Raw genomic sequence first — 57,671 nt, forward strand, 5'->3', positions numbered from 1 at the left:
CTGTTTCTTAAGAAATAACTGGTACCTAGAAAATGAAATTGGAAGTATTCAAGGAGTAATGGCAGGTGCACCTTGGCTAACTTCTGCTGGTACTGGTAAGGTAGGCTGGGCATTACAACAGGATTATGCTGAGGCTGCTGCAACAGTACTATCAGGAAATGGATTTGACAATACAATCTTTGAACTTTCAGGAGAACCAATGAGTCAAGAAGATTTAGCAGCTTCCCTTGGAGCAGTATTAGGTAAAGAGGTAGCAGTTCATCAAGTGGATGATGCAACTTATGCTGATGCAATGAAAGGTGCTGGAGTGCCTGATTTTGTGGTCCCTATGCTTGTGGACATACAAAAAGCTATTAGAGATGGAGCACTAGATATAAAGAGTAATGATTTTGAAAAACTTCTTGGTCGTAAAGCAACACCAATAAGTGAAGGACTTGCTCAAATTATTAACGCTCTCAAATAAATATATATATATTAATAATAACCAGCTTCCTTTTAACAAGAGCTGGTTATTATTATCTAAATTAAATCATCTCACTGATTTCTTATGTTTTACAGTTTACATTTGACAATATTATAAATTAACTTTTAGTTCCTGTAGTAATTTAACTATAGTTTTAGATTTTATTTGGAAATGATTTATCGACATTTAATTGAGTACTGTTATATCTATCTATAAAATTATCTTTTTAATAAGTTGAAACTATCTCTCTTAATAATTCGATATTTTTATCTATATCCCCCTTCACTTCCAGCCTATGACCAGCTCCGTCTATTAATTTTAAAGGAATATTTTCTTTCATACATTGCTCCTTAAGAATATTTGTATTTAATAGCTTATCTCTTGTACCAGCAACTACAATAATAATATCCTTGTCTTTCTTAATATAAGATAAGGTTTCTTCTATAGGAGTTAAATATATATGTCTTGCTTTGATACATAGCTTTTCCTCAATCCACCCTGCAACTGCTGTACCCATGCTTTTAGAAACAAATACTATATCGTCATATTGAGATAAATCAATAGCTCTAAGTTTTGCTAGTACATCACTCTTAACTGCTTCAATAAACTGAGCTAACAAATCATATTTATTAGTCAAATCATCATAATTAATAGCTACCTTTTCATATCCGCGGGTTTCAAACTTAAACCCAGCATAATATAGTAATGGACAATCTGCTCTATAATTTACACCTGGAAATATCACAACTATCTTCTTATTACTCATATCATTCTCCCTAATAACTTATATAATATTAAAAAATATTTTCAATCATAATATCCTACAAGTTAATTATACTATTATTGAATATTTCTTCTCATCTCTTATTTGAGTTAATTATACTATATTCTATTTCGGTTGCATTTACATATCACTCAAATATTGAAACAGTCTTAATTAATTTATTTTTTATGTTTTCCTTACAATATAATAATCTTAAGTAAATTTTTATAATAACACTATTTTCGTCACATACATTTTATTCAAATTAGAAAAATCACAAACCATAATTGATTATCTATATATCTTTCAATATAATGTACATAAAGAAAATATAAGAAGGTGTAATTAATATATGAACTATAATATAGAATTACTAAGGCAAGAAAATTACAAACCAACCTTTTGGTCTGGAGGAATGGCAACAGAACTTACAACATATCCTCTAAATTCTGATTATGCCAGTCAAAACTTTTTATGGAGACTAGGCGTTGCTAAGATTGATATACCAGAATCTACTTTTAGCACTCTAACAAAGGTTTCTCGCAAGTTGATGGTTATAGATGGGAACATAACACTAGAACACGAAGATAAATACGATAAGCAACTTACTCTCTTTGATCAAGATGAGTTTATGGGAGATTGGAAAACTAAAACTTATGGTAAAGCTTCAGTCTTTAATTTAATGACTAGGGAAAACTATAATGGTGAATTAGTTCACCTTAATATTAGCGCTAATAAACAGCTTAAATTCGAACATAAAGTCCCATTAATTAAAGATTTAGTAGCAATCTGCTTTTACACTGTAAATGGTGGCTTTTGCTGTACAATAAATGATAAAACTTTTGAAACTGCTAAGAATGACTTACTTTTGATTAACTGCGTAGATTCAGGAGATAATCATGAATTTATGCTTTCCAATAATGTTTCAGAAATTACAGATATAATAGTGAGTATGATTTATCGGGATTAACTTAGTTCATTTAACAAGATTTAATATATTGAGATAAAGCTACATAAAAATAGATATAAAAAAGGCTTTATATCTATAAAATGTACCCTGTAGGATAGACTCTTTTTAAATCATCTATTCTACAGGGTACATTTTACACAGCACTAGGCCTTTATTATTTTATTAATCCTTTTTACTAATATAGTATGTTACTAATGCTTGCGAGATATAAATTGTTCTATTACTTTTTAAGGAATGTAAACTGAGTCATACACTCTGCAAAATCTGCTTTTAAATAGTTTTCCATAAAATTTTATCTTGCAATAATTTCCAAACCATCTTCTGTTACAAGAATTGTGTGCTCCCACTGAGCTGAAAGACTTCCGTCCTTGGTAAGAGCAGTCCATCCATCACTTGGGTCTATAAATAGCTCATAGCTTCCTGCATTTATCATAGGCTCAATTGTAAATACCATCCCTGGAACTAAAATCATATCTGTTCCTCTTTTACCATAGTGAGCAACAAAAGGCTCTTCATGAATATCTAATCCTACCCCATGACCTCCAAAATCTCTAACCACCGAGTATCCGTTTTCTTCTGCATATTCTTGAATTGCAGCTCCTACATCACCTAAAAACCCCCATGGTTTAACTGCTTGTAGCCCTTTTTCTAAACATTCCTTAGAGATTTCAACTAATCTTTTAGCCTCTTCGGTTACCTCTCCAATCATGAACATTCTCGATGCATCTGAATAATATCCATTAAGTATAGTTGTTGCATCTACATTTATAATGTCTCCACTTTTAAGTACTACATCTTTACTAGGTATTCCATGACATACAACGTTATTTATTGAGGTACAGATACTTTTAGGGAATCCATCATAATTAAGAGTTGCCGGGATTCCTCCATTTGACACTGTGTAGTTATAAGCTATATCGTCTATTTCCTGTGTTGTCATACCCTCTTTAATACTTACACTAATTAAGTCTAAAAGTCCATTATTGATCTTGGCACTTTCTCTTATTCCTTGGATTTGTTCTTTTGTCTTTATAAGATCTGTTGTTGGCACTATATATCCCTTATCTCTTAAATCAATTAATCTTTCATCAAAACTCAAGTGACATTTTTTATATTTTAAACCGCTGCCACACCAACATGGCTCATTTCTATTCATCATCATAATTCATCCTCCATTTATTTATTATTTGATTTTTCCACCATGAAAAAAGCATTCATAGACTTTATTGTAATTAAAATATATTTCTTCATAGCCCTGAAACCATTCAAATTCTCCATTAATTATGCAGTGATATTGATATTGCCCTTTTTCATACATAATTGGTCCGCGATAAGGATTTTCCTTCGATACTAAACTTAATACTTCCTTTAAAAATTTTCCCGAAAATGCCTCATCTAAAACTCTTCCAGAATAATTCATTGACCATATTGGAATATTCTTATTCCATATGGCTTCTTCTCCTGAAAATTGTTTTCCTCCGAGATATGTGTCAATGTATTTAAAATCCCCTTCTACATACTCCAAATCATGAGAATTTGGTCTTGAAGCTTTAACTTCTGAACCATTTCCCGCATACGTGGTTTTTTTAGCTCTTAATAAAAAATCTATTGCATCATCATTTATATTATTAACTTTATTTGATTCTATGGATAAATGACAGTTTTCTTCATAATCATTTACTAGTTTATCAATACTTACGTTAAAGAATTCACTTAATGCGATCAGTTTTGCGATATCTGGATATGACTGCCCAACTTCCCACTTTGCAACTGCTTGTCTTGAGATCCCCATAATTTCAGCTAATTTTTCTTGTGATAATCCCCTTGATTTTCTCAATGTTTGCAATTGTTCTTTAAAACTCATCTATCTCACCTCATAAATTATTATACTACCATTACTTAGGCATCTCTACCAACTAAATATAGCAATATTTGCAACTATAAGTAGCCTTTCAATTACATTATAGACTTAGTTATAGATACTTTTCATAATCAACCTTTAGAAAAGCCCTGTTTATGGCACACTTTACCGTAACAGTAGTTTTAATTAAATAAAAATGAATACCTTATAGATATTCATTTTATCACCTAAATGATCCATTTTCACATTCCACTCTAAAATTTATAAATTATTCTTAGTCTAAGTTTAATATTGTTTCCTTTTCACTTAGTTTTGATAATTCAACACTTGTGTTCCATAAATCTCTTCTATTTTCTTTGTTATAGGAAAGCTCCGAAGATTTTATTTCTCTTGTACCATCAAAATACTTTCCTGTTGTTTCCTTAAGTTCAGGATTAATTACTAAAGCAGCTAATGCTTTACCTGACTTATTCGCAGTATTAACATTTGATAGGAATAAAGCAGCAATATAGTTAATATGTTTCGTAATAAATCTCATAAAAGGAGGGAAAGTTCGTGAAAACCCTGTTCCAGGCATCTGTCCGGGATTAAAAGCATTTACTGTAATATTTTTATTAGTTTGCTTTTTTATTCTTTCAGCTAACTCGTAAGTACAGTATATATTACATAGTTTTGAAGTTGAGTACCGACGTTGTCCAACGGTAAGCATACTTTCATTTTGATTCATTTCCTTAGGATATGCTAACAATCTAGCATTCTCATATACTGGAGTAGCTACTATTGTCTTTTTTGCTGGATCATGAGTTCCACTGCTAACAAAAACTATCCTACCTGAATCAGTCATTTTTCCAAGTAGCATATTGGCTAGTAGAAAATGCCCAAGATGATTTGTCCCAAAAGTACTTTCAAAGCCATCTTTTGTGTAATAAGTTTTATCAACCATAATTAATCCTGCATTACAAACTAGAGCATATAGCGGCGGATAATTTGAACTAGAAAATTTGCTCACAAAACTCCTCACAGATTCTAATGATGCAAGGTCAAGTTCCAGAGAAGTTATGTTGCTATTATCTGTTTCTTTAATTAACGAATTTACTGCTTCCTTTGCTTTAGCCGCATTACGGCAAGCCAGTATAACATGATTGTTTTTATCTGCCTTAGCAATATTTTTAGCACATGCATAACCTAGTCCTGAGTTTCCCCCAGTTATAATAATCGTTTTTTTATTTAAATTCATTTCAGTTAACATAGTTACACTCCTTTTCTAAAAGCAAGATTAATTTTTCTCTTTATTGACACTGTCAACTTGAGTTTATTATAGGCTCATACATTGACGGTGTCAACATAATATTATAAAATTAATTATAGATATACTAGTTCAAAATAAAATCAAAACTGATTATTAAATTACCATCAATATCTATATAAATATATTTTTAGAAGAGGATACTATGAAAAACAGTAATGATACAAAACAAAAGCTGATTGATGTCACAAGACAAATGATTGATACAAAAGGTGTTGATTCAGTTAGTATGCGTGACCTTGGAAAAGAAATGAACTTATCTAGAAGTGCAGTTTATGTATATTTCAAAAATAAAGAAGATTTACTTGCAGCCATTGTGACCGAAGATTTTGAAATGCTAAAAACTCGCATTGGCAAATTAACTCAAGAAATAAATGATCCTAGAAAACTTGTTTATGAAGTTTTATATGCTTTTTATGATTTTGGGATAAATAATCAGGAGCATTATAAATTAATGTTTCTAAAACAATGGGATAAAAATCAATATGATAATCTACATATTGCGGCCATTGAAGTATTTGAAATCTTCTATAAATGTTTAGAAAAACCTCATGAACAAAAATATACCGTTAATAAGCCACCTCAGCAATTAACAGCAATGATATCTGCATTTATACTAGGCCTTGTAGAACTTAATTCTACTGGACATTTAGAACCCGAAAAAGGATTAAATAATCCAACTGGCTTAATTAATTCGTTTATAGATTTGATTTTTGTTTAAGCTTTTGATTATTAAAATACAAAAACACTAGATTAATAAAAATACTAATCTAGTGTTTTTTAAAAATTGATTTCACTGATCGTTTCACCACATCAAAGAAACTTAGAGATGAAACTATATGACTTGGATCAACATAAACTCGAATAGCACGAAGTACTTTTTTTGCATCTTTAGAAGCAAAAGTATATGTACCGTTTCTCTTCGTTCTGATTGCATATCGTGGAATCCACTTTCCTTTGAACATAATTGAGGCAATTACGTAATCAACTTCTTCCCAAGGAATTTGAATAAATTTGTGAGCATCACGAGTATTATAAAACTCGAAACCTTTATCTCCGATCATGATTTTACCATAATCTGAAAGCCCGGTAAAAGCTGTTGCATCAATTACTAAATCTACCTTTGTATTAAGTGATTGAACCATTTGATCTACCTCGTTTCTAATTATATGCACATTTATTGCTATTATATATTCTTTAATTGTTTCTATCAAGTGGTCTAAAGTCAAATAAAAATAACATACATTTCCCAATTCATTTCAATAACTTTGCAAAAATTGTTTTTCTTATCCTACTTTAACTACTTTATATGTTAACAAAAGCCCAGGCTAAAAAGCCTAGGCCTAGTTAAAAGTATTACATTAAACCGATTAAGTGGGCAACTATACCAATTGCGAATAATCCAAGGATTATAACGATTGGAGATACTTTCTTCTTAAGTAACCACATACAGATAAGTGTGATTATTAATCCAGCAAGTCCTGGGATTAATGAATCTAAGTTACCTTGTAATGTTGTAACTTTAGTATCAGTTAATGCCATACCAGATGATTGTTGTAGTAAAGCTTGTTGAATACCTTGAGCTCCAGCAGGAAGTTTGCTCCAATCTATGAAAGCACCTTCACTTAATTTAACAGATGATACTACTGGTGCAAATCTAACAGATACCCATCTGTTAACTAATGATCCTAGTATGAACATACCAAGGATAGATGCTCCCTTTGTAATATCTTGTAATAAACCACCTGATAAATCGTCGCTGATACGAGATCCAGCTTTGAAACCAAATTCTTGTGTATACCACATAAATGCCATACGGATAATATTCCATGCTAAGAAGAATATTATTGGTCCAAGTACGTTACCACTCATAGCAAGTGAAGCACCTAATGCTCCTAATATTGGTCTTACAGTGAACCAGAAAACTGGATCTCCAATACCTGCTAAAGGTCCCATCATACCTATCTTAACACCTTGAATAGTTACATCATCTATTGGTGCACCATTTGCACGTTCTTCTTCTAAAGCTAGAGTTACACCAATAACTGGTGAAGCTACATATGGGTGAGTGTTAAAGAACTCTAAGTGACGTTCTAATGCAGCTGCTCTCTCTTCTTTAGTTGTATATAATCTTTTGATTGCAGGAATCATTGCGAATGCCCATCCACCGTTTTGCATTCTTTCATAGTTCCAAGAACCTTGAAGGAAAAATGAACGGAACCAAACAGAAATACGATCGCTTTTTGATAATTTTAATTCTTTTGCCATTTTCGTACTCTCCCCCTTCTTAGTATCTATCGATAAGATCGCCTACTGGATCTCCAGTATTTGAACTACCACCATTACTTGATCCACCTTGTTTACTAAGTGCTAGGTAAACAAGAGCTAAAGCTACACCTAATGCACCTAAACCGATAAGTGTAATTTGTGAAACTGTAGCTAATACAAAACCGATTGCAAAGAATGGCCATACTTCTTTTGTAGCCATCATGTTTATTACCATTGCATAACCAACAGCAACAACCATTCCACCACCAATTGCTAAACCGCCAGTTAACCAACCAGGCATAGAAGCAAGTAATGAACGTATTGGATCAGCACCAATTGCTAATATTAACCCTGCAGGTATTGCAATACGTACACCTTGTAAACAGATAGCAGCAATTTGCCACATTTCAATAGCTCTAAGATTTCCTTCTTTAGCAGCTGAATCCATGAAGTGTACGAATGCTGTAGCAATAGTACGACATATGATTGTTAATAATAATCCAGCAACAGCTAGAGGAACAGCAATAGCGATTGCTGAAGCAACTCCGCCTGTACCTTGACCACCAAGAACAAGAATTATTGCAGATGCAACAGATGCTAATGCAGCATCAGGTGCAACAGCAGCACCTATATTTGCCCAACCTAAGGCGATCATTTGAAGAGTACCACCTAAGATTAAACATGGTAATAAGTTACCAGTAACTAATCCGATTAATGTACAAGCAACTAATGGTTGATGGAATTGGAATTCATCCAATATACCTTCTACACCAGCTAGAAATGCTACAATAATGACTAATATTATTTGAATTATATTTAAAGTCACGATTATTAAACCTCCTTTTTTCTAAATAAATTAGACTACTTAAATAATTAAATTATTTAACTTTAGCTAACTCGTCTTGTGCTTTTTTAAGTATTTCATCCATATTTCCCTTTGAATCATTTGGTACTTTACGAACATCGAAATTTAGTCCAGCTTTTTTAAGTTTATTGAATGTATCAATATCTTGCTGATTGAAAGCAAGCACTTTACTTGGTTGAACCTTACCTATAGAGTGAGCCATTGAACCAACATTGATTGTCTTCAAAGGCACTCCAGCTTCTACTACTCTAAGAACATCTTGTGGATTTTCGAAAAGTAACATTGCACGTTGACCTCCAAAATGTTGGTCGTCTTTTGCAAGTTTGATCATGTGATCCACTGGAATAACATGAGCCTTTACTCCTGGAGGAGCAGCTTGTGTTATTAAGTTCTTACGAAGATTATCTCTAGCTACATCATCTGAAACTACAATAATTCTTGTAGGATTCATAGCTTTTGTCCAAGCAGTTGCTACTTGACCATGAAGTAAACGTGAGTCAATTCTAGCTAGAACATACTCAAATTTTCCTGGTGCACCTGCGTTAGATTGTTGAGCTGAAGCTGCTTTAGCAGTTACTGGTTCTAAAGCTTCTGGCTTAACCTTAATTCCTTCTTTAGCTGATGTTAAGATGAAAGATGCAATTTCATGTGCAGTTCCCATTGATAGACGTGCACCGTATGCTTCAATCAGCATTGGTAGATTTAAACCAGCTACAATTGCCCATTTGTCTTTGTGTTCTTCAAATAAAGCATTTGCTTGATTGAATGGTGTACCGCCCCAAAGATCAACTAAGAATAAAACCTCATCTTGGTTATCAAAGGATGCGATTGCTTCTTTCATTTTTGCTTTAAGGTCATCAGGTCCTTGGCTTGGCATTAATGCAATAGCTTTAACGTTTTCTTGTTCTCCGAAAATCATTGAACCAGATTGTAATATGCCTTGAGCAAATTCACCGTGACTAGCAAGAATAATTCCTACCATTTGTTTATACCTCCTAATTATATATTTGTTACAAATACAAAAAGCATGAGCATCAAAATAAAATCTATAATATAGGTTGGAGTTTCGCCACACTGTTTATACATAAAATTTAATCATTAAAAAAATAAATAATAACTTTATAAATTGTATAAACTATATGATTATAACTAACCAATATTAAATAATTTTATTTAACTACGCTCATGCCTAATCGAATCAGTAACATGTCGAATATTAATTTTTATTGCACTCTACTTAGAAGCCATATCTAAATGTTTCTCTCTTGAGTACGTTTCCATAATAACATCTTCTGAAATACTTTTCAACATATTTTTTAAATTTTTTTTATTTTTTTTATTTCTTTATTTTTCTACGTTAAAATTCCACCTACTTTCCATAAAACTATAAACACAGGTCAGTGGTTTCATAAGTCCAGAATTACAAGCATGTAATGTAATGTCTTTATTAGTTTTTACATTTGAAAATCATTAATAGATTTAATATGAATATCAAGTATATAATGTTATATATAGAATTTTGTTATAGATAAGGAGGATTATTTATGCTATTTATGATGATTGTGAAAGCCTCAAAGAATTCTGAAGCTGGAAATCTCCCAAGTCCAGAACTCATCGAAGCAATGACGAAGTATAATGAGGAACTAGTTAAGGCAGGGATACGCGTCATTGCTAAAGGACTTCATCCAAGTTCAGATGGGATTCGGATTTCATATCTGAACCCTGGGGAAAAGCCTACAGTTACATATGGTCCCTTTACGGAAACAAAAGATGTAATTGCTGGGTTCATTTTAATTGATATTGAGTCCAAGGAAGAAGCCATTCAGTGGGCTATGCGGATGCCAGATCCACAGGGATATGGGGAGGGCCAAATTGAATTACGTCAAGTATTTTAGACATGCAGCTAATCAAGCACTATGAAATTTTTCTTACACCAAGTTTATTCTGCTTTCCTAGAAGTTTTTGCAATCTCATTTGTTCTTTTAGTAATTTTGCCCGAACAGAAATATTCAAGATTAAAACAGTTGAAAAAACATTTAAGAGGACACGTACAATAATGCTGCAATTAGATTTATCACCACGCTTAAATCACAACTATTTAAATAGTTAACTATTTACTCATATACTGCGGGTTGCAGGCTTTTTGCTTTTCAATTACAGATTAATATCACTTTTTTAAGCTGAAAGAAAATTATATTTCTCATTGCAATAATGTATTACATAATTGATAAACTTTTTAACTTCATTTAATCTTTTTATTCTTAATGGATATAATGAATTTTTCGAGGTGCCCTCTCTTATTCTTAAAGCCTCTTGAATGATCAATCTAAAGCTATCCGGCAGATTATTCATCTGATATTTTGCTGATTCAGTTTTAGAAATTATATTCTTATTTTCAAGTGTATATAAAATTCTGCATAAGGTTAAAACAGAAAATTCAATCCAATAGTCTGTAAGGAAAATAAGGTTTTTATCCATTTTGCCTTTCCAGTATTTATTTAAGTTGTAATTCATGTTGTCTATAATATTAGTCCATTCAACATCGAGTTTCAATTCATTAATATCAGGACTATTTATGCCAATCCCATTACTCTTCAAGGTCCACCATGTAACATAGTTAATATCATAGTATCCATAGTCATGTAGGCTATTATCGGCAAAGTATACATAAGGAGTTATATCATCATTAACCTTACCGATTTTGTCCATAGTAATATACATTCCTTCCATTCTTTTAGCATACTTAAACTTGTCATTTAGTTCCTTATGGATAGTTTTCAATCTAACTATTTCTTTCGCAGTAAATTCCTCATTTAATATAGTTATAAAATCAATATCACTTTTATTTATGTCAAATGCACCTAAGGCAACGGAATTGTATAGATAGACTCCATATATTTTATTACCAAATGAGTTTTTTAGTTTTGATTCATATTCAAATAATAAAGATTTTATAATTGTTGGAATTCTATCATTCATGTTTTTAACCTCTCATCTTTATATCATGTATCGCAATATACACATATTGTACTATAATTGTATTTTTTTACAAGTAAGAGTTGTGAAAATATAGTATTATCTCTTTACTGTTTTCGATATTTGTATTTACTAATGGGATTGTGTTAGGAGTTATAAAATGCATATTGAAGATTTATTACTATCATAAATCTTCATCTTATTGACAAGGCAATCCTTGTATATTAATATATGTATATGCATATATATTTTCATCTTATCTTTTACAATTTAAAAATAAGATTTTAATTTTATAATTTGCCTATTTTATTTTTAAGTAAATACTGAGTAAGTAATTAAAACAAGCTATTCATAGTATATTTTTACTCATATATATGCATATACATGTATTTTAAAGACTGCAGCTTTTAAATATGTAAAGATAAACTATTTCTACCCAGAACCTACCTTCAAGACTATACCGAGTTCTGATGAAAGGATAGTAAAATTATAAGCCATATTATTAATTTACCAATCAATATAAGTAAAGAAAAATTTTATATAAATTTAAAAGTGAGGAGTATATTTCAATGAGTCTAATAACTTTAAATGAAGAGAAATGTATAAAATGTGGAATGTGTGTGAAGGAATGCCCTACAAACGTAATAAAAATGGCAGATAACGGTCCTGTGGAAATTAACCCAGATGCATGTTTAGCCTGCGGACATTGTGTAGCTGTTTGTCCAAAGGAAGCTATTGATAATAAAAAAACACCACTTTCAGAGCAAATTAGCATAAAAGATGCACCAAAGTTATCTGCAGAAGAAGCCGAAACCTTTATAAGGTCTCGTAGATCTATCCGAAGCTTTAAGGATAAAAGTGTATCTAGAGAGGATTTACTAAAGCTAGTTGATATCGCACACTACGCTCCAACTGCAAGTAATCTTCAAGGAGTGTCGTTTATAATTGTGGATGATAAAGAAGCAATAAAGAATGCTGCAAAGACTTGTGTTAACTGGCTTGAAAACCACCCTGTATACAGCAAAGCTTTTTCTGGAATGATAAATCAGTTTAATCAAACTGGCGTAGATACTATTTTGAGAGATACACCAAGCCTTATTTTAGCTATATCAGATAAAAACTTTTTTAAAGCAAGAGAAAACTCCATATTGTCTTTAACATACCTTGAACTGTTTGCCCCTTCACTTGGTCTTGGATCATGCTGGGCTGGAGTATTTGAATGTTGTGCCTTAAGTGATGATTCTCCTATCCTAGAACTCTTTAAGGTTCCAGAAGGAAAAAAGATTACTGGAGCTGTTATGGTAGGTCATCCTAAGCATTCATTTAATAGATTAACAACTAGAAACAACCTTGACGCAACTTTTTATGAAAAATAACGAAAAAGCCCCTGAAATATCTGGGTTTAGCTAAGTTAAAATTTTATGATTTCTACACAGTAAAAAGATTGGGTACTTCGTGTATCCAATCTTTTTTGCTTCTATAATATAAATCTACTTTATACAAAGCTTTGTATTTGAGCCAAGGTGTCTAAGAAATCATTATATTTTTCCTCACCGATTTCCTCTATAATCTTATTTTGAGCTTCTTTCCATAAAGGTATTGCTTGCCTTAGTTTTGCAGTTCCTCTTTCTGTTATAGATATACATCTCTTTCTCGCATCATCCTCTGCAGCTCTTACCTCTATGAATCCATTCTTTCTTAAAACCTCTATGCTACGAGTTACGGTTGTCTGATCCATTAATAATATTTCTGACAATTCACCTATTGTACTAGACTCACGAGAAGCGATGTCCGCTAACAAGGCGAATTGTGTTGACTTTAATCCAATCGGTTGAAATGCTTTATCATAATAGAGAGTTGTTACTCTAGTTGTCATTCTTAAATTTCTACAAGCGCAATCTTTTATTTTCTTTTTATTCTCTTCAGTAAACATATGTGAACTACCTCCTATCATATGTACATACATATAATAAGCCTGCTTTATTATTTGTGTCAAGTTCACTAAATTCATCAATAAGCTTTTTTGCCACCATAGTTACTTTTATAAAAACTAACTTAGTATCTCTATTTAAAGAAATACTTATTAAACACAAAAATCATTTTAGTTAATTACATATATTCGCATTTAAAGTTCGTAAACTTAGCATATTCACTACAGTTTCCTCCATATGCGTATAAGCCTATGATAACTCCAGTGAAGCCACTGGCAACTTCAGTTGATAAGTATCTAGTTTTTGCTGTTCCTATAAGAATTTCTTTATCCTCTAATTTAAGATAAAAGCTGTAGAAATTATTATTTGCTTGGATAACCAGTGAGGCTTTATTGTTTTTTAAAGCTGCAGTGTTTTCTACGGACTTAATATCACCTATATTTAACCTTTCAATAACTTCGTATCCTCTATCACTCTTACGTATAGCTAGATCATAGTGATGATCTTCATCCATATATAGTGTGATACCTGCCTCACCATCAGTAATAGATACATCGCAGGAAATTACTGCTTTAAAATCCTTCTGACGAAGTCCTATAAAAGTTGGAGAAGCTGCTTCATCAAGAGTTATTTCTGTTCCTTTTAGATTCAACATACTTTTCTCAAAGATATAATTTTCATTGTGAGGATGTCGTAGATAGCACCAATCCTTATCCCATTCTGTGTTTTCGAAGGTATAAGATCTTTTGTCCATCTGTACCACTTCATCACTTATTCGATCTGAATCAATGTTCTTCAAGGTTGTACCATTATGCCCTGCCCTAAACCATCCATCTTCCTGAAAAGTCACCTCAGTCATGAATACTTCACGTCCTAAATGATGATACATTGCCCACTTATCTATTTGACGGAAACCTAGATGAAGCAACCACCAATTTCCACTGTTATCCTCAATAAGGTCTCCATGACCTATTCCCTGTATTTCATAACCTCCTAGATTACGATTTGTGAGCACCGGGTTATGAGGATACGCCTCAAAAACCCCATAAGGAGAATTACTACGTGCATAGGTTATCATATGACCATATTCAGTTCCCCCTTCTGCTACCATGAGGTAATAGTGTCCATTTATCTTATATAGATGAGGACTTTCAAGATAACGACCACCTGATCCCTGCCATATCACTTTGCTTTCTGTGAGCCTTCCACCAGTTTCAATATTAATTTCACACTGATATATGCCATTAACTCCATTTTCATCAGCTTTGGTGCTCATAAAATATGTTTTATCTTCTTCAAAGTAAAAAGAAGGATCGATCCCTCCTTGATCTACAAAAATGGGCTCGGACCATTCTCCGTAAATATCATCAGTGTATACATAAAAATTTTGATTTGTTGTATTGTTTGTAGTAGTCATATAGAAACGTCCATTATTGTATCTTATGGTTGGAGCAAAAACTCCACCAGAGCTATTTACCTTTTCCAGCTGAACCTGACTTTTTCTTGTGAGACAGTGGCCTATCTGCTTCCAGTTGATAAGATCCTTACTTTCGAAAAGAGGAACTCCAGGAAAGTATTGAAAGGAACTACATACAAGATAATAGGTATCCTCTACCTTACAAACGCTTGGATCTGGATAAAAACCTTTTATAATTGGATTATTATATTTCATATTCATACCTCCGATTTACTTTTGGCTATATAATGCTAAAATCATGACTCAAGCTATTTTAATATGCTAAATTTCATACATCAGCTTTGTAAGCCTATATTCTAATTAAGTTGATATAATTTTGCAAAGGTTTCAATAATAATATAATAATATGAAAAGGTATTTTATTCCTTAATTATTAGGACTGAAATTAGCATTATATGGACAATAAAATAAGAGCCTAAATTATAGACTCTTATAAAATATCACCTTAAGTATTATTGGTTATTTAAAGACAGAAAGTATCTTACCTGTACTTTCACAAAAATATTTTACTTACTCAAATAAGCCTCAAATTCTAAATCAACTTAATTTTCTATTTTCCAATTCTTTTTGCATTAGCTGAATTAGGATCCCAGCGATCTGCTTTTAAATCTAACCTATCTAAAGCTTCTTTTATGTTTGATAATTCCACATCATTTAGCTCTATATCGGCAGCTTTTATGTTTTCTTCAATTCTGCTTAGTTTTCTGCTTCCTGGAATAGGTACTATGAATGGCTTTTGAGCCATTACCCATGCTAAGGCAATCTGAGCTGGTGTAGCACCTTTTTCCACTGCAATTCTTTTAATCAAATCTACTAATATCTGATTTGCTTCCATACTTTCTTTTCTGAAACGTGGTTGTCTGCTTCTTGTATCATTTTTTGCGAAGATCTGATTTACATCAATAGTAGCTGTTAAGAAGCCCTTCCCAAGAGGTGCAAATGGTATAAACCCAATTCCAAGCTCTTCAAGCAAAGGCAGCAGTTCATTTTCAGGTTCTCTCCAAATCATAGAGTATTCACTCTCCACAACAGTTAAAGGACAAATAGCATGAGCTTTTTTAATAGTTTCAATTCCAGCCTCAGAAAGTCCCCAGTGTCTAATCTTGCCTTCATCCATTAATTCCTTCATAGTCTCTGCTACTACTTCAATTTCAGTATTAGGATCTACCCTATGCAAATAATATAAATCTACATAATCTGTCTGAAGTCTCCTTAATGAGCCCTCTAAAGAAGCTCGTATAACTTCAGGTCTAGCATCTAACACTTGTACTCCATTTACAACCTTGATACCACATTTTGTTGCGATAACTACCTTATCACGATATGGTTTTAACGCTTTACCTACTAATGTTTCGTTGAAGATAGTTCCGTCATCATTTTGATAGCATTCAGCTGTATCAAACATTGTGATTCCAGCCTCCACTGCACCTCTAATAACTTCAATCATTTTCGCCTCATCTGAAGCTTCACCAAATCCATGGGTCATTCCCATACATCCAAGTCCCATTTCTGATACTTCTAAACCTTTACCTAAAATACGTTTTTTCATATTAACCTCTCCTATCATCACATGTATTGAGTCATATTGATAAACTACCCATACTAGAATTTGCTTTTTTAAAGCCTACTCTCAGAAATCAGCTGAGTTTTAAAAATAAACTTCAGCTTAATATTTATTGTCCATACTTTAACGATACTCCTTGGTGTTAACTCCAAGTCAATAAATTTTTTGAAGCATAAAAAATTACGGGTGATTATTATTCACCCGTAAAGACATTTTATAAGAAAAATACATTTAAATTATGTTATTTCTATGTAGGCAAAAACAGATATTAATTACTAAATAATTATGTAAAATATCATACTCTGCCATCAAAATTCTTATCATGAATTAATGTTCTAAATGGAACTTTACAAAAGCCGTTGATATGGATAATATCATAAATTAATATATAAATAATTTTCTTTAGTGATACCCTCCTGAATTATAAATTAAATGCTTTATCAAAAAAAATTCACTATAAACTGAAGTATAACTCTTAATGGATTGTTACCTTTAAATATCCCTATACCAAATAAAATTACACCACTGGATGTTATGAGCCATCCCAATGTACCGTCAAACATAAAATGAAATTCTAAGATAAGAAGTATTGCTCCTAAAATCAGAAATATTATATTTGCCATTTTTCTCATTTAAATCTCCACCTTATAGTTTATTATTGGTCACTTATTAACTCATATTAAATTATACATAGATTACATACAAACTATAACATAGATTCTAGATAAATACATTTATTACGTGAGTTTTTTATAACCCATTTGACTACGAAATACGGATATTTGGAGTTGCATTAGAATAAAGATTAATTAATATGCTTAATGGCTAATAAAAATAATTATTAATAAAATAGGAGGTGGCAATATGGCAACCATAAAGCGCAGTAAAACTTCTGCGATCATAAAGAAAAAGAAAACCGTAATTCCAGAAGAAATCTTTGAAACAGAAGCTCGAAAATTATACCGAGAAGTTGCAAAGCTTATCAGTAAGGAAAGAACCTCATCATACAAAGATTAGTGTTTTTTTAATTATTTATGATGAATATGCCTTTAATTTTTACAATCTGTTTTAAAGAGCTGTGGATATCTACACAAATTTAAAGCCCTTATTTTTATATGTTCTTCAGAAAAATAATGTATAAACTAAGAACTAAATGGTATTATGAAAAAAATGCGACGTAACTTTTAAACTTTAAAATATGAACAATGTTCTTTGAAAATTGAATAATGCAGTGAAAAAATTATTTTAAAACACTATAAGGGCTACAGTTTTCTTAGAATTAATTGGTAATACATGGTATGATTAATGATAATTAAGACAGAATGGTAAGAATTTATGTACTTATAATTTTAAGATTAGGAGGTAGGTATGTTGAACGATATTAATGGTGAATATTTAAAGATCAACAACTCAAATCTGTTTTATTCGTTAACAGGAGAAGGAGAACCATTGGTTTTTATTCATGGTAACTTTAATGATTCTCGAATTTGGGATTATCAAATAGATGATTTTAGCAGGAATTATAAAGTAATACGATATGACTTAAGGGGATATGGCAAATCGGACACCCCTATATCTTCTTTTTCGCATTGTGAAGATTTAAAAGAATTATTTGATTTTTTGAAAATTAAAGATGTTACAGTAATAGGGTCGTCTTCAGGAGGAAGTGTTGCAGTTGATTTTGCTCTTCAATATCCAGAATTAGTGAAGGCACTGATACTTGTAGCTCCAGCTATTAATGGATACCGTTATCCAGTAAGGATAATGTATGAGGCAGTGAAAAGTATTTATTTATTAAAATCAAAAGGATTCGAATTGTCCTTTCAGATAAAGATAAAGCCTTCAATATAAAGGTTGGAGAACGTGTTCACAAACAGATATATAACTCAAAAAAGGTTGTTATTAATGATTGTGGGCATCTACCTTTTGTAGAAAAACCAGAAGAGTTTAATAGAAAAGTACTAGATTTCTTAAAAGAAACGTTTAAATAATTACCACAAATCTAATAAGTATATTAATTTGGTTACTGGTGATGTTTTACTTGATATTACTCAATCTTCATATTATGGAGTTAATAAGCACTGGTAGCCGCATTTCTGTATATATTACTACGTCCCCACATGTTGGTAAAACCATCTCTATCAAACATATCAGCGTAGATTTCCATTAGTCTATTAGAGTTATCTTCTATCTGCTTTGCGATATAAGACTCTTTTTCATAGCCGTACCACTGATTCCAAATAGGTCCATATACATTAAAAGCCCAGCAGGAGTAATAATCAAAACTTTGCCCATCCATCACCTGCATAATAATTTAAAATTGCTTGAGCATGGTCTAGCATAATCTCTTCATCAATTTCGTAACCTTCTCTATATAAAAATGCCAAGTCCAACATATTAAATAGACGCCAGTTTTGGGGAACAGTACTTTTATGATCAAAACTACTTATAAAATCAGCTATTTTATCTTTTTCCTCCTTGGTGTAAGTATCCCAAATCTCACTTTTACATGTCCAAAGACACACTACTAAAGCACAGGTCTCAACAGTTTGCTGAAATACTCTAAAAGGATCTTTACTATGAACAATATTCATTAACTCAAAATAGTCACCTACATAATTTGTATCCTCTTTTGTGCAAGCTCTCAAAATCTGTTCTTTATAATAATCTCTTAAATTATAGCCACAGATCATAAGCTCTGGATTATCATGAATAAGCGGTGCCGCAACAAAGAAGGATCTTGCTAAGCCTTCAAAAATCTCAGACTTCTTCTCTAATTCATAAATTTCTGAAGGTGAAGACTCATGTGGATAAGTTATCTTAGTTTCCTTTCTAGGCATAACAACGGGATCCTCAAAAGCTTTAATATTTTGAAACACACCAGTTAGTAAATACTCCCCTGCCTCAATCCAGCTTTCTCTTGTTAGTCCTGTATAGGGGATGATTATAAAATCCAAGGTTTTGGGCTGAAATATCATCTTTATTCTCCTTCATTACCAGATAAAAAGTTCCTTACCTGTTAATTTCCAGATGGCTTCGATGAAAAAATAATCACCATATATAATTGAAAATTCATGGTTTTTATCATGAAAAGCAGCTGTACATTTTTCTAGGATATTATCAGTGTTCTCATCCCAGTTGCAGCTTTCCTCTGCCAAAGCTTTTATTAGCTTAGTAGCAGCATTCTCATAAATTATCCTATCAACTTCCTTTACCTGCTTTGAGATTTCTAATAATCCACAGGCAGCAATAGCCGCTGCAGTTGAGTCTTCATAAGTACAATCCTTTGGTTGTCTAAAGTCAACAGGTATCAGCCCTGTATCTGGTATATTTTCAATAAAGTAATTTGCAACCCTAAGAGCTGCATCTAAATACTGTTCTTTCTTAGTATGAATATAACTCAAAACAAATCCATATAATGCCCAAGCCTGTCCCCTAGTCCAAGAAGATCCCTCTCCATATCCCTGGCCACCATGGGACTTAACATATTCACCGGTTTCTGGATTAAACTCAACAATATGATTTACTGAACCATCTGGTCTTATAAAGTGTTTTTCAGCTGTATCTGCATGAAGCATGGCAATTTGCTTGAAACGTGGATCACTTATTTCCTTTGATGCCCAGTAAAGTAAAGGTAGGTTCATCATACAATCGATAATTGCGAGGCCTGTATTTTTGCTTTCTCCCCAATCATTCCAAGCACGTATGAAGGAACCAGCAGGATTGAATCTTCCAGCCATATTATTTGCCGCGAGCAGTGCTCTATTTTTAGATGCCTCATTACCTGTCAATCTGTAATTTGCAACAGAAGTAGGAAGCCACTTAAATCCATTGTCATGATCAAGTCCTTGTGCCTCCATAAGATTTTTATCCAATATTTTTTCATTATTCTCTGCAATTTCTCTGTACAAATGATTGTTTGTAGCATGATATAACTGCCACATCATGCCTCCCCAAAAACCATTGGTCCACCAACAGAAATTACTTTTTGCCATGTCGTCAAATCTGCCGTTAACTGTTGAATAAGGTATGTTCTCCCTATTACGACCTGCAACAATTTCAGATTTTTTAATAATTTTCTCAAAAGTCTCCTCTACCCAATGTAACTCACTCATTACCCTTTCCCTCCCATATCTTTTTAAAGGTTTAAAACTTTGTAATTTATTTAGTAGCGATTTTGCATCTTTACATTGTTCTATCTATCGACTTATTCTATATTATTTTAATATCATGTTATCCCGATAATCCCTTGGTGACATACCAGTAAATCTCTTAAACTGTCTTGAAAAATGAATATCGCTTTCATATCCGCAATTCTCAGCAATAGTTCTGATGCCAAGCACAGACTGTAAAAGATAGAACTTAGCCTGCTCTATTCTAGCATTAATCACGTCATTCATACAGCTTGTCTGAAATGTATGTTTGTAAATGTGCTGCATATAAGAAGGACTAACCTTGAGCTCCTTGCACATTCTAGTAATAGTCCACTTCTCCTGCGGATTATTATAAATCTTAGCTCTTAGTTCCAATAATTTCTGATACAAAGGCAGTGACTTTATAGAATCGTTTTTATTTTGGAGCTGCTCAGAAAGCTTATATAGTAGTATTTTTACGTAATGATCTAAAATATCCTCCTTGTAAGGACTTTTAGAATGCATTTCATTAATGATTAAATTTAGAATCAAAGATAGAGACGTAATATCATTTAGAACCACTGGTTTGTTTAAAACAATATTCAGTTCTTCAAAAGGTGGCTTTTCCCCCTCAAAATCAAAGTGCAGCCAGTCATTTATATATTCACCACTTTTATTTCTATAGTTTGAAGGTACGTTTTTATCAAATAATACCATGGTCCCAGGAGGTGTCTCATATTCATTTCCATCAATTGAAAAAGAGGTTTCTGACTTTGTGATTAGTAGCAAATAATCCTTACTACCTTCAACATGCCTTACCACAAAATTCTGAGGATGATGATTGTTACACCCTCCTATATTTACCTTTATCATAGTTTTCTCCTAATTTAATCAACTGTTTTATTATTACTTATCATATATAGACAAACTACTTCATTTAACTATTATCGCCAGTTATTTTTATGATCACTTAACCTATAATCCATTATTTATTTGAATTATAGTCTTATTTTAACAAATCCTCTTGTGTTTACAATATCCTATCCAGTTATAACTTAACATATCCTGCTTTTTTATTGATAAATTTATATTTACTCTTACTTCATGTTTTGAGTTTAGAATGCTTATCTCAGGATTTTTTAGCATAATAAGATGCTCCTATATAGTTGCATTGTTATCCTCTTCAATGTGTACTATAAAGGAGCATTTTGCATAAAGTTTATTTCTTTTTCTTTTATTATTTGTAGTGTTATTGGACTTCTAACATAACTATTAAATCATACATACCCGGTAATCCCCTAAAGCCTTGGTTATCCAACAATTATAAATTATGTTTCCATATAGGAATCCTTTAATCTGCCTAATATTTATAAAGTTATCATTTTAAAATGTAAAATTTAAAAGATTATAACTTTATAAATATTTAACTATTTACTCATAAAATCCGGGTTTGAAGAACTTTTGCTTCTTAAGGTATCTGTTTATGAAACATCTCATCCAACATCATTATTTCTCTTTTTGCGCTTATAGCATGATTTCCAAGCAACACATCAATGGTAAAATTATTGCTCAGCATATTGCGATACATCTCAATAATATCCTTCTCAGGCACCTGTCCCATAGACTTAGTTTCTTTTGGAATCACTGGAATCCCTGCTTGCTCTACCTTTTGTAAGTTTTCTTTTAGCTCTGTAGCAATCTTTGTTAAAGTGCTTTCACTCTTTGCTGTTTCTATATCCATCATGCCATCATTTGTATAAAAATGTTTGATAACTATGGCTGTAGCAGTATGTGATATGTGGAATGCCTTAATATTTTCTTGTATTTCATAATGTAGATTGGCTGCTTCAAATATCTTTGCTAGCTCTTTTACTCTTTCAGTTATATGTCCATTTATTTCACCAAAAATGGTCCCTTGATGCTTTTCGGAACCAAATTGTGCATATAGGATACCGTCTTTAAGGTCTCCACCAGCACCAGGAAATCCAGGAATCAACCTCTCTCCAACTATTTCAAACCAACGTTCATATCCCATAGTATTAGTTAAGGTAATAATATTTTTGCTCTTGTTATTCTTAATTGCAGACAATGCTGCTTCCGCCTGATCATAACGCACTGGAACAAATATAAAATCATAGATATCGTCATCTTCTAGTTTCTCTACTGTGTTAATTAATATATTTTTTATGGTGCCCTTATCGTTATATAGTAGCCCGTCCTTCTTAAGTTCTTCCATTCTCTTTCCTCTAGCAAGCAATGTTACATCTAGTCCAGATTGAGCAAATCTAAGTGCGTATATACTACCAACTACACCAGCGCCAAATACCAAAATTCTTTTTTGTTTTATACTCATTACTATCCATCCCTTCAAAAAATTATGGATGAACCACTTCGTAATTTATACTTTTAAATTCTCTCATCAGAGTAAATTAGGATTTTCAGATCGAAGCGGATCATCTATACAGTTACGCGTTGTTTAAGCAACACCTGTATGATAGTATAATAGTACGACGTTCATATGAGTACAATAATCAAATTAAGTGAAAAGTTGCTTAGGCAACATATTTGAATATTTGATGTTTTGAAAGGAAGATATATATGGTAAATCAAGAAGATCCAAGAGTTTTGCGTACACGCCAATTAATTAAAGAAGCTTTCAGTTCTTTATTACAAAAGAAAGGCTTTGATTCAATTACCATAAAGGATATCGCAGAAAAGGCTTCTATTAATAGAGCTACCTTTTATGCCCATTATGAAGACAAATATGCTTTACTAGAAGATATCACAGAAGTGGCCTTTAATAATATGATTCCTGAAAAAGTACTACATGCTGAGGAGTTTAATGATGAAACCTGCAGACAGTTAATCTTAATGACCTGCGACTATATTGTATCTTTTTATAAGACCTGCAGATTAGATTCAAAATCTATTGCTACTATAGTTGATGAAAAGATTAGAAAAATGCTGCAGCTTATGATAGAAAACATATTCTCAAAAGATGCTAACTTCTTTAAGAGAGATAGCCTAAATATAAAGATTATTTCAGCCATGACCTGCTCTGCTATCTACAGTGCCGCTTATACTTGGCTTAAGGAAGGTGAAAATGATCGACCTGATTTACTTCTAGATATCGCGCTTACATATGTAATGAAGGGGTTAGATTTATAGACACACTATATGTTGAACATAAATCAAAGCCCACTATTTTTCCCATAGTCATAAAAGGAACAAATAAAATAATCTTTATATTAGCTACACATATTTATATCTCGGTCTCTGTATGTTTATAGCAATTCAAAATAGTCTCGAATCTGACACTTCGCATTAATATGTTTTAATAAAAAAATAAGAGTATAGGACTTAAAATTCTCTTTGATCCTATACTCTTAGAAAACAAATATATGATTTTAAAAATACTTTTCTAGGTCTTCCACTGACTCTAATTCAAATATATCAGTAGCTATTTTATAATTCCGTATTTAACCATAGTATCTATGGAATCAAGAATAATTTCTTCATTATTTGCAATTGGAGTCCATCCTAATATTTTCTTAGCTTTAGCATTACTCACATTACGGCTCATCTTTAAAAATAAAGCTATCTCTTTTAATTCCTTATTGAATAATGCTGCTAAATGAACAACCAAATTAGGCAATATTCTTTTTGGAATTTTCTTAGCTATATCTGGTCTTTTATTCTTTAATAATGCAATGATTTCAACCATAGAAATTTTACCATCAGCTGATGCTATAAATCTTTGTCCCTTAGCTTTAGGATTTGCCATTGCACGTATATGTAAGTCAGCCACGTCCCTAACATCAACAATATTTAAAGACATATTAGGAATAGCTTTCATAGAACCGTCTAACAACTTTTCTAGAATTATGAAACTACCTGAAATGTGAGCACTTAAAGAAGGTCCTAACATTGCAACAGCATTTATTGTAGCAAATTCTAAATTGCCGCCTTCTTTCTTAATAAAATCCCAAGCTGCCTGTTCTGCAAGTAATTTTGATTTTTCATAAACTGATAAACCTTTTTCATTTGGATCTGTCCAGTCTTCTTCTGTAGTAACAATACTCGAATTTTTATTACTAAATCCAACTGCACCGAAATTTGAAGTCATTACAACACGTTTTACACCTGCATCTCTAGCATTGTTTAATACACGTATTATACCTTCTATAGCAGGACGCATCACTTCATTTTCATCTTCTGGTATTGTAAAAAACACAGGTGACGCCACGCTCAATACATAATCACAGCCCTTCATGATTTCGTTCCAGTTATCATCCTTTGATAAATCTGCTTCAAAAAATGAAAGCTTGTCAAAGGAAGTGATACCATTTGCTTTTAGTGTATCAATTACTTTGTTTTTGCTACTTAATGAACGAAGTGTGGTTCTTACGGTATACCCCTTTTGTAATAATTGAAGAATTATTTGTGCACCAAGAAAGCCTGTGCCTCCTGTTACTAAAACTGTTTCCATCATATTTTATCCCTCCGGTAGATGTTTTTTTAAATTACTTGAAAATTAGTTTCTTATGATTTATACTCATTCTAATACCTAGACATATGTCTAGGGCAAGATTTTTTTACTGTATAGGACAAACATATTTTCAAGTTGGATAAACATAGTGATCTCAAGGGTTTAACGTGTAGACAAACTAATTCACATTGAAATTTATCCAAATAAATTTCGAAGGAGATTTTAAAATTGACTTATTCTATAAAAGATGTATCTGAAATATTAGGGCTTTCCATATATACAATTCGTTTTTATGACAAACAGGGTCTACTGCCCTTTGTGTCAAGAAATAAAGCTGGAAATAGAGAGTTTACTGAATCAGACTTAGGTCTATTTAAGGTAATCTGTTGCTTAAAAGATTCAGGAATGCAAATTAAAGATATCAAAAAATATATTGATTTATGTATGGAAGGTGCTAAAACTATAGATCCTCGAAAAGACTTACTTGTCAAACATCGAGAAGAAGTTTTAAGCCAAATAGATCAACTCACTAAAATGCTCCAAGTGATTAATTTTAAGATAGGTATATATGAGTCTCCTAACGCAGAAGAAATTATCAATGAGCAAAGAAGAAGATCTTATGAAGAAAAATGTGAAAATAATTTACTGGAGGATATAACTCCCCTCTCTGATAACAGCAGTTATACAAGGTAATACTCTATCCATTTCTAAGTTAATAACTAATGAAAAATTTATATAGCTATAAAAATTATTATAGTAAAAAAGCACTATATCCTCGTGGATTAGTGCTTTTTTATTGAAACAACCTATCTGTTCCCCTTAGTTACCTTCATTTACCCTCAACCCATAATCCTCTAGCACACTATCTATATACTTAAAATCTTCATTGCTTTCAAACTCCATCCAACAGATCACATTTTTATCGGTTTTATAGTCTATGATCTTTCCATTAATCTCTTCCTTAAAATCTGTCCATCCCCAAAGATGCATATTGCCTTCAACCTTATATCTCACAAAACCACCTCTATTATAGATATACCATTTTATTCTATCACTAAAAATAAAAACAATCACTAATCTTGGACCCCTGATTTTTATCTATAATTAAGCAGAAAAGATGTACCACTTCATCTTGAAACTTATTATTTTAAAATTCTCTCACCAGAACCTGTGAGAGTTTTAAAAATAGATTTCAGATTGAAGTTGTACATCTTAAACTACCTCATAAAGTATTTAATTTTTATATCACAGAAAGTGCCCATAGATATAATGATGCAACAGAACCATATGGAGAATATCTTTTTCTATACATATCAAACTTTTTCTTCGGAAGCTCTTTTAGACTATATAACTTCATCATGCCTCTACGAATGGCTAGGTCTCCATAGCTCACCACATCAGGGCGACAAAGTGAGGAAATTAGTAGCATCTCAGCTGTCCAAACACCAATCCCATTAAGTGATGAAAGCTTTTTTATGATTTCCTCATCACTTAAATCATAAAGTTCATTAAAGTTTATTTCACCTGAAATAGCAGCACTTGCAACTCCCTTTATGTATCCAGCTTTTCTTAAAGTCATACCACAACCTTGAATGTCAGATAAGCTTATTTTATCAATACTTTCTGCTGTAATTACCCCAAGTAGACTAAATAATCTGTTCCATACAGTTTCTGCAGCCTTAGTTGAAATTTGCTGACCAATTATAATCCAAACAAGCGCCTCAAATGGATCAGGAGTAATTTTACGTTTTATCATACCAATTTTCTCAATGGCCGCACCAAGTTTCTTATCCTTGCTTTTTAAGTATTCTATCTCTTTTTCACCGTATTCAAAAATCTGCATTTTATTTTGCACTCTCCATATCAAGTAGTGTTTTTTTTAGTTCTATTCCTCCACGATAACCTATAAGAGAACCATCTGCCCCAATAACACGATGACATGGGATAAATATTGGTATTGGATTACGGTTATTTGCAAGCCCTATCGCTCTAGAGGCCTTAGGATTACCTATTTTAGTAGCTATACTCTTATAACTTACGGTTTCACCATATGGTATTTCACAAAGCTTTAACCAAACATCTTTCATAAAGGGTGTTCCTTCTGGCTCCAAGGATAGGGAAAACTCTTTAAGATCTCCCATAAGATAACTCTTAAGTTGCCTTGCAGCTTCCTTCAATATAGGGGTTTCTTGTACTTTAATATCTTGAGGAATTTTATCATTCTCAAAATATAGATTAGTTATTTTCCCATCATTTTCTACTATTGCAATCTTACCAATTTTTAATTCATACGAATATATAGACACTACAAATCACCTCTACTTTTCCTATATTCACTTGGTGTAAACTCAGTTTGTTCCTTAAAACATTTATAAAAATTAGACAAACTTTTAAATCCCGTTGCATAGGAGATCTCAAGAATATCAATATCACTTTGCTTTAGAAGTTCTTTTGCTTTTTCTATTCTTAGCTTAATAATATACTGTGTTGGAGTAAGCTTAGTATGCTGTTTAAAAAGCTTAATCAAGTGGTTTGTACTAATTCCAAGTTGTTTTGAAATATCACTTAAGTCAACGGGCTTATTAAAATATGTATGAAATATATTTTTAGCCTTTTCTATTAGCTCTGAATCAGGCTGAAAATCCACCTTATCTGGACAACATCTCTTGCACGGACGAAACCCACTATCCAAAGCATTTACAGTATTATCAAAAAAAATTACATTTTCACGTATTGGAGTCTTTGACTTGCATGATGGTCTGCAGAAAATCCCTGTTGTCTTTACTCCATAGAAGAAGAGTCCATCATATTTATTGTCACAGCTAATAACCGCTTGCCATTTTTCACTATCTGAAATTTTAATACACTGCTTCATATGTTTTCTCCTCATCAATGTTTATCTATGAATATTTAATCTTTATAAGTCCTTGTATCATACATAAACACAACCGATCTATATTAATCTAAATGTTGCCTGAATTTTCATTTAAAAGCTATAATATTTTCTTATCCAGCTCTATTGTATAAATCATAAATGCGATCCTGGTAGATAGGCTTCTTTCATTATTATCACTCCAGTAATAGCCCTATTACAAACATATTTTACAGGAAATTAAGCTAAATATCTTCCTATATTTCATTAAGTAATTTTATAGGTAGATATAATGTAGACTCTGCTTATACCAAAACAGCGAACTTTAGGGATAGACACCCAATAACAAAAGGCAGCTTTATATAGCGAGTTCTACATAAAGCTACCTTTTGGAATTTCATATTATAATTTTTTGTTTACAGAGTTATAGTTACTTCATCTCCATCTGCTGAGGTGACTTCTACCAATTTTAAACCTCTGTAGCCTCTTAGATATTTTATGCTCCTTGCAAGTTCGTCAAAATCTATACAATCAATTATATCCCTTTGTTCCTGACTCAGATGTTTTCCTGACTTTTCTATAGCGTAAGAAGCTATCCTACATCCTAAGCTTGCAATACTTAAAGGTACGGGAATAAAAAATTTCCTACCATGCTTTTCTCTTATATAAATTCTCATCGCATATATTCCCTTCTGCATTATTTTTTTTGCACAGAAGAATTATTAATGCCTGTGCCTTTAATGCTTCTATTCAACACTTATCTCGACGCTGTCACCTTGTTCACTTTTTACATCTACAATTTTACCGTCAAGTCCATCACTTACAGCCTGAAGAATAGCTTGGATATCTATATCTTCCATACCTTCTACACCTTCTATTTTAGGTATTCTTTTAATAGCGCCACCTATAGTTCTTATGAACTTAACAGGTACATTTATATTTACGTTGTCTCCATGTTGTGAATTCACTCTGATCTTTAGCATTTTATCAGCGTTAATTATTGCAGGAACAGTACTTCTAGAAGCATATAAAACGTCTATTAATTCTCCTGCCTTCTGAGCATCAATTTTACCTTCTTCAAGCATCTTTAAAACTTTCATAATCTCATCATTCATTTTATACAATCCCCTTTTTTAAATTATTTTTTTAATAAATTTATCGCTTGTTCTGCTGTAATTTCACCTTTTTCAAGCTTGTCAATCACTTCAGAACTGTTATCTTCCTTCTCTTTAATAGGTGCATAACCTAGTGAAACAATTAAATCTTCAATTTTACTTCGAACTGTAGGATAAGATATTCCAAGTTCCTTTTCAACATCCTTAATATTACCTCTACATTTTATAAAAACCTCTGCAAAGTTTAGTTGGTCTGTAGTAAGATAAGAAAACTTCGAAAGTTCAAAATCATTTTCAATAACAGTATTACATTTTTTGCATTGTAACTTTGTAACTGTAAGCTTTGAACTGCATACAGGACATCGAGTTAATACTTTATAAGCCATACAAATCACTCTCCATAGTTTCATTATACTACCATTATTTATAATTTCAATACATTTATTAATTTATTTTATATATTTTTATTTTCATATTAATAAAATTAATTTTAACATTAATTTTATTAATAACAATATTAACCACTTATATACTCCAGTTCTATGACTGTAAATTGTGTTGGAAAACATTTTTATCACCAATTCTATTTTACTTGATTTAAATGATTCCTATGGCGAAGCTTAATTTATACATGCCCAAAAATCACGCACCTATGAATTTTAGTATGTATAAATTAATAGTTGAGTTAGGAACCCTACAAAGACTATTACAAAAGATTTCAAGTAATTGATTCAGAATAGTAATTTACTTTTAAGTAATAGAAAAAATTATCTAGATCCTTAATCTACTTCGAAATTTGCAGAAAATTAAGCTGAAGGTGCGTACTAGATATTACTATAAAAAAGCCTTATATTATGTATTAAATAAATGTTGTTACTGCTATCTAAAAGGACAAGCTATAAAATACCAACATTTACTTAATATATAAGGTAATGTAATAAAAATATTTACACAGGTTACAATCAGTGAGATATGAGCGTTTGAGTAATTAGATTTATTTCACTTACACTAATTGGAGTATATTGAATTTAAGGATTTAAATAATACAACTATATCTTGGCATCTATTTTCACCTAAAGTTGTATATAAAGGGTTCCATTACGAAAACTTAAGTTATGCATGTTCGAAAATCGTGGCTACTGAGGATTTTCGCGGCATGCATAACTTAATAGTTGAAGTTGGAACCCTATAGTTACAGACAATTAAGTCAGAATGCGAAACATAATACAACTTAATTGATGAAACTAAAAACACAAATAATGTTCTTTAAGAATTGAATAATGCGATAAAAAAATTATTTTAAAACACTCTTCGGTCTACAATTTTCCTAGAGCTAATTGGTATAATATGTTATAATCAATCATAATTAAGACAGAATATGAAAATAAGACAAATTTAAGTATATTCTATTATTGGAGGTGATGAAATGGCTGGGGCTCTTGTAGCGATTGCTGTAGTGATTTTTGTTGTATTTTACATAATCCTTAAGAAAAAGGATAAATGATAGAAGAACACTCATTCTATTCGGCGGCCGAACATTGTTTATACTCAGAAGAAAGAAGCGAGAAACCATTTGAATCTTCACTTAAATATAAACTTATCGGCATTAACTGGTTATAAATGATATAACTACAAATAATTAAGTATTGGTAGTAAAAAAATTACGGATTAAAACTAATAAATGATATAATAATGGAGGAAGCAGGATTGGATAAGATTGTTAATCTAATTATTCAGTCAGTTGCATATTTTGCAATTGTTTTATTTATATTTTTCATTTCAAGGAAGTTTGGTATTAATACACATTCATCTATATGGTCATTAGCGATTGGTTCAACTATTGGCTGGATTATAGTGCAAGGTTTATCTGTAATTATGAAGAGAAAGAAAAATTAGGCAACCATAGAGGTTTCCTAATTTTTTTGTTTATAATCCACAACTTTTAAAAGCATAATTAAAGATTAAAGAATATAGAAAAAAGGCTAGATTTCTCTACCCCTTTAGCACAAGCTACTTACATCACATTGACCATATTGATTATCACCTACGGCAACAAAAGTGCCATCTGCTTTAAGACCAACTGTATGAGCACATCCAGCAGCAACTGCCACAATACCATACCAGCTACTAACATTGCACTGTCCATACTCATTCCAGCCCACTGCAACCACATTTCCGTCAGCTTTAAGACCTATGGTATGACTACTGCCCGCAGCTATAGCTACAATACCGTTCCAATCATTAACATCACACTGACCTTCATTATTTTTACCTGTAACAACCACTGTACCATCGGATCTAAGACCAACGGTATGAAGATAACCTGCAGCTACTGCCACTATATCACTCCAGTCACTAACATTGCATTGACCATATCTATTATTACCCACAGCCATAACTGTACCATTTGCTTTAAGCCCCACTGTATGCCAATCCCCTGCTGTAATGGCCACAATATCATGCCAGTCAGTTACCTCACATTGCCCTTCATTATTTCGACCTGCTGCAACCACCGTGCCGTTTTGTTTAAGGCCAACGGTACGACGCCAACCAGCTGCAATGGCTACAATATTACTCCAACCATTTACATCGCACTGGTCATGCTTATTCCAACCCACTGCTACAACAGTACCATCAGACTTTAGCCCTACTGTATGAGAATTGCCTGTGTTCGTCGCCATATGAACATTACCAGCATCCACCGAAACAATATCGCTCCATATGCTTACATCACATTGACCACATTTATTATCACCTACAGCCATAACTGTTCCGTCTGCTTTTATACCAATAGTATGACGATGACCTGCCGCTATGATATTTCTTGCATCTCTCATATAACTACCTCCAACATTCTTCAGCATTAAATTTCTTTAGATTTATCTATAGGTAAACCACTTCGTATCTAATTTTATCATATAATGCATACAACAAAGTTGAGCATTGTAATTTAACTATATTTAAACAAGCAGCCAAGAATAGAAAAAGGATCTCTATTCTTGGCTGCTATGTATCTTAAAAACTATTATTTATCCTAATATTTGTTTTAAATCCGCATCAGGTGTGCTGATTGGCTTTATACCAAAATTGTCAACTAAGAATTGTAATACATTTGGTGATAAGAATGCAGGCAAGCTTGGCCCAATATACATTCCTTTTACCCCTAAAGAAAGCAATGCTAGAAGATCAGCAACAGCTTTTTGTTCATACCAAGAAAGTATTATCGATAAAGGTAAATCATTAACACCACATTTGAATGCATCAGCTAAAGCTAAAGCTATTCTAACTGCTGAATAAGCATCGTTACATTGTCCAACATCTAATAAACGTGGAAGTCCAGCAACTTCGCCAAATTGTAGTTTATTAAAACGATATTTTCCACATGCTAATGTAAGAATAATAGAATCATTCGGAACCTTTTCAGCAAATTCTGTGTAGTAGTTTCTTCCAGGTTTAGCACCATCACAACCTCCGATTAAGAAGAAGTGCTTAACTTTACCATCTTTTACTGCATTTATTATTGTATCAGCGTGACTTAGAGTTGCTTTATGTCCAAAGCCAACTAAAATTTCTTTTACTTCTTCATCTTCTTTGAAGCCACCTAATTCTAGAGCTTTATTTATTATTTCAGTAAAATCCTTATTTCCATTTTCATCTTTATCTATATGTTTAACTCCATCCCATCCAACAACACTAGTTGAGAAAATTCTATCTTTGTAAGAATCTCTTGGTTTCATTAAACAGTTAGTTGTCATTAAGATGCAACCAGGAATATTATCAAATTCCTTTTGTTGATTTTGCCATGCACTTCCGAAGTTACCTACTAAGTGAGGGTATTTATTTAATTCAGGATATCCATGAGAAGGTAACATTTCACCATGAGTATAAATATTTATACCTTTACCTTCAGTTTGCTTTAAAAGCATTTCTAAATCTCTTAGGTCATGTCCTGAAATTACTATAAACGGACCTTTCTTTCTATTTACATTTACTTTTGTAGGAGTTGGTGCGCTATAAAGACTGTTATTAGCAGTATCTAGAAGCTCCATGATTTTGACACTGGCATCTCCAGTTTCAATTAATAATTTAATTAAATCATCTAATGTTAAAGCATCATCAGTTAAAGAAGCTAAAGCTTTAAAATAAAAATTATCCACTTCATCATTATTATATTTTACAAATCTTGCTTGATGTGCGTAAGCAGCGATTCCTTTTAGACCATATTTTATAGTCTCTCTAACTGAACGAATGTCAGAATCTAAATTTTGATCATACATGATTCCAGCTTTTTTAGCATCTTCAAACATAACTTCAGTAGATTCGCTTAAATCATATAATGCTTCAGGAGCTTGTATCTTCCCAGCTTGTACTCTTTCACGCAAAGATTCTTTGATTTCTTGAGATTTCTTTAATTTAGCCATATGATCAGCAGGATCAAAATTAACATTAGTCAAGGTCATAAATAATGAATCCTCTACAAAAGAAACTACGCTTTTATCTATTACTTCACCATTTTTTAAAAGTTCATTAGCATATAAACTAATTCCTTTTAACTGATAAATCAATAGATCTTGCATAGCTGCAATGTCAGGTGTCTTACCACATACACCAATTTTAGTGCATCCTTTGCCACCGGCAGTTTGTTCACATTGATAACAGAACATTTCTTGAACCATAATATCAATCCTTTCAATTCAAAATTTTTGACTTTACTCTTATATTTTATAATAATATTGGCAATATATGCAATAATTTATCAGAAAATTCAAAAAATAAAAGTTTTAATTAACAAAATTGTCATTTTATGTACAATAACTAACAATGAAATTAAAAACATATTGAAATTAGCATATTTACAATTTAAGCAGCATATTACATTAAGAAAATAATTATGTAAGGAAATACTATGACTTTCAAATATGTACCTATTCTAAGAAATTTAACAGCTGAGAGAGAGGCACTTAAATATCAAAAAACATCAGCTAAAGTAATGCCACTTATAGAGTTAGTTTCAGATAAACCTCGTGAGAATTCAAAATTAGATTTTAAAACCTTTAGTCAACAATTATTTAATAATATGTCTAATCCTTTTTTTGTTGACATTCCTATGTATATTAAATTGTCTAAAAGAACAAAACTATCCGTTACTGAATTTCTTGATCATATTTATCAAAATCAGCTTAAGAGATGTGTCTATTTAAATTTATTATCAAATATTTGTCCTGGAAGATTAGTACCTGTAGTATCTTATAATTCTAATATTCCATATATTAAAAAACTTATTGTAGAGCAAGTGAAATTATTAAGACCTAATTATAAGAAGCTTGCATTTAGAATTTTTGCGCCTTACAATAGGTCAATAATTGATGAATTAAAAACAGTATTGAAGCCTCAAGATACTATTTTACTTGATATTTTTCATCAAAAGCATAATACCCCATTGCTACTCAGCATGTATTCTGAAATCAATACATTAAAAAGCAACATTGGATGTACCACTGTAATACTACACTCAGCACTCCCAGATAAATTAACAAACACTAAACTGATAGACAATCAGATTATACAGGACGCAAGCACTAATCTTATAACTTCATATAATAGCCCTAAGTATAAATTTGATGCTTTTGGTGATTTCGCAGGCATAAAGGTTTCAAATCTCGAGAATATTCCTGTATCAAGCCCAGCATATATTCACTACTCTGCATTATCAAATAATTACATTGGATTTAAGGGGCTATACAGAAAAGTTAGGTCCTTTGAAACCATGGTATTGCCAAAATTCACTTTTTCACCTTATTGGTCAAGCATCCCTAAAAAACATAAGAATTCTTGTTATGGCTGCACCTTAATTGAAAGAATGCTAAGCGGAAAAGTGAAAATCAATTATGCACCTAGATGGAAAACCCTAACTATATGTCATTATATAAAATCAATGGATGAGGTTTTATAAAATATAAATTGGAGCTGAAAACACTCTTTCAGCTCCTCTAAAATTTCATACTACAAGATTTTAAAACATCCTCAAATATAATATTGTCAGCTATCGCAAACAATAACATTTCTGTATAGAAAGGATACTTTCTTCTTTCATCACTCCAAAGCTTATCATTAATATCAGCTATCAAGTCACAAAGCATTGGATACGCTAAGTTATCGTCTATAAATACTTTCTTATCTACTTTACTCATAACTTTTTTATCATTTAAGTTATCTAGATACTCACTGGCTCTAGAGAGTCTTATTAGAGTTTCAATATTTACTCCTCTAAGCTTTGAGTTTCTCCCCTCTGACATAGGAAAGAACATCTCAGACGAATTAGTTTTTAGAAGTATCCAGTTAATAGAATAAGCTAATCTTGTATCGTAGATAATGTATTTTTCAGTATCAATAAAGCTTAAAACCTTTGTTACACTTGCTCTGCTTTCTATTTTGCAATATTCACCGCCCTCTATTCTTTGCTTTAGAAACTCCTCTACTGAAGAGTTTAGCTTCTCAACATTAGTTGAGTTTATCCCACCCCAGTTAGATACTATCCATTTATAAACTAACTTTCTATCTTTAATTGAATCAAGCTTATTTAAAACAGAAGATAGTATTAATTTTATTGCAACATTTTTCTCATAACTACTTTCTATCTGCTGCAACTGCTGACACTCTTCGGAGCTAATTATTCCATTTTCTTTTAAGAAGATAACATCCTTATCTTTTGGAGTATCCCAATTAAACAATTTTTCAAGCTTTAAAGCGAGTGGTATTAAATATTCTACTATAGCTTCAATGTTGAACATATTTGTCTCCTTCTTCCCTATTTTATCTAACTTCAACTTTGTTGGTCTTCTCTTTCACTTTTAAATGTAAAGACATATTACCATGCTTTCCAATATGATACTAATTATTCTACAGCATGCCCAAAAAAGCAGCTAAAGAGACTTTCTTTAACTGCTTTTTATAGTAATATATTTAATTAACTGAATTCATACTATATCTAAACAAAATAGTAATTACTTCTTGTATATTAGATTTAAAAACTCGTCCTCAGACAGCACTTCAATTCCAAGCTCCTGTGCTTTACCTAGTTTACTTCCTGGATTCTTACCTACAACTAGAATATTAGTCTTTTTACTTACACCACTTTTGACATTTCCTCCATACATAATAGCAAGTTCCGAAAGCTCTACCCTATCTTTCACGGTCTCACCAGTAAATACTATGTTTTTACTATGTAATATATCCTCTATGATGTTTTCTTTAGCTCGTTCTAACCTTGCTTTATTCTCTTCTCTTTCTTCCTTATCAAACATGTAACTTCTTTTAGGTTTAGTTTCACTAGCACTTGTGTTTCCACCTAATTTGCTCCACTTTTTAGGTTTTAACTTTTTCAAGAGTTCTAATAAATCCAATACATCTTGCATTGCAGTATGTTCTTGATTATCTTTTATATTGTAATGTTCTAGTAAATCCCTTAACTTATAACTATCCAGCTTTTCCATCTTTTTTATTGTATTCATACTACAATAAAATACTTGATCTTTATCTACCCAATTCCAGAAATCAAGAAAGCTTTTATCAAAGCTAGCATTATGAGCTACTAGTGGATACTTATATTTAATAAGGAAGTTTTTAAATTCTTCTCTTAAGCTTTCATTTTCTTCAATATTCTCAAGTCCATAGCCATAGCCTTTTTTATATTCTTCTTCATCATTAATAATAGCTAAATGTAATTTGTCTATTATTTCATAATCTTCAACAACTGTAGCTGCTACTTCCCTTATTCCGTCTTTTGGAGAAAAACTATGTGGAGTTTCTATATCAACTATTATAAATCTCTCTTTTTTCTCCGCTTTTTTATTAATGCTCTTACTTTCATCTGTTTTTTTATCTTTTTTATTTTCATCTAATTTTTTAGCTTCATATAATCCTGTTTCTTCAATTGAACCATATAGTGAAAAGTCTTTTTTCTGCATGTCCAAAAAATAATCTGGATGAATACTATGAAGCTTTCCATCAACATAAATCACTATTTCATTATCATCCACATATCCAGCTACCTTGCATTCTATATGTTTGTCTGTATAAGCACCTTTATAATAAAAGGCTTTTACTTCTGTAGCTTTTGGTGATATTAAATGCCATTCTTTCAGTTTCTCAAGTTCTTCCTCTATGGATTCAAAGGTCTTCCATTCTCTTTTAGTTTCTATCATATATTTTCTCCTTTACGTGCTCCAACTTCAACTTCTAAGTTGTCCATGTCTAAAATTCGTAGATTCATGATTTTTCAACATGCATAACTTAAGTTTTGATATAGAAACTCTTTAACTCTTAAGCATCTATAATTTTCGTTATTCTTATTATAGATAAACTACTTCATATTAGAATTTATCCAAATAAAAATTCGTAGAATCATCGAAATCTTTATTTGGAGTTTAATGACCGAAGTAGTTTATCAGTTCAGCGGAATAGATAATCCAGTTATTTCTAATAAAACTAAGCTATACTTGTGTTAATTATTAATGGTAATAGGATTGTAAACTATATGTTTTATTTAGAACTGGTTTTTCTATAATATAGTTATTATATGTTACAAATCACCACATATCAAATTAATAGTTTTTCTATTACTAAATAGTAAGAATAAGAGTCTATATTATAGACTCTTATAAAAATCACACTTAAGCTTTTTAAAAATACTTTTCTAAATCCTCTACTTTTTCCAAATCAAATATATCAGTGGCTATTAGCTCTATTTTTTCTGAAGATAATTTCTTTATCTTTTCTTCATATTCTTGAGGAAGATCCTTAAACTTCTTGCTTAATAGCTTTATGAGAATTTCAGTTTTTCCTTCACTTTTTCCATCATCTCTTATCATCTTTCCTATCTCTGTCACACTAAAAACCTCCTTAAATCTCTTTTTAGATATTTGATCTCCAAATTTATCAAACAATGCATACAACAAAGTTAAGCATTTTAGTTTAACTGCACTATCTTCAATTGAGTTTGCTAGCTCTATTCCTTCTAGAGTTCTTTCGCTTTTACTAATCTTACTACTCATTAATGGAATAAAACTCAGTGTTAATATATCCTTTTCATTACAGTGAAAAATCACTAATGCATCTATCAACTGCTTCTTCAGTATTTGTGAATCTTATATCCTGATCTTTAAGCTTATTATTACATATCCTTAGGTCTCTATTGTTTTCTTTATATCTTTCTGTATCTTTTATTAAAAGCTCCTCTATCCTATGACCTATCCCCATATTCTCCAGAATCACTTTACCAACTTCATATGTACTTAGGTTACTTTCGCTTCCAGTGTTGTATATTCCCTTTGGTAGATTAATAAGCTTATGAAAATTACTTATTAGATCATAAACATAGGTTATCCCTCTATATTCATTGGCAGGAAGGGTTATTTCCTCGTTCTTAAGTGCAGCTTTTACTAAGTTCCAAATAATATTAGAATTAATCTTAACATTTCTTTCTGGTAAACTAAATAACCAGGTAAGTCTTAATATAACTGGGTCCTCCACAATGCCACATATAGCATTTTCAGCTTCAAGCTTGTGTCTACCATAAACCGTATTTGGCAATGCTACACAGTCTTCCTTATATGGTCCTGCTTCAACATTGCCATTGTATATCTGATCAGAACTTAAATATATAAGCTTTGCCCCTGCTACAGCACAGCCCTTAGCAATATTTATTGTCCCCTTAACATTTACATCGTAAGATAATTCAGGGTTTTTCTCGCATTTTCCTGTATCAGATATTGCTGCGGAATGAATAAGATATTTTGGTTTAATATTAATAATTTTTTCTATAGTTTTTTCTTGGTCACATATATCTAAATCCTTATGGCTTAGAGCAATTATGTTATATTTATCTCTATAATATTGAACAAATCTGGACGCAAAAAAGCCCTCTGCTCCAGTAATTAGTATTGTATCCATGTATAATCCTCACTTTATCTTCTTTTTAATCAGTCAAATTAAGCTTTGACCATCTATGTTATAGAGTTCCTAACTCAACTATTAATTTATACATGCCCGAAAATCCCCAGAAGCCGGGATTTTCGAACAAGTATAAATTAAGTTTCGATACGGGAACTCTTTAAAAACCGCATTCTTCATTAACTATATATAATTTCATTCTATTTTTATCTGATTGACCTTCTATTATTGATAGGCTATTGCACACTCTTTCCTTTGATACGCAATCAACACACCTATTTAAGGTTACACATGGAGGGTTGAACCCTGCTCTTTTTGCATTTTGTGGGCAAGCTATATTTTTTACTCTTTTTATTGCTTCATCTATAGTGGCTACTACTTTATTTTTCCCAACAACAATGATCACATGATCTGGTCCATAGTTAATTGCAGCTACTCTATTTCCACTATGGTCTACATTAACGATTCTTCCATCAAGAGATACCCCATTGGAACCAGTGATATACCAATCAGAAAGCAGTGCCTTCTTCTTTAAGGACTTACACTCCTCTTTATCCTTACCAAGCTCTTTGTCGTATACAATATTACCCCTTTTTAATAAAGAATCTGTAATATCCATCTTCCCAAGTGTAGCTGAATGTCCTATTCCAACAGTGCATTCAATAGGTATCATATTTAATATATATGACTTAACATCCTCTAAGGTTTCAAAATACTGAACTTCTATATTTCTAAGTTTAAAGTTTTCTTTCAATTTATTAATGGTTTCAATATTCATCTATATCCTCAATCCACCCTATACATTATTATAAAATACGCTGATTATTTCTCACATGAAAATTATACCATTCTATTAAGTATACTGTATAATATCTTTTACTAATGCTTTTCTATATTAATAATAACTTCTTTAGCTTAGATAAAAAGCGATAAACCGTTTTTTTCATCTCCTTCTTGTCCCATTTATCTTACAATATGTAAAATATATTTGACATATTGCAAAACATATTATACTATATATACATATTATGGAATGAAAGGTTGTAGTTTACATGAAGAACTTAAAATTGAAAATGGCTAGAGTTGAAAGCGATATGTCTCAAGATGAATTAGCTAAAGCTGTAGGAGCTACAAGACAGACCATAAGTATGATTGAATCTGGCAACTATAACCCTACATTAAAGCTTGCTGTAGCAATATGCAAAGCACTTGGCAAGACCTTAAATGATCTTTTTTGGGAGGAATGATGATGCTAAGTATTGATGAAAGAAGTAAAAGAAGATTAGAAGAAACTGCAACAGGGGTATTAGGACTTTTTTATGTGATATGCACCTTTGAGATGATAATAAAGCTTATGGTAACTAAAGATATCACAAGTATACTAGGCGAGTTTATAATTTTTCTTTCTGTCATATTCACTTTTCTTATAGTGCAAAGATTTCACAGAAGCTACTCACCAACACTGCCAAGAAAAAATAATGGTGAACTTCTAAGTCCCGAAAATACAAAACAAGCAAAGCACAAAAGGCTGTTAATCTATGCAAAAGACTCTTTTGTATATTCTATTAGCTTTACAGCGTTTTCTGTAGTAATGGATTACCTAACAAAAAAACAGAATATAACCTTTAACCTAGAATTCTTCGTAAGTCAATTTTTTAAAATTATACTATATTTTATTCCTTTCTTTATTTTAGATACTTTATTGAAAGAGCGAAAAATTAAAAAATATAACAAATGGAATGAGAATCTAGATGATTAGGAGGCTATTATGAATTTTAAAAAGAAGTTAAAGAATTATGCAACAGGTAGTGATGAAAGAACTATAGACGTAGTAGGAAGTTCTTCACTTATAACTCTTATCATTGGAGTAGTAATTTTTTTAGTTGAGATGTTAGTTAAGTTTGAAATAACAAAGGATTTACACTCTATTACTTGGGAAGCTGTGCTTTTTATTATTATGATAGTTGTATTCGTGGTTATTCATCTGCTGAACAAGATACGAATAACAATTAAGTTTTAGTGAATACATTCAAAGAAAGCATCCATAGATTTGATTTTCACAAACCTATGGATGCTCTCTCCAAATTACACAGACATTTTTATAATGTTGTACCGTCTACCGTTTTTCTCTCCTCTAATAATCTTGAGAAAGTTCTCGAATATACGGTATTGAATCTTTATTTTAGCTCTTAATATTGTTCTTCTCTTGGTTATAAACATCTCAAAGTCTTAAAGTTCTAATATATAACGACATTTATAGCCCCCCAAATTTACTTACTCAACCAAACTTTATTAAAGTAATAGTGGATATGTTTCTTCTAAATAATTATACTTCTACAAGTTCCTTTTCTTCTTTATTCATAACATTTTTGTCGTATGCCTTTAATATTGGAAGTAATATAATAATGTCTAACAATAACAATGCAAACCATAATATTGTTGCCTTAATATCCATTGTTGCTAAGAATGCAGCTATAGGGCCCGGAACTGTAAATGGTAGAGTTATAAAGAACTTCCCTATAACACCTGTAGACATAAGTATATATGCAATTGAGAAGTTAACATTATTACAAATCAAGAAGCCCACTACTGTAAATGGATTTAATACCGTTGGTATACCAAATATTAATGGTTCATTAATATTGAACATACTTGGTACTAATGCAACCTTTGATACTGAACGAAGTGAAGCAGCTTTACATCCAATCAATATAACAATTGCCATTGCTGTATATGAAATCCATCCTCCAAATACACTGTTTACACTACCAGCAAATATCGCAGGTAATGGCTTTCCTGCAGCATATGCTTGTGCATTCAATGCTAGATTCATTGTAGTTATTGGTGTAACTACTACGCCTACCATGTTACCCCCATGAATTCCAAAGAACCAGAACATAGTCATAAGTACATTAATTAATATGATAGATGGAAGACTTCCTGTAGCACTTATTAGTGGTTGGAATACTTTAAAAATTAACTGTGTTAGTCCAGCACCAGTAAGACTGTTGCATAGTGCATTACCACCAATAAATAAAAGTAAGGAAATAGTCATAGGAATCAAGGCTGTGAAAGGAGCAGCTACATTTGGTGGTACGCTTGCAGGTAGCTTAATAACAATATTCTTTTTTACACAAAAGTGACCTATTTCTACTACAATAATAGCAGTAATAATCGCCGCAAACATTGCACCGGCTCCAAGTTGAGAGGTTGGCATAGCACTTATAACGGTTTCACCAACCTTATAGCTTTGAGTTGGTGCAGCAATAAGTAGGAAAATAAATATTGAACCGATTACATTGGTTATAGTATTCATTTTGTAGTAAGCTGCTAATCTATAGGCAATACCAGCTACTACATATATAGAAATAATCCCAATAGTCAAATTGTATGGTGTTATCAAAGTGGCATTATGTGCGTCAGCAAAATGTTTCCATGCTATTAGAAATTGATAAAAAAAGTTTGTCCCCTTAATTTTATTTAAATCAACAGGTGGAACGGCAAGTAAGCAGAATATACCCCCTATTATAGTAATTGGAACTAAAACTGTCATTCCATCTCTTACAGAGGCAAGATGTCTTTGATCGCCAATCTTCTGAGCTACTGGAATTATAAATCGTTCCATTTGTTCTTGTAGCTTGTCAATGAATGATTTCTTAGTGGTCTTTTGTCCATTAGTATCCATTATTATTCCCCTTTCCTTTTAAAAATTAGAACTTTTGTTAAAAACCGGTTTTCTATATATATAATTCTATCACATATGAATATACCATGCAATATTAATAAAAATATTTTGAATAATATATTCACTTTTTCTTTTTTATGTTTTACAATATAATTAGAGAAAGGAGTTTTGTTTATGAAAGCATCATTTGATAAATTTGATATTACACCAAATTATCCGGTTCATATGGCTGGATATTCAAGAAAGAGCAAAAGTATTGGAGTACTTGATCCAATAGAAATCAATACATTGGTCATAGAAATGGAGAAAACACCTTTTGTCATTTGCATATTTGATTCAATTATTATTGAAGAAAGCTTTGTAAATAATATTAAGGATGAGGTTAATAAAACACTTCACATTCCTAATGAAAATATTATTATTGGCTGTATTCACACTCATTCTGCACCAGCCTTCTTTAAGCTTGCTTTTGAAGAAACTAGTGTGGAGCAAGATCTTACAAATCAAGTAAAAATCAATATAATTCAGAGTATAATAAGAGCTTATAATAACCTTGAAGATTCAAATATTATCTTTGAAAAATCTATGATAGAAGGTCTTTATGGCAATAGAAATCAAAAAGACGGTTATGCTGATAAAAGCGTAAATGTCCTTAAATTCTATGATAAGCATAATTCTTTGATTGGAGCCTTTGTAAATATATCTGTTCATCCTACTATATTGAATGGTAGCAATCTAATGCTTTCTGCAGACTTATTAGGATTTGTGAGACAAAAGTTGCAAGATCAGTTAGACTGCCCAGTTCTTATTTGTAATGGAACATGTGGTGATGTATCAACTAGATTCTATCGAAAATTAAGTGGCATAGAAGAACTTGAATACACTTCCTCTTCAATAGTAAATCAAATGAAAGATAAAATTACTTCTGAGGTACTGAATTTAAACAACCTGAGAATAGCTTCAACCTCAATGGTATCAATATTTGATGCAGAAAAAGATGATTTTAATAACTCTGAATTAAAAAGACTCAATGAAAAATCAAGCAATGTATCTGAAGCTGAAAAATCATATCTTAAGCTACTAGCTTCACGATTAGAAATCAAAAAAAGCTTAAGCCCTTATGTGCTTCATCTTACAAGCACCATAATAAAAACTGATGAGCTTATGATTATTACTTTGCCTGGAGATGTTAATTCATATTTTGCTAAACACATAAGAGAAAGCATTCCTAATATAGAAATAATCCTAATAGGCTATTCAAATGCTTATGTTTCATATATGGTGGAATCCAAAAACTACGGAAAGTACTTCGAGACCTTTAATACAAGATTATCAAGAGGAGTTTCTGACGAGTTCATTGATAAAGTAATAGAAAAAGCAGCCTCTCTTTAAAATTTGAATTAGTCATTCAAAAGTAGTATAATAATCTACTATAAATTCAAAATATTGAGATATAAAGGTGAGGTATTTATGAATCCATTCGAACAAATGGAAATCAAAAAAAATAGTTTTACTAAAAAAGAAAAAATTGTTTATGAGCTAATGCTAAAAAACGTTGATGAAATTTCACGTAAATCAGTAACTGAATTAGCTGACCATATGAATGTATCCCAATCTACCATAACTCGTTTCTGTCAAAAACTTGGCTATGATGGGTATAATGATTTTAAATTCAGCATTTACAGATATCAGAAGCAGGTCCCATTGGATGATTTGGATCCAAGCAAGAATGCTTTTTCTACTTACTCCAATCTTATCCTGCAACTACAAACTTCCGTAAATAATGATGAGCTAAGCAACCTTGCTGAGGATATAGGTAAGGCTGATAATATCATTATTCTTGGCGTGCATAAAAGCGAATTGCCTGCAAGACTACTTAATATAAATCTACACAAGCTTTCAAAGCATGCGACCTTTGTTCCTTTTGGAGAAGTACAAGACTTAGAATCGTACATAAAAAAGGATGATTTAGTCATTGTATTCTCCGTAAAAGGTGAATCTTTAAAAGCGAGCATTAGTGAACTTGTAAAGAAAAAAGCTGCAAAGTTTGCTATGATCACAATGAATGATAAAAATCCATTGAAGAAGATGTTCCCACACTTCATATGGCTTCCATCTACAAATCGTGAAACCTCCCCAGTATACGTTGAAAACCAGGTAGTGTTCATGATATATGTGGATATTCTAACTTCATATATTGCAAATTATATTATAAATAAAAAAGATAAAGTCGATCCAAAACGTAATGTTTAAAAGAAAACTTCTTTCAAAATAGCAGTGTACTTAGTGCTGTTAATAATGAACAAGCTCTACTGAATTTTCCTTTATAAAGCTTTTTATTTCATCACTACACAATACATAAAGTTCCTTCACCCTATGAACATTATAGGAACTGTTATTATATAGCTCCAAGTCGCAGTAGCCAGGATGAGTCATAAGCTCAATCCCTGTCTCCTCCGAGTTGGATTTTATTATATTTTTTAATACTTCTATAGTAGCGGTTTCTCCATAAAAGCCTGCCACGAACTTAAATGCACTATATCTACGCACTGGAATACCATACTCATTGCTAAGCTTCATTGTAATGTTATAGATTTCTCCTCTGTCATGTACTCCATGATGAGAATCTAAATGTGTAGGCTTACGATTAAAAACTTGAATGAATCTTTCAATCTGTGCCCTAAACTCTGTCTCAACCTCGGAAAGAATAATATCTTCACTTGAATAAAACTCATTTTTTGTTAAGAAAACCTTTCCACCCTTTGTAATAGTTTTTCCTCCAGTAAGAGAATTCCCTATAGTTAGATTTAAATGAACTCCTATGCCAAGCTCTGTAGTTTCCTTAGAAATTTTTGCTCCATATTCTAAGTAAGGCATATTGCATAAAGCAGTAGTTGAGGTTATTATTCCTTTTTTGTGCCCTTCAATTATGCCTTCAGTATTTCCTTTGGTAAATCCAAAATCATCAGCATTAATAATTAATTTCATATATGCCTCCAAAACTAAAAATTGATTTTATCTAGCACATTCAGCATTACATAAATACTTATAATAATGCTGAATATACTAATACTCTGCTATTTTCTATTTTTAAAGTAATCTACTTCTTCACTGGACAATCCAAGTAGTTCCTTCATAACTGATTCAGTATCCAAGCCTAAAGTTGGAGCCTTATCATATGAATACTCATCACTTTCAGTAAATTTTATAGGTGAGCCTACTATTTTCATTTTTCCTGAAATAGGATGCTCTATCTCCTCTATCATTTTTCTAGTCTCAACAATATTCTTATCATTAACTACCTGAGCCACATCATTAATTGGTGCACAAGGAACCCCTTTTGCTAAAAGTATTTTAATTATTTCCTCTACATTGTGCTCCTTGGTCCAGCCACTTACAATTGCTTTTAATCTATCATGTTCACTTACTCTATCCTTATTTAACTTAAACTCATCTATCTCTAGTAACTGTTTTTTATCAATAGCTTCGCAGAATTTTGTCCAAATATTATCATTACCTACTGCAATAACAACCCATCCGTCTTTTGCTTGAAAAGAATCGTATGGATAAATAAATTCATATCTATTTCCAATTCTCTCTGGTACTCTCTTTTCAACCAAAAATATTTCAATCAGAGTTTCCATTGCACTTACTGAACAATCTACAAGGGATATATCAATTCTCTCTCCGTGACCTGTTCTACTTCTCCCTTGCAATGCTGCTAATATTCCTATGCAACAATTAAGCCCTGCTAAAATATCCCCTATAGCAGTTCCAGTCCTTGTAGGTGCAGAATCTGTCCAACCAGTGACACTCATGATTCCGCTCATAGCTTGGGCAATTACATCATAGCCAGGCAGCTTGCTATATGCTCCTGTTTGTCCAAAACCTGATATTGAAGCATAAATAATTTTAGGATTTATTTCCTTTACTTCTTCATAAGAAAAGCCTAATTTATCCATAGTTCCAGGCTTAAAATTCTCTACGATAACATCTGATATTTTTATTAAATCAATCAATACTTTCTTAGCCTTTGGGTCCTTAAGATTCAATGCTATACTCTTTTTATTTCTGTTAAGGTTGGCAAAATACGCACTTATTCCTCTATCAAAAGGAGGGTAGCCTCTGCTGTCATCCCCTTTTAATGGCTCTTCAATCTTTATCACCTCTGCTCCCATATCTGCTAAGAGCATAGTGCAATATGGGCCAGATAATACTCTAGTTAAATCTAAAATGCGAATGCCATCAAGTTGCTTTGACATTTATAAAATCTCCCTTCAATATAGATTACTTACTAAGTTCAATGTCCATCCTTAATAGTGCAGCTTCCATACTCTTTCCTAATGAATCAAGCCTTAAAGAACGGGTTGCCCCTCCATCCAATGCATGATGTAATACAAAGTTGAAGCCATCAAGCTGTGGAACCTCATATCTTTCAATTTCTCCCTGAACCATACCTTTAAAGTGCTTCTTTACTGCTTCTGGCGTAACTTGAGCTTTTATTATTTCATAGTACTTAGGTTCTCTTGCATAAATACATATATTTGATACGTCACCCTTATCTCCAGATCTTCCATGCGCTATATCCTTAAGCTTTACCATTCTATTTTACCTCCTCAACATGAACCTCGAATTTAACTGCATCTCTAGGTATTAGTGTAGGCCATAATGCAAATACTTCAGATGGTTTTGTTCTTCCTCCAAAGAAACAGGATGCTGGTGGTCCATTTAAAATAAAAGGTGCAATTTCCGGAGTTAACTTATTTGCCTCTTCTAAAGTCTTAGTTTTTATAGCAAATCTAAGAATTACCTCATTTAAATCTTCTTTCATCTCCTCTGCCAATGGACCGTGAAGTGTATTAAGTCCAAGGAACTCTTCTCGTATTTCCATTGCATCAAGACCCTTATTTTTCAATCTTAATTTCAGTATTTCTGCAGCTCTCTGAGCTTTATCCAAGGCATCAGGCCAGCTGAATGGCAAGTATCCAACATTTCTATACCCTTCGCTATATCCCACACAAAGTTTTAATGTATCTGGTCTCTTATGTCCTTTAACTCCCTCTACTAGAACTCTATCTTGTCCTATTTGCTTTACAGTGACATTACTAAAATCTGCAATTACATCAGGAGTTAAATATTTTTTAGGATCATGTATTTCGTATAATAGCTGCTCCTTTACTGATTGAGTGGTCATGAGTCCCCCCATATTTTTTGTCTTTGTCATTATTAAACTCCCTGCTCCACTTACTTCAGCAATAGGATATCCCAAGTTTTCTGGATGTGGCACATTTCTCCAGTCATAATCATAATTGCCTCCACTTACCTGCGCTCCACATTCTAAAAGATGCCCACTTAGAATTCCTGTAGCTAAACCATCCCAATCATCCTTCTTCCAACCAAACTCATATGCAAGTGGTGCTAGGAAAAGACTTGAGTCTGTAGAACGTCCCACTATAACAATATCAGCCCCACCTTGAAGACATTCTATAATAGGTTCAGCTCCATAATACACATTTGCATTTACCATATGATTCAAAATAGCATCGATTGGTTCATTTGTATCCATGTTATTCATTGTAATCCCCTGTTTTCTAAGCTGGGGAATTATACTCATAACATCATCACCAAGAACATAACCTACCTTTAAATTAAGTCCTGATTCTTTAATCGCCTGCTTCACTGCTTCCACTGCACACTTTACATTCATACCACCTGCATTGGTTAAAACCTTTATGGATTTTTCTTTTATCATAGGAAGCATATCTTTTAAAGCTGTTATAAAATCTCTAGCATATCCTCTTTGCGGATTATGTTCCTTTTGCCTCTGCATAATAGACAGGGTAAGCTCTGCAAGATAATCACAAGCTATATAATCAACTTGATCATTTTTTGCCATATTTACTGGTGCTTCATTCAAATCTCCCCAAAAACCCTGAGCACCACCAATTCTAATTGTTTTCATTTGTCCACCTTCTTAATAAAAATTAGGAATATATATCCCTAACCTTTATTAAGCAACTTTCATGCCAAAAAAATAATGCTTCAAAAGCATTATAAAATCATATTTTTATGTATACTTTTATTAGTTAAGTGAAATATCTAGTGTATACTTTTTATACATTATATACTTTGTATACAATACCATAGTGTATCTTAATCAGCATCAATATTATAAAGCTTGAGCTTTTTATAAAAGGTTCGTCTGCTCATCCCAAGCATGTCCATTGCACGAGTCTTGTTCCCATTAAACTTTTCAAGAGCTTCTATAATTCTCTCTCTTTCTATATCTAATATTTCATGTTTTAATTTTTTTGATTCTGTTTTATCGTCTCTATTTAGACTTATAATTGATGATTTTTTTATTTCTTCAGGTAAATGTTCTACTTCAATAATGTCATCTTGACATATTATCACTGCATACTCCATACAACTTTGCAGCTCCCTAACATTACCTACCCATTTATATGATGAAAGTACATTTATCACATTTTCAGATAACATTAAAGTCTTGTTGTATTTTTTGCAATATATATTAAGGAAATATTCTGCCAGATTAATTATATCCTCTACTCTTTCACGTAAAGATGGGATATTTATATTAAAAGTATTTAACCTGAAATATAAATCTTCTCTGAAGGTTCCTTCTTTTATCATTGCTTTCAAATCTCTGTTTGTAGCTGCAATAACTCTTACATCAACTTTATTAATGGTATTAGATCCTATTTTTTGAATTTGTCCTGATTGAAGTACCCTTAACAGTTTTGCCTGCATAAGCATAGGCATGTCTCCTATTTCATCTAAAAAAATTGTTCCAGTATTTGCTGCCTCAAATTTACCTATTTTCCCGCTTTTATGCGCTCCTGTAAATGCTCCGTCTGTATAACCAAAGAGTTCACTTTCAAACAAGCTTTCAGGTATAGCAGAACAATTTAGCTCTACATATGGTTTTTCGCTTCTTTTACTTGCTTCGTAGATAGCCTTTACAACTACTTCCTTGCCAACACCACTCTCCCCTTGAACGAGAACCGTTGCGTCAGTTGGTGCCACTATTGCAGCAAGCTTTAAGCAATTCAAAAACTTTTCATTGCTACCAACAATACAGGAAAAATTCTTCGGAAGTTCATTATGAGGCTTTGCGATTCCTTCATAAAAATACCCGCTCAATTTTCTTACATTGGCAAGCTCTTCATTCAAGACATGTATTTCCGTAACATCTTTAAAGATAGAAATTGCACCAAGCACCTCATTATCAATAATGATTGGATTAATACTAGCTACTATCTGTTTTTCAATACTTTTAACTTTGATTTTTTTATTTTGGATTGGGGTTCCTTCCCTCAAAGTACTCAGTATTGCCGCACCAGGCTCTATTTCACTAACATATTTGTTAAGTACTTTTTCTTTATCAATATTAAGTATTTCAGAATACGCTTTGTTTAAGTAAATTATTTTAGAATGCTTGTCTACTAAAACCACACCATCATGTATGTGATCTATTGCACTTAAAAACATAAATAAAACCTTTTCCTTTAAGAAAAGTCTTATATAATCACAGGTGATAAATCCCACTAACTTCTTCTTTTGGTTTAGAACATAGACATAGTAGTTATTATTTAAATATTCATCATCTATAACACCCTTACAGCTAATAAGCTCATCTTCGCTAAAAAGCACAGGAATATTATCAAAGTTCAAAGGAATCTTACTTCCCAAACTCTCAAGATCTTTATTCATTACATCTTTTACTTTCAACTTTATCACCTCGAAAATTGCATAATTATTAGGTCCATATATGAGTAGTGTTTTCTGTAATTTTATCTTCTAAATTTTTCTATTAAACTTATTATATCATTTCCTATCAAGAGAAATATATTTAGAAATAAAAATAAGAGCCTAGATTGTAGACTCTTATAAAAATCACACTTAAGCATTTAAAAATACTTTTCTAAATCCTCTATTTTTTCTAAATCAAATATATCAGTAGCTATTAATTCTATTTTTTCTGAAGGTAGATTCTTTATCTTTTCTTCATATTCTTGAGGAAGTATATTAAATTTTTTGTTTAATTGTTTTATGAGAATTTCAGCCTTCCCCTCATCTCTTATCATCTTTCCTATTTCTGTAATTATAAATTTCTCCTTAGTTAATATTCACAATTCTTAAGCAATTATGCCACTCTTGAACTAAATATAGTACCTTAGCATAGGCTTCCATTTCGATCTTCTCTCTACCACTGTAAAGCCAGCTTCTTCAAATGCTACAGGAACACCAGTCCAGAGAAAGGCATCTGGCACATTATTACCATAAGGGACCACTGGATATGCCTCAACTATATTTACTTCATTTAATTTTGCATATTCAATTGCCCCTTTAATTAACTCTGTTGAAATTCCTTTTCGTCTAAAATCCTTAGCTATAAAAAGACAAGAAATAGACCAAACTGGTTTATCATCTATTCTTTTAAGGACTCTGGAACTTTCAAGACGCTTATAAACTTCTCTTGGAGCAATAGCGCACCATCCAATTGGATTATCATCTACATATGCCAGCACCCCTACAGGCTTACCCCTATATACAATATCCTTCATGGAGTTCTTGTTAAATTCGCCCTTTCCACGCTCAAATTCCGATTTCTTAAGTCTCCAAGACATACACCAGCATCCGCCACATGCTCCTCTTTCACCAAATAAAAGTTCAAAGTCCTCCCATCTTGTATGGTCTAAAGAATATATTTTTATATTATGCTCTTCATTGCTATACACTAGCATTTATAAAATCCTCCATAATTCATATTTATTATCTTCAAGGGCTTCTTCCAAACGATTCATAACTCTAAATAAATGTCCTCTGAATTTATATAATCATAAAAACATTTAATCATAAAATTAAAAAATCATATAAATATATAGCAAACATGCGGGTTTGAGCTAATTTGGGTTATTTCAAACAAATTCCTTCAATTAATTTTGTACTGCTAAGGCTTATAAGAATTTATAGATGCTTAGTCACAAATATTGATAGATCACTTTGCTAATTACTTTCCAATAGCCTAATTCAATCACCGCAATATTTTATTTATCATTCACTTTAAAATTATTCCTATTCTAATACTTCCAAAAGCTTATCATAAATCCTCTTTTCTTCTCCACTTTCATTTGTTCTTATCCTCAATATAGGGATATTGTACTTTTCTAAGATTTCATCCTTCATCCTGTCTCTTTCTAGTTGCCTCGGATTATTTGCATGATAATGATATCCATCTACTTCAACCACAAGCACTGGCATTTTGTCTACCTTTCTATAAATTAAGAAATCAGTGTGGGTTAATATATTCATCGCAAATTTATACTCAGCTTCATTTAGTTTTGAGGTATCACGAAGAAGCATTTTAAGTGGCTGATGCATAACTTTATCTAAGGATTTAAACTTATCATATGATAAGACCTTTTCTATTACTGCATTCATTAGATTTTCAGAGGTGTGTTCTGAAACCTTTTTATTTCTATTTAACACCTCAAGCAATTTCTCTGAGTAGCTACTATAAAGCAGGTCAAAGACAGAATATATATTGCTATCAATAATCTCAAAGTTATTGTAATCTATGTATCTTATTAAATCGCTGATATTGTTATTTCCATTTACTATATCGCTATCAGATACTATAAGGATCAGTTTATCCTCTGCACGGGAAACAGCTACATTTATGAGATTAGGATCTTCAATAAAATCATTGGATTCATTAGCTACAGTACTTAATATAATAGTCTTCTTTTCTCTACCTTGATATTTATGTACAGTATCAATTTCAACATTTTCATCTTCTATTACTTTTTGTAATGCTACTATTTGATCTCTGTAGGGTGATATTATTCCTATTGATTTCTTTGATTTTAAGTTTGTAAGTATTTCCTCACGTATTACATCTATCTGTCTTTGATTATAGTTACCCCTTGCATGATTACCCTTAACAGTTTTGTAGACAGCTAAAGGAGCATAGTTTTCTTCTCCACTTGTTAATATTATTAATTCATCATCATAAAACTTCTTATTGCAAAAATCTATTATCTTAGGATGACATCTATAATGTTCTTTAAGCAGTGTTTTAGGAACATCATCATATAGACTTATAATAGAAGAAAGTAGGCTATGCTTTGAATAATTATAAGCTTCATTTAGATGATAGTGATTGAAAATATTGTTAGTTATGTTTTCAATTTCAGATGATACTATATTAGGCAGTTGCTTTAAATCTCCAACTATAACTGCATTTTTTGCAGAGGAAAAAGCTAGTGCTCCTGTTACTACATCAACCTGAGAAGCTTCATCAATAATCACATAATCAAATAAATAGTTCTTAGCTGCAGAGTTTCTTAAGGAATGGGTGGTGCTTAGTATTACTGGATATTCGTATATAAAGGAATCAAAGTTTTTCCACAATGCTTCTTCAGAAAAGGTAAATCTACTCTGCTTTTCACCATACTTTTTAGCTAATTTAGCTTTTAGTAATCTCATAGATTTTTCGCTATAAGTCTTCATTTGATCTTTAAAGCTATAGTTATCTAGCAGGGCTTCTATGGCTCTAATCTCTTTAGATAATTCTTTAAACCTAAGCTCATAACAAAGCTTTCTAAGATGCTCAACTATATCTTCCTCACTATTCTTATAAAACTTAAAACTGATTATTCCATATTTAAATAGATTTCTAAGTTTATATTTAAGATCAAAGGCTTGATTTTTATCTAATCTAAGATGGTAATCCACCATGAAAGACATTACTAAATTAGAGTTATTATTAAATAAGGTTTTATAAGACTTTATTGTGGTTTTATTGATGTTACTATAGCTATTAAAATATTCAAGCTCTGTGTTTAGACTTGAAAGTTCTTGCTTTAGCCTCGCAAGTGTATTTTGTTTCTCTAACATATCTTCTAAAGTCTTTTGGGAATTTAACAGATCTATTTGGATAGTTTCATACTCTTCAGCTTCTAATTTCCACTTACTAAACTCTGGATAATTGCTCTGCTGCCTTTCAAAAAACTTCTTTCTATTTTCACTTTTTCCTAAATAAGCAGCAATAAAATCTACATCATACTTTTCAAGCTTTTCTAAAACATTTGCAGTTGCAGAATTATTATTAGAAACAACAGCAACAGTTTTATCATTTATAATAGCATTAGCAATAATGTTTAATATTGTCTGAGTCTTACCTGTACCTGGAGGTCCCTCTATTACACTTATCTGACTAGAAAGAGCATTTTCAGTTGCAGACTTTTGACTGATATTAAAACCAAAAGGAAATATAATTTGTTGATGTTTTTCTATTCTTTTTATCTTCTTTGGATTTAAATAATTAGCAAGAACACTACTTGAGCTAATATTAGTAAGCTTTTCATACTGCTTATTTAAGAAAGTGCTATCTTCATCTACAGAAACATTGATATAACTTGTAAGCATCTTTAAATATTTAAAACAATCGTTTGATACTTCATTATTTAAGCAGTTTTCTTCTATAACTATCTGAGATTTATTATAGAGCTTATTAAATCCACTCTTAAAGATCAATCTATAATAATCTTCGAACTTAAATATCTTGGTAATTCCATTTATGCACTGTTTATTTTCATATATAAATATATTCTATGGATTTAGCTCTTCTGGCTTTGAAAGCCATCTTACATTGCTATAATTATAGCTATATGTCGTTGGTTTGCCAGTAAAAGTAACATCATACTTTCCGTTATTATATTTGCAATATGTAATCTTTTCAGTTTTGTCTTCACCTTTTATGAAGATTAGATTTCTTTCTATGTTCAACTTTTTGAGTCTCCTCTTTTAATTTTGAATATGATAATATTTTACCATATTATACAATATAATGTTATTTATACTGTTGATATATGAAAAAAGTAGCTAAAGAGAAGTTCTTTAACTACTTTTAATGCCAATATATTTAACTAACGGTATTTCAGCTCTTTCTTTAATTGTAAAACGAAATTTCTAATTCAACCATAAAGTTATATATACCTGCCCCCCTAGAAACCTCGATTCTCTAATTTGAAACTCAAAAGCATATGATATTTTAATATTTAGCAAATCTAAAAGCAAAACGAAACATATTAAAATCATATCTAAATAAGTCTAAAAATATTGTCTTTCACATAAAATGTACATATATCAAGTAAAATGAGGTAATATAATATAAATGCAAGAAGATGTCCTTACCTATATTTCTATATTTAGCAGTGCAGGAATAGGTTGTTATGGTTTCAAAGAAGAAGGGTTTGAGTGCATTGCAACAAATGAGCTCCTTGAAAAAAGAATGAAGATACAAAGATATAACGATAAATGTAGATATGATAGTGGATACATTTTAGGTGATATAAAGGAGAAAAATAACTACAAAAAAATTTTAGAAGCAATAGACTTTTGGAAAATAAAGCACAATATAAAGAATGTAGATGTATTAATTGCAACACCACCATGTCAAGGCATGTCTGTTGCCAATCACAAAAAAAATCTTAATGAGCACATTCGCAATTCTCTGGTTATAGAATCAATAAAGGTTATAAAAGATATTTTGCCTAATTTCATTATAATCGAAAACGTACGATCTTTTCTTAATACAATTTGTACTGATATTGATGGTAAAGATAAGAAAATTAAGGATGCAATAGATGACAATTTGTCACATTTATATAATCTATCCTACAATATTTTAAACTTTAAGGATTATGGTTGCCCATCAAGCAGAACAAGAACCCTAATAATAGGTGTTAGAAATACTTTAAGTATTTGTCCAGATCAACTTTTACCTGAAAGAACAAGAGAATTACCACTTCGTGAAGTAATCGGAAATTTACCTTCCCTAAAAGTAATGGGTGAAATAGATAATAAAGATCTTTTTCATAGTTTTAAAAGGTATCAAACTAGAATGTTACCTTGGATAGAAGAATTAAAAGAAGGCCAGTCAGCATTTGATAATACAGATAATAATAAAGTGCCTCATACAATTAAAAATGGCACGATTATATTCAATAAAAAGAAAAATGCTGATAAATATAGAAGACAATATTGGGATAAAGTTGCACCATGTATTCATACAAGGAATGATATTTTATCTAGTCAGAATACTATCCATCCCAATGATAATAGAGTATTTAGTATTAGAGAACTTATGCTAATGATGTCTATACCATATTCTTTTAAATGGACAAAATATGCTGAAGATAAATTGAATAAGATGCCTTTAATTGAAAAACAAGCTTTTCTAAAACAAGAAGAGATGAATATTAGACAATCTATTGGTGAAGCCGTACCTACAATAATATTTAAGAGCATTGCAAAAAAAATTAAGAAGTTTTACTTCTGATATTTTTCATATTACTCCCGTTATAATATTAACTAATTTTCATGTATACATAATAATTTTGGGAGTAGTGATAATACGGAAAATTATATAAAAAATCACTTAGATAAACATGATTTGGATGTTAGAAAAACAGGAGATGCAAGATTTATGGATCAAAAAATAACTCCAGATATTGTATGTATGATGGCAGATTGCGTGATTAATTATTTGGATTTTCGTAAAGACAAGACTTTAGAATTTACAGGTAAGGATATTTGGGATTTTGATTATTTTAATAACATTATTAAAACCGCATTCTCAAAACCAGATGTAAAAGAAGAAAGTGCAAAACACGAGTATGATAAAATTATTCAGCAGCCTTTGAAGATGTTAAGCTATGCCAAGGTTTTAAAATGTGAAAAATGGGGAAATACTAATAACTTCAAGGTAAATAATTATGAAATCCTTGAATATATATCATTAAAGGAGTTAAATTCATATAAATTTTTAGCTATATATTTGAAAAAGGTACTAACAGACAGTGCTCTTATCTCATACTTTGAAAAATTTAAAAATGAAAATACACCTAATGAATTTGCAATATTAAAGGAAGTTTTCGAAAATTTTATTAAAAAATACACTAAAATAAAAAAAGATTATGAACCTAAAAGAATATTCACTAAAGTACTAAATACTTTTGCAGCTAATAATAATATACATGGCACAGAAAAGGGAAGGTATTCAGACAAAAAAATTGTCTTTTCAGATTTATTATATAACAAAGTAAACTGGAGAGATATTGGTAAGGATAAACAACAAACAAGGCAAATGCACGAACTAGAACAATCAGAAAAAATGCTACAAAGAGAAGCGATTAATAAATATTATATTGAAAAATCAATAAGAATTATTAAGAGAATGCACAAAAAGAGTGAGCTTTGCGATAAATATGCTGTAGGTGATGCTACTCAAGTTCATCATATATTTATGAAAAGTGAATTTCCTAGCATCGCCAGTTATCTTGAGAACTTGATTTTACTTACACCAACTCAACACCTATCAAAAGCACATCCAAAAAATAATACAACGAAAGTTGACACTGACTATCAACTTTTGTGTTTGTTGGCTAAATCTAATACAATTAGACTTCATTTATATTCAACTAAATCAGAACAAAGAAAATACAGTAAGGATGATTTTGTATTTGTCATAAATACTGGTTTAAATGTATCGATTGATAATAGTATTTCTTTTGATGATTTAACTAATTTTTTAATTGAAAAATATAGATGCGCAGATTAGAAAATATAGTCATCACTTCATTTCTGTTCTATAAATAAATGAAACTAAAGGAGCCTCAAAAAGGTTCCTTTTAATATATTCATAGTTCTGAAATATCTATATAATATCGAAAATAATAATTTCCACTTGTATCTAATTCTCAATTTATCGAACCATAGTTCTTTATGAATTATAAAATTATAATTTAATGTTTAAGCAGTGTCTACTAAATATATAAGACCCATAGTCATTTCTATAGGTCTTTTAAGTAATTTTAATTATTCTCTTCTGCAACAGCTTTTATGAACCCAATTATCAGATTCCTTTTGGAACCCTAAATCTGTATAGCATAT

At 31.5% G+C, this 57,671-nt stretch carries 60 protein-coding genes and 1 pseudogene (2 of these 61 only partly in view); 18 read left to right on the forward strand and 43 right to left on the reverse strand.

Annotated features, from left to right (window positions below; all coding sequences use genetic code 11):
- Window positions 1-463: the 3' portion of an SDR family oxidoreductase gene (locus bsdtw1_RS11760; protein WP_183277756.1), read on the forward strand. Its footprint begins 401 nt before the window's first position; only the last 463 of its 864 coding nucleotides appear in the window; the start codon falls outside the window, past its left edge; it ends in the stop codon at window positions 461-463.
- 226 nt (window positions 464-689) lie between these two features.
- Here bsdtw1_RS11760 and bsdtw1_RS11765 read toward each other — a convergent pair whose 3' ends face one another.
- Complete coding sequence (locus bsdtw1_RS11765; RefSeq protein ID WP_183277757.1) at window positions 690-1,229, reverse strand: hypothetical protein; 540 nt, start codon at window positions 1,227-1,229, stop codon at window positions 690-692.
- A gap of 349 nt (window positions 1,230-1,578) precedes the next feature.
- On the opposite strand from bsdtw1_RS11765, the gene bsdtw1_RS11770 reads away from it, so the two are divergent.
- Entirely contained in the window at window positions 1,579-2,196 is a 618-nt protein-coding gene (locus tag bsdtw1_RS11770) for a HutD family protein (protein ID WP_183277758.1), read from the forward strand.
- 292 nt (window positions 2,197-2,488) lie between these two features.
- On the opposite strand, the gene bsdtw1_RS11775 is transcribed toward bsdtw1_RS11770, so the two are convergent.
- The 3 genes from bsdtw1_RS11775 to bsdtw1_RS11785 form a co-directional block, all read right to left on the reverse strand.
- The gene (locus bsdtw1_RS11775) at window positions 2,489-3,358 is read right to left on the reverse strand and encodes a methionyl aminopeptidase (protein WP_183277759.1); all 870 of its coding nucleotides are present in this window, start codon (window positions 3,356-3,358) and stop codon (window positions 2,489-2,491) included.
- 21 nt (window positions 3,359-3,379) lie between these two features.
- Complete coding sequence (locus bsdtw1_RS11780; protein WP_183277760.1) at window positions 3,380-4,060, reverse strand: DUF5680 domain-containing protein; 681 nt, start codon at window positions 4,058-4,060, stop codon at window positions 3,380-3,382.
- Between the two features lie 271 nt (window positions 4,061-4,331).
- The gene (locus tag bsdtw1_RS11785) at window positions 4,332-5,306 is read right to left on the reverse strand and encodes an SDR family NAD(P)-dependent oxidoreductase (protein ID WP_183277761.1); all 975 of its coding nucleotides are present in this window, start codon (window positions 5,304-5,306) and stop codon (window positions 4,332-4,334) included.
- Window positions 5,307-5,508: 202 nt separating this feature from the next.
- On the opposite strand from bsdtw1_RS11785, the gene bsdtw1_RS11790 reads away from it, so the two are divergent.
- Entirely contained in the window at window positions 5,509-6,084 is a 576-nt protein-coding gene (locus bsdtw1_RS11790) for a TetR/AcrR family transcriptional regulator (protein ID WP_183277762.1), read from the forward strand.
- 49 nt (window positions 6,085-6,133) lie between these two features.
- Here bsdtw1_RS11790 and bsdtw1_RS11795 read toward each other — a convergent pair whose 3' ends face one another.
- The 4 genes from bsdtw1_RS11795 to bsdtw1_RS11810 all read right to left on the reverse strand — a co-directional run bounded on the left by bsdtw1_RS11795 (window position 6,134) and on the right by bsdtw1_RS11810 (window position 9,478).
- Window positions 6,134-6,508 carry a DUF956 family protein gene (locus tag bsdtw1_RS11795; protein WP_183277763.1) on the reverse strand — a complete coding sequence of 125 codons (375 nt, stop codon included), beginning with the start codon at window positions 6,506-6,508 and terminating at the stop codon, window positions 6,134-6,136.
- 211 nt (window positions 6,509-6,719) lie between these two features.
- The gene (locus bsdtw1_RS11800) at window positions 6,720-7,631 is read right to left on the reverse strand and encodes a PTS system mannose/fructose/sorbose family transporter subunit IID (protein WP_183277764.1); all 912 of its coding nucleotides are present in this window, start codon (window positions 7,629-7,631) and stop codon (window positions 6,720-6,722) included.
- A 19-nt stretch (window positions 7,632-7,650) separates the two neighbouring features.
- Window positions 7,651-8,457, reverse strand: coding sequence for a PTS mannose/fructose/sorbose transporter subunit IIC (locus bsdtw1_RS11805; protein ID WP_183277765.1), 807 nt, complete (start codon window positions 8,455-8,457; stop codon window positions 7,651-7,653).
- A gap of 52 nt (window positions 8,458-8,509) precedes the next feature.
- Window positions 8,510-9,478 (reverse strand): mannose/fructose/sorbose PTS transporter subunit IIA, encoded by a 969-nt coding sequence (locus tag bsdtw1_RS11810; protein ID WP_183277766.1) that lies wholly within the window; start codon window positions 9,476-9,478, stop codon window positions 8,510-8,512.
- Window positions 9,479-10,040: 562 nt separating this feature from the next.
- Here bsdtw1_RS11810 and bsdtw1_RS11815 point away from each other — a divergent pair.
- Window positions 10,041-10,391, forward strand: a complete 351-nt coding sequence (locus tag bsdtw1_RS11815) for a YciI family protein (protein WP_183277767.1) — start codon at window positions 10,041-10,043, stop codon at window positions 10,389-10,391.
- Between the two features lie 280 nt (window positions 10,392-10,671).
- Here the strand turns inward: bsdtw1_RS11815 and bsdtw1_RS11820 are convergent, their stop codons facing one another.
- A complete protein-coding gene (locus bsdtw1_RS11820; RefSeq protein ID WP_183277768.1) occupies window positions 10,672-11,475 on the reverse strand; it encodes an aminoglycoside adenylyltransferase domain-containing protein in 804 nt (267 codons plus the stop codon).
- 566 nt (window positions 11,476-12,041) lie between these two features.
- On the opposite strand from bsdtw1_RS11820, the gene bsdtw1_RS11825 reads away from it, so the two are divergent.
- Window positions 12,042-12,848, forward strand: a complete 807-nt coding sequence (locus bsdtw1_RS11825) for a nitroreductase family protein (protein WP_183277769.1) — start codon at window positions 12,042-12,044, stop codon at window positions 12,846-12,848.
- Window positions 12,849-12,967: 119 nt separating this feature from the next.
- Here the strand turns inward: bsdtw1_RS11825 and bsdtw1_RS11830 are convergent, their stop codons facing one another.
- The 4 genes from bsdtw1_RS11830 to bsdtw1_RS11845 all read right to left on the reverse strand — a co-directional run bounded on the left by bsdtw1_RS11830 (window position 12,968) and on the right by bsdtw1_RS11845 (window position 17,076).
- The gene (locus tag bsdtw1_RS11830; protein ID WP_183277770.1) at window positions 12,968-13,405 is read right to left on the reverse strand and encodes a MarR family winged helix-turn-helix transcriptional regulator; all 438 of its coding nucleotides are present in this window, start codon (window positions 13,403-13,405) and stop codon (window positions 12,968-12,970) included.
- Between the two features lie 176 nt (window positions 13,406-13,581).
- The gene (locus bsdtw1_RS11835; RefSeq protein ID WP_183277771.1) at window positions 13,582-15,075 is read right to left on the reverse strand and encodes a glycoside hydrolase family 43 protein; all 1,494 of its coding nucleotides are present in this window, start codon (window positions 15,073-15,075) and stop codon (window positions 13,582-13,584) included.
- A gap of 355 nt (window positions 15,076-15,430) precedes the next feature.
- On the reverse strand, window positions 15,431-16,429 hold the full coding sequence (locus bsdtw1_RS11840) for an aldo/keto reductase (RefSeq protein WP_183277772.1): 999 nt from the start codon (window positions 16,427-16,429) through the stop codon (window positions 15,431-15,433).
- Window positions 16,430-16,884: 455 nt separating this feature from the next.
- Window positions 16,885-17,076 carry a hypothetical protein gene (locus tag bsdtw1_RS11845; RefSeq protein WP_183277773.1) on the reverse strand — a complete coding sequence of 64 codons (192 nt, stop codon included), beginning with the start codon at window positions 17,074-17,076 and terminating at the stop codon, window positions 16,885-16,887.
- Window positions 17,077-17,308: 232 nt separating this feature from the next.
- Here bsdtw1_RS11845 and bsdtw1_RS11850 point away from each other — a divergent pair, with 232 nt between their 5' ends.
- Both bsdtw1_RS11850 and bsdtw1_RS11855 read left to right on the forward strand, forming a co-directional pair.
- Window positions 17,309-17,461: a hypothetical protein gene (locus bsdtw1_RS11850; RefSeq protein ID WP_183277774.1), complete on the forward strand. Its 153-nt coding sequence runs from the start codon at window positions 17,309-17,311 to the stop codon at window positions 17,459-17,461.
- 351 nt (window positions 17,462-17,812) lie between these two features.
- Window positions 17,813-18,295: an alpha/beta fold hydrolase gene (locus tag bsdtw1_RS11855; protein ID WP_244638159.1), complete on the forward strand. Its 483-nt coding sequence runs from the start codon at window positions 17,813-17,815 to the stop codon at window positions 18,293-18,295.
- Window positions 18,296-18,515: 220 nt separating this feature from the next.
- On the opposite strand, the pseudogene bsdtw1_RS11860 reads toward bsdtw1_RS11855, so the two are convergent.
- From bsdtw1_RS11860 to bsdtw1_RS11875, 4 genes and pseudogenes are all read right to left on the reverse strand, one after another.
- Window positions 18,516-19,422 (reverse strand): annotated as a pseudogene (locus tag bsdtw1_RS11860) (DUF2264 domain-containing protein).
- Between the two features lie 15 nt (window positions 19,423-19,437).
- Complete coding sequence (locus bsdtw1_RS11865) at window positions 19,438-20,559, reverse strand: glycoside hydrolase family 88 protein (RefSeq protein ID WP_183277775.1); 1,122 nt, start codon at window positions 20,557-20,559, stop codon at window positions 19,438-19,440.
- 102 nt (window positions 20,560-20,661) lie between these two features.
- On the reverse strand, window positions 20,662-21,450 hold the full coding sequence (locus bsdtw1_RS11870) for an AraC family transcriptional regulator (RefSeq protein WP_183277776.1): 789 nt from the start codon (window positions 21,448-21,450) through the stop codon (window positions 20,662-20,664).
- A gap of 595 nt (window positions 21,451-22,045) precedes the next feature.
- Window positions 22,046-22,930 (reverse strand): ketopantoate reductase family protein, encoded by an 885-nt coding sequence (locus bsdtw1_RS11875; protein ID WP_183277777.1) that lies wholly within the window; start codon window positions 22,928-22,930, stop codon window positions 22,046-22,048.
- A gap of 245 nt (window positions 22,931-23,175) precedes the next feature.
- Between bsdtw1_RS11875 and bsdtw1_RS11880 the strand changes: the two genes are divergently transcribed.
- Entirely contained in the window at window positions 23,176-23,745 is a 570-nt protein-coding gene (locus bsdtw1_RS11880; RefSeq protein ID WP_183277778.1) for a TetR/AcrR family transcriptional regulator, read from the forward strand.
- A 292-nt stretch (window positions 23,746-24,037) separates the two neighbouring features.
- On the opposite strand, the gene bsdtw1_RS11885 is transcribed toward bsdtw1_RS11880, so the two are convergent.
- Window positions 24,038-25,069: an SDR family oxidoreductase gene (locus tag bsdtw1_RS11885; protein ID WP_183277779.1), complete on the reverse strand. Its 1,032-nt coding sequence runs from the start codon at window positions 25,067-25,069 to the stop codon at window positions 24,038-24,040.
- Window positions 25,070-25,294: 225 nt separating this feature from the next.
- Here bsdtw1_RS11885 and bsdtw1_RS11890 point away from each other — a divergent pair, with 225 nt between their 5' ends.
- Entirely contained in the window at window positions 25,295-25,759 is a 465-nt protein-coding gene (locus tag bsdtw1_RS11890) for a MerR family transcriptional regulator (RefSeq protein ID WP_183277780.1), read from the forward strand.
- Between the two features lie 126 nt (window positions 25,760-25,885).
- Here the strand turns inward: bsdtw1_RS11890 and bsdtw1_RS11895 are convergent, their stop codons facing one another.
- The 7 genes from bsdtw1_RS11895 to bsdtw1_RS11925 all read right to left on the reverse strand — a co-directional run bounded on the left by bsdtw1_RS11895 (window position 25,886) and on the right by bsdtw1_RS11925 (window position 29,439).
- On the reverse strand, window positions 25,886-26,080 hold the full coding sequence (locus bsdtw1_RS11895) for a hypothetical protein (protein ID WP_183277781.1): 195 nt from the start codon (window positions 26,078-26,080) through the stop codon (window positions 25,886-25,888).
- A 226-nt stretch (window positions 26,081-26,306) separates the two neighbouring features.
- On the reverse strand, window positions 26,307-26,909 hold the full coding sequence (locus bsdtw1_RS11900; protein ID WP_183277782.1) for a DNA-3-methyladenine glycosylase family protein: 603 nt from the start codon (window positions 26,907-26,909) through the stop codon (window positions 26,307-26,309).
- 1 nt (window position 26,910) lies between these two features.
- Window positions 26,911-27,372, reverse strand: a complete 462-nt coding sequence (locus bsdtw1_RS11905) for a methylated-DNA--[protein]-cysteine S-methyltransferase (protein WP_183277783.1) — start codon at window positions 27,370-27,372, stop codon at window positions 26,911-26,913.
- Window positions 27,372-27,941 carry a bifunctional transcriptional activator/DNA repair enzyme AdaA gene (locus tag bsdtw1_RS11910; protein WP_183277784.1) on the reverse strand — a complete coding sequence of 190 codons (570 nt, stop codon included), beginning with the start codon at window positions 27,939-27,941 and terminating at the stop codon, window positions 27,372-27,374. The genes bsdtw1_RS11905 and bsdtw1_RS11910 overlap by 1 nt, the downstream gene beginning before the upstream one ends.
- A gap of 413 nt (window positions 27,942-28,354) precedes the next feature.
- Complete coding sequence (locus bsdtw1_RS11915) at window positions 28,355-28,615, reverse strand: hypothetical protein (RefSeq protein WP_183277785.1); 261 nt, start codon at window positions 28,613-28,615, stop codon at window positions 28,355-28,357.
- 69 nt (window positions 28,616-28,684) lie between these two features.
- Window positions 28,685-29,053: an SHOCT-like domain-containing protein gene (locus tag bsdtw1_RS11920; RefSeq protein WP_183277786.1), complete on the reverse strand. Its 369-nt coding sequence runs from the start codon at window positions 29,051-29,053 to the stop codon at window positions 28,685-28,687.
- A gap of 23 nt (window positions 29,054-29,076) precedes the next feature.
- Window positions 29,077-29,439, reverse strand: coding sequence for a DUF2089 domain-containing protein (locus bsdtw1_RS11925; RefSeq protein WP_183277787.1), 363 nt, complete (start codon window positions 29,437-29,439; stop codon window positions 29,077-29,079).
- Window positions 29,440-30,760: 1,321 nt separating this feature from the next.
- On the opposite strand from bsdtw1_RS11925, the gene bsdtw1_RS11930 reads away from it, so the two are divergent.
- The gene (locus bsdtw1_RS11930; RefSeq protein ID WP_183277788.1) at window positions 30,761-30,949 is read left to right on the forward strand and encodes a hypothetical protein; all 189 of its coding nucleotides are present in this window, start codon (window positions 30,761-30,763) and stop codon (window positions 30,947-30,949) included.
- Window positions 30,950-31,053: 104 nt separating this feature from the next.
- Here bsdtw1_RS11930 and bsdtw1_RS11935 read toward each other — a convergent pair whose 3' ends face one another.
- Window positions 31,054-31,890: an RCC1 domain-containing protein gene (locus tag bsdtw1_RS11935; protein ID WP_205245283.1), complete on the reverse strand. Its 837-nt coding sequence runs from the start codon at window positions 31,888-31,890 to the stop codon at window positions 31,054-31,056.
- Window positions 31,891-32,082: 192 nt separating this feature from the next.
- A complete protein-coding gene (gene hcp, locus bsdtw1_RS11940) occupies window positions 32,083-33,729 on the reverse strand; it encodes a hydroxylamine reductase (protein ID WP_183277790.1) in 1,647 nt (548 codons plus the stop codon).
- A 230-nt stretch (window positions 33,730-33,959) separates the two neighbouring features.
- On the opposite strand from hcp, the gene bsdtw1_RS11945 reads away from it, so the two are divergent.
- Window positions 33,960-35,006 (forward strand): beta family protein, encoded by a 1,047-nt coding sequence (locus tag bsdtw1_RS11945; protein ID WP_183277791.1) that lies wholly within the window; start codon window positions 33,960-33,962, stop codon window positions 35,004-35,006.
- Window positions 35,007-35,043: 37 nt separating this feature from the next.
- Here bsdtw1_RS11945 and bsdtw1_RS11950 read toward each other — a convergent pair whose 3' ends face one another.
- The 5 genes from bsdtw1_RS11950 to bsdtw1_RS11970 form a co-directional block, all read right to left on the reverse strand.
- The gene (locus tag bsdtw1_RS11950) at window positions 35,044-35,844 is read right to left on the reverse strand and encodes a hypothetical protein (RefSeq protein ID WP_183277792.1); all 801 of its coding nucleotides are present in this window, start codon (window positions 35,842-35,844) and stop codon (window positions 35,044-35,046) included.
- 213 nt (window positions 35,845-36,057) lie between these two features.
- The gene (locus tag bsdtw1_RS11955) at window positions 36,058-37,257 is read right to left on the reverse strand and encodes a BRCT domain-containing protein (protein WP_183277793.1); all 1,200 of its coding nucleotides are present in this window, start codon (window positions 37,255-37,257) and stop codon (window positions 36,058-36,060) included.
- Window positions 37,258-37,734: 477 nt separating this feature from the next.
- Window positions 37,735-38,175 (reverse strand): DUF4351 domain-containing protein, encoded by a 441-nt coding sequence (locus bsdtw1_RS11960; protein ID WP_244638160.1) that lies wholly within the window; start codon window positions 38,173-38,175, stop codon window positions 37,735-37,737.
- Window positions 38,144-39,004 (reverse strand): SDR family oxidoreductase, encoded by an 861-nt coding sequence (locus tag bsdtw1_RS11965; protein ID WP_183277794.1) that lies wholly within the window; start codon window positions 39,002-39,004, stop codon window positions 38,144-38,146. Before bsdtw1_RS11965 ends, bsdtw1_RS11960 begins: the two co-directional genes overlap by 32 nt.
- Before the next feature lie 160 nt (window positions 39,005-39,164).
- Window positions 39,165-39,782, reverse strand: coding sequence for a lactate utilization protein (locus bsdtw1_RS11970; protein WP_183277795.1), 618 nt, complete (start codon window positions 39,780-39,782; stop codon window positions 39,165-39,167).
- 274 nt (window positions 39,783-40,056) lie between these two features.
- Between bsdtw1_RS11970 and bsdtw1_RS11975 the strand changes: the two genes are divergently transcribed.
- From bsdtw1_RS11975 to bsdtw1_RS11985, 3 genes are read left to right on the forward strand one after another with little or no spacing between them, the layout of a single operon-like run.
- Window positions 40,057-40,251 (forward strand): helix-turn-helix transcriptional regulator, encoded by a 195-nt coding sequence (locus bsdtw1_RS11975; protein WP_183277796.1) that lies wholly within the window; start codon window positions 40,057-40,059, stop codon window positions 40,249-40,251.
- Between the two features lie 2 nt (window positions 40,252-40,253).
- Entirely contained in the window at window positions 40,254-40,763 is a 510-nt protein-coding gene (locus bsdtw1_RS11980) for a hypothetical protein (RefSeq protein ID WP_183277797.1), read from the forward strand.
- A gap of 9 nt (window positions 40,764-40,772) precedes the next feature.
- Window positions 40,773-41,024 carry a hypothetical protein gene (locus bsdtw1_RS11985; protein WP_183277798.1) on the forward strand — a complete coding sequence of 84 codons (252 nt, stop codon included), beginning with the start codon at window positions 40,773-40,775 and terminating at the stop codon, window positions 41,022-41,024.
- A 306-nt stretch (window positions 41,025-41,330) separates the two neighbouring features.
- Here the strand turns inward: bsdtw1_RS11985 and bsdtw1_RS11990 are convergent, their stop codons facing one another.
- Window positions 41,331-42,689, reverse strand: coding sequence for a PTS sugar transporter subunit IIC (locus bsdtw1_RS11990; protein ID WP_183277799.1), 1,359 nt, complete (start codon window positions 42,687-42,689; stop codon window positions 41,331-41,333).
- A gap of 174 nt (window positions 42,690-42,863) precedes the next feature.
- Between bsdtw1_RS11990 and bsdtw1_RS11995 the strand changes: the two genes are divergently transcribed.
- Together bsdtw1_RS11995 and bsdtw1_RS12000 are read left to right on the forward strand one after the other, a co-directional pair.
- Complete coding sequence (locus tag bsdtw1_RS11995; protein ID WP_183277800.1) at window positions 42,864-44,081, forward strand: neutral/alkaline non-lysosomal ceramidase N-terminal domain-containing protein; 1,218 nt, start codon at window positions 42,864-42,866, stop codon at window positions 44,079-44,081.
- A gap of 78 nt (window positions 44,082-44,159) precedes the next feature.
- The gene (locus bsdtw1_RS12000) at window positions 44,160-44,942 is read left to right on the forward strand and encodes a MurR/RpiR family transcriptional regulator (RefSeq protein WP_183277801.1); all 783 of its coding nucleotides are present in this window, start codon (window positions 44,160-44,162) and stop codon (window positions 44,940-44,942) included.
- Window positions 44,943-44,981: 39 nt separating this feature from the next.
- Here bsdtw1_RS12000 and bsdtw1_RS12005 read toward each other — a convergent pair whose 3' ends face one another.
- The 9 genes from bsdtw1_RS12005 to bsdtw1_RS23520 form a co-directional block, all read right to left on the reverse strand.
- Complete coding sequence (locus bsdtw1_RS12005; RefSeq protein WP_183277802.1) at window positions 44,982-45,677, reverse strand: carbohydrate deacetylase; 696 nt, start codon at window positions 45,675-45,677, stop codon at window positions 44,982-44,984.
- A gap of 89 nt (window positions 45,678-45,766) precedes the next feature.
- Complete coding sequence (locus bsdtw1_RS12010) at window positions 45,767-46,951, reverse strand: CaiB/BaiF CoA transferase family protein (RefSeq protein ID WP_183277803.1); 1,185 nt, start codon at window positions 46,949-46,951, stop codon at window positions 45,767-45,769.
- A gap of 25 nt (window positions 46,952-46,976) precedes the next feature.
- Window positions 46,977-47,291 (reverse strand): AtuA-related protein, encoded by a 315-nt coding sequence (locus tag bsdtw1_RS12015; RefSeq protein ID WP_183277804.1) that lies wholly within the window; start codon window positions 47,289-47,291, stop codon window positions 46,977-46,979.
- 1 nt (window position 47,292) lies between these two features.
- Complete coding sequence (locus bsdtw1_RS12020; protein ID WP_183277805.1) at window positions 47,293-48,651, reverse strand: acyclic terpene utilization AtuA family protein; 1,359 nt, start codon at window positions 48,649-48,651, stop codon at window positions 47,293-47,295.
- Between the two features lie 191 nt (window positions 48,652-48,842).
- Window positions 48,843-50,441, reverse strand: coding sequence for a sigma-54 interaction domain-containing protein (locus tag bsdtw1_RS12025; RefSeq protein ID WP_183277806.1), 1,599 nt, complete (start codon window positions 50,439-50,441; stop codon window positions 48,843-48,845).
- A 179-nt stretch (window positions 50,442-50,620) separates the two neighbouring features.
- Window positions 50,621-50,797, reverse strand: coding sequence for a DUF4351 domain-containing protein (locus tag bsdtw1_RS12030; protein ID WP_183277807.1), 177 nt, complete (start codon window positions 50,795-50,797; stop codon window positions 50,621-50,623).
- Window positions 50,798-50,872: 75 nt separating this feature from the next.
- On the reverse strand, window positions 50,873-51,457 hold the full coding sequence (locus tag bsdtw1_RS12035; RefSeq protein ID WP_183277808.1) for a GNAT family N-acetyltransferase: 585 nt from the start codon (window positions 51,455-51,457) through the stop codon (window positions 50,873-50,875).
- Window positions 51,458-51,788: 331 nt separating this feature from the next.
- Complete coding sequence (locus bsdtw1_RS12040) at window positions 51,789-54,251, reverse strand: AAA domain-containing protein (protein ID WP_244638161.1); 2,463 nt, start codon at window positions 54,249-54,251, stop codon at window positions 51,789-51,791.
- 75 nt (window positions 54,252-54,326) lie between these two features.
- Window positions 54,327-54,503 (reverse strand): hypothetical protein, encoded by a 177-nt coding sequence (locus bsdtw1_RS23520; protein ID WP_244638162.1) that lies wholly within the window; start codon window positions 54,501-54,503, stop codon window positions 54,327-54,329.
- Between the two features lie 388 nt (window positions 54,504-54,891).
- Here bsdtw1_RS23520 and bsdtw1_RS12045 point away from each other — a divergent pair, with 388 nt between their 5' ends.
- Window positions 54,892-56,058 carry a DNA cytosine methyltransferase gene (locus bsdtw1_RS12045; RefSeq protein ID WP_183277809.1) on the forward strand — a complete coding sequence of 389 codons (1,167 nt, stop codon included), beginning with the start codon at window positions 54,892-54,894 and terminating at the stop codon, window positions 56,056-56,058.
- A 147-nt stretch (window positions 56,059-56,205) separates the two neighbouring features.
- Entirely contained in the window at window positions 56,206-57,339 is a 1,134-nt protein-coding gene (locus tag bsdtw1_RS12050) for a hypothetical protein (RefSeq protein ID WP_183277810.1), read from the forward strand.
- Between the two features lie 257 nt (window positions 57,340-57,596).
- Here bsdtw1_RS12050 and bsdtw1_RS12055 read toward each other — a convergent pair whose 3' ends face one another.
- Window positions 57,597-57,671, reverse strand: partial view of a hypothetical protein gene (locus tag bsdtw1_RS12055; RefSeq protein WP_183277811.1) — the 3' portion only. It continues 252 nt past the right edge of the window; only the last 75 of its 327 coding nucleotides appear in the window; the start codon falls outside the window, past its right edge; its stop codon occupies window positions 57,597-57,599.

Source organism: Clostridium fungisolvens (genome assembly GCF_014193895.1).
In the GTDB taxonomy this organism is placed as follows: domain Bacteria; phylum Bacillota; class Clostridia; order Clostridiales; family Clostridiaceae; genus Clostridium_AR; species Clostridium_AR fungisolvens.

Coding starts and splice junctions, on each gene's coding strand:
- bsdtw1_RS11925 (WP_183277787.1), bottom strand. CDS start 29,439: ATGGCTTATAAAGTATTAACTCGATGTCCTGTATGCAGTTCAAAGCTT.
- bsdtw1_RS11820 (WP_183277768.1), bottom strand. CDS start 11,475: ATGAATGATAGAATTCCAACAATTATAAAATCTTTATTATTTGAATAT.
- bsdtw1_RS11875 (WP_183277777.1), bottom strand. CDS start 22,930: ATGAGTATAAAACAAAAAAGAATTTTGGTATTTGGCGCTGGTGTAGTT.
- bsdtw1_RS11810 (WP_183277766.1), bottom strand. CDS start 9,478: ATGGTAGGAATTATTCTTGCTAGTCACGGTGAATTTGCTCAAGGCATA.
- bsdtw1_RS11830 (WP_183277770.1), bottom strand. CDS start 13,405: ATGTTTACTGAAGAGAATAAAAAGAAAATAAAAGATTGCGCTTGTAGA.
- bsdtw1_RS11970 (WP_183277795.1), bottom strand. CDS start 39,782: ATGAATATTGAAACCATTAATAAATTGAAAGAAAACTTTAAACTTAGA.
- bsdtw1_RS12035 (WP_183277808.1), bottom strand. CDS start 51,457: ATGCTAGTGTATAGCAATGAAGAGCATAATATAAAAATATATTCTTTA.
- bsdtw1_RS11985 (WP_183277798.1), top strand. CDS start 40,773: ATGAATTTTAAAAAGAAGTTAAAGAATTATGCAACAGGTAGTGATGAA.
- bsdtw1_RS11950 (WP_183277792.1), bottom strand. CDS start 35,844: ATGTTCAACATTGAAGCTATAGTAGAATATTTAATACCACTCGCTTTA.
- bsdtw1_RS11870 (WP_183277776.1), bottom strand. CDS start 21,450: ATGATAAAGGTAAATATAGGAGGGTGTAACAATCATCATCCTCAGAAT.
- bsdtw1_RS11815 (WP_183277767.1), top strand. CDS start 10,041: ATGCTATTTATGATGATTGTGAAAGCCTCAAAGAATTCTGAAGCTGGA.
- bsdtw1_RS11780 (WP_183277760.1), bottom strand. CDS start 4,060: ATGAGTTTTAAAGAACAATTGCAAACATTGAGAAAATCAAGGGGATTA.
- bsdtw1_RS11910 (WP_183277784.1), bottom strand. CDS start 27,941: ATGAAGCAGTGTATTAAAATTTCAGATAGTGAAAAATGGCAAGCGGTT.
- bsdtw1_RS11975 (WP_183277796.1), top strand. CDS start 40,057: ATGAAGAACTTAAAATTGAAAATGGCTAGAGTTGAAAGCGATATGTCT.
- bsdtw1_RS12005 (WP_183277802.1), bottom strand. CDS start 45,677: ATGAAATTAATTATTAATGCTGATGATTTTGGATTTACCAAAGGAAAT.
- bsdtw1_RS11790 (WP_183277762.1), top strand. CDS start 5,509: ATGAAAAACAGTAATGATACAAAACAAAAGCTGATTGATGTCACAAGA.
- bsdtw1_RS11795 (WP_183277763.1), bottom strand. CDS start 6,508: ATGGTTCAATCACTTAATACAAAGGTAGATTTAGTAATTGATGCAACA.
- bsdtw1_RS12015 (WP_183277804.1), bottom strand. CDS start 47,291: ATGGTAAAGCTTAAGGATATAGCGCATGGAAGATCTGGAGATAAGGGT.
- bsdtw1_RS11885 (WP_183277779.1), bottom strand. CDS start 25,069: ATGATGGAAACAGTTTTAGTAACAGGAGGCACAGGCTTTCTTGGTGCA.
- bsdtw1_RS11775 (WP_183277759.1), bottom strand. CDS start 3,358: ATGATGATGAATAGAAATGAGCCATGTTGGTGTGGCAGCGGTTTAAAA.
- bsdtw1_RS12010 (WP_183277803.1), bottom strand. CDS start 46,951: ATGTCAAAGCAACTTGATGGCATTCGCATTTTAGATTTAACTAGAGTA.
- bsdtw1_RS11990 (WP_183277799.1), bottom strand. CDS start 42,689: ATGGATACTAATGGACAAAAGACCACTAAGAAATCATTCATTGACAAG.
- bsdtw1_RS11915 (WP_183277785.1), bottom strand. CDS start 28,615: ATGAGAATTTATATAAGAGAAAAGCATGGTAGGAAATTTTTTATTCCC.
- bsdtw1_RS11850 (WP_183277774.1), top strand. CDS start 17,309: ATGGCAACCATAAAGCGCAGTAAAACTTCTGCGATCATAAAGAAAAAG.
- bsdtw1_RS11800 (WP_183277764.1), bottom strand. CDS start 7,631: ATGGCAAAAGAATTAAAATTATCAAAAAGCGATCGTATTTCTGTTTGG.
- bsdtw1_RS12050 (WP_183277810.1), top strand. CDS start 56,206: ATGGATCAAAAAATAACTCCAGATATTGTATGTATGATGGCAGATTGC.
- bsdtw1_RS11965 (WP_183277794.1), bottom strand. CDS start 39,004: ATGGATACAATACTAATTACTGGAGCAGAGGGCTTTTTTGCGTCCAGA.
- bsdtw1_RS11825 (WP_183277769.1), top strand. CDS start 12,042: ATGAGTCTAATAACTTTAAATGAAGAGAAATGTATAAAATGTGGAATG.
- bsdtw1_RS11980 (WP_183277797.1), top strand. CDS start 40,254: ATGCTAAGTATTGATGAAAGAAGTAAAAGAAGATTAGAAGAAACTGCA.
- bsdtw1_RS11845 (WP_183277773.1), bottom strand. CDS start 17,076: ATGAGAAAAATGGCAAATATAATATTTCTGATTTTAGGAGCAATACTT.
- bsdtw1_RS11935 (WP_205245283.1), bottom strand. CDS start 31,890: ATGAGAGATGCAAGAAATATCATAGCGGCAGGTCATCGTCATACTATT.
- bsdtw1_RS11765 (WP_183277757.1), bottom strand. CDS start 1,229: ATGAGTAATAAGAAGATAGTTGTGATATTTCCAGGTGTAAATTATAGA.
- bsdtw1_RS11785 (WP_183277761.1), bottom strand. CDS start 5,306: ATGTTAACTGAAATGAATTTAAATAAAAAAACGATTATTATAACTGGG.
- bsdtw1_RS11900 (WP_183277782.1), bottom strand. CDS start 26,909: ATGCAGATTTTTGAATACGGTGAAAAAGAGATAGAATACTTAAAAAGC.
- bsdtw1_RS12030 (WP_183277807.1), bottom strand. CDS start 50,797: ATGATAAGAGATGAGGGGAAGGCTGAAATTCTCATAAAACAATTAAAC.
- bsdtw1_RS12020 (WP_183277805.1), bottom strand. CDS start 48,651: ATGAAAACAATTAGAATTGGTGGTGCTCAGGGTTTTTGGGGAGATTTG.
- bsdtw1_RS12000 (WP_183277801.1), top strand. CDS start 44,160: ATGAATCCATTCGAACAAATGGAAATCAAAAAAAATAGTTTTACTAAA.
- bsdtw1_RS12045 (WP_183277809.1), top strand. CDS start 54,892: ATGCAAGAAGATGTCCTTACCTATATTTCTATATTTAGCAGTGCAGGA.
- hcp (WP_183277790.1), bottom strand. CDS start 33,729: ATGGTTCAAGAAATGTTCTGTTATCAATGTGAACAAACTGCCGGTGGC.
- bsdtw1_RS11855 (WP_244638159.1), top strand. CDS start 17,813: ATGTTGAACGATATTAATGGTGAATATTTAAAGATCAACAACTCAAAT.
- bsdtw1_RS11995 (WP_183277800.1), top strand. CDS start 42,864: ATGAAAGCATCATTTGATAAATTTGATATTACACCAAATTATCCGGTT.
- bsdtw1_RS11835 (WP_183277771.1), bottom strand. CDS start 15,075: ATGAAATATAATAATCCAATTATAAAAGGTTTTTATCCAGATCCAAGC.
- bsdtw1_RS11880 (WP_183277778.1), top strand. CDS start 23,176: ATGGTAAATCAAGAAGATCCAAGAGTTTTGCGTACACGCCAATTAATT.
- bsdtw1_RS11840 (WP_183277772.1), bottom strand. CDS start 16,429: ATGAAAAAACGTATTTTAGGTAAAGGTTTAGAAGTATCAGAAATGGGA.
- bsdtw1_RS11770 (WP_183277758.1), top strand. CDS start 1,579: ATGAACTATAATATAGAATTACTAAGGCAAGAAAATTACAAACCAACC.
- bsdtw1_RS11865 (WP_183277775.1), bottom strand. CDS start 20,559: ATGAGTGAGTTACATTGGGTAGAGGAGACTTTTGAGAAAATTATTAAA.
- bsdtw1_RS11945 (WP_183277791.1), top strand. CDS start 33,960: ATGACTTTCAAATATGTACCTATTCTAAGAAATTTAACAGCTGAGAGA.
- bsdtw1_RS11920 (WP_183277786.1), bottom strand. CDS start 29,053: ATGAATGATGAGATTATGAAAGTTTTAAAGATGCTTGAAGAAGGTAAA.
- bsdtw1_RS11955 (WP_183277793.1), bottom strand. CDS start 37,257: ATGATAGAAACTAAAAGAGAATGGAAGACCTTTGAATCCATAGAGGAA.